General features: G+C 72.4%; 52 protein-coding genes (2 of these 52 cut by a window edge). 38 read left to right on the top strand and 14 right to left on the bottom strand.

The features are described from left to right. The 9 genes from GA0074694_RS00795 to GA0074694_RS00755 all read left to right on the top strand — a co-directional run. Positions 1 to 132, top strand: the final stretch of a protein-coding gene (locus tag GA0074694_RS00795; RefSeq protein WP_176737911.1) for a homoserine dehydrogenase. 1,182 nt of this gene lie to the left of the window's left edge; the window shows 132 of its 1,314 coding nt (coding positions 1,183–1,314); its start codon lies beyond the left edge, outside the window; the stop codon is at positions 130 to 132. A gap of 189 nt (positions 133 to 321) precedes the next feature. Next, positions 322 to 1,371: a threonine synthase gene (gene thrC / locus GA0074694_RS00790; RefSeq protein WP_091450898.1), complete on the top strand. Its 1,050-nt coding sequence runs from the start codon at positions 322 to 324 to the stop codon at positions 1,369 to 1,371. Between the two features lie 179 nt (positions 1,372 to 1,550). Continuing rightward, entirely contained in the window at positions 1,551 to 4,817 is a 3,267-nt protein-coding gene (locus GA0074694_RS00785) for an efflux RND transporter permease subunit (protein ID WP_091450895.1), read from the top strand. 113 nt (positions 4,818 to 4,930) lie between these two features. Next, positions 4,931 to 6,175 carry an MFS transporter gene (locus GA0074694_RS00780; protein WP_091450892.1) on the top strand — a complete coding sequence of 415 codons (1,245 nt, stop codon included), beginning with the start codon at positions 4,931 to 4,933 and terminating at the stop codon, positions 6,173 to 6,175. A 53-nt stretch (positions 6,176 to 6,228) separates the two neighbouring features. Then, positions 6,229 to 7,173, top strand: a complete 945-nt coding sequence (gene thrB / locus GA0074694_RS00775) for a homoserine kinase (RefSeq protein ID WP_091450889.1) — start codon at positions 6,229 to 6,231, stop codon at positions 7,171 to 7,173. A gap of 297 nt (positions 7,174 to 7,470) precedes the next feature. Further along, positions 7,471 to 9,633, top strand: coding sequence for a transcription termination factor Rho (gene rho / locus GA0074694_RS00770; RefSeq protein ID WP_091450885.1), 2,163 nt, complete (start codon positions 7,471 to 7,473; stop codon positions 9,631 to 9,633). Between the two features lie 146 nt (positions 9,634 to 9,779). Beyond that, entirely contained in the window at positions 9,780 to 12,743 is a 2,964-nt protein-coding gene (locus tag GA0074694_RS00765; RefSeq protein WP_091450881.1) for a phosphodiester glycosidase family protein, read from the top strand. 229 nt (positions 12,744 to 12,972) lie between these two features. After that, on the top strand, positions 12,973 to 14,205 hold the full coding sequence (locus GA0074694_RS00760; RefSeq protein WP_091458445.1) for an IS110 family RNA-guided transposase: 1,233 nt from the start codon (positions 12,973 to 12,975) through the stop codon (positions 14,203 to 14,205). A gap of 16 nt (positions 14,206 to 14,221) precedes the next feature. Then, positions 14,222 to 14,728 carry a hypothetical protein gene (locus tag GA0074694_RS00755; RefSeq protein ID WP_091450878.1) on the top strand — a complete coding sequence of 169 codons (507 nt, stop codon included), beginning with the start codon at positions 14,222 to 14,224 and terminating at the stop codon, positions 14,726 to 14,728. Positions 14,729 to 14,895: 167 nt separating this feature from the next. Here the strand turns inward: GA0074694_RS00755 and GA0074694_RS00750 are convergent, their stop codons facing one another. Next, the gene (locus GA0074694_RS00750; RefSeq protein WP_091458443.1) at positions 14,896 to 15,792 is read right to left on the bottom strand and encodes a phosphatase domain-containing protein; all 897 of its coding nucleotides are present in this window, start codon (positions 15,790 to 15,792) and stop codon (positions 14,896 to 14,898) included. A gap of 211 nt (positions 15,793 to 16,003) precedes the next feature. Between GA0074694_RS00750 and rpmE the strand changes: the two genes are divergently transcribed. Both rpmE and prfA read left to right on the top strand, forming a co-directional pair. Continuing rightward, positions 16,004 to 16,228: a 50S ribosomal protein L31 gene (rpmE, locus tag GA0074694_RS00745; RefSeq protein ID WP_091450875.1), complete on the top strand. Its 225-nt coding sequence runs from the start codon at positions 16,004 to 16,006 to the stop codon at positions 16,226 to 16,228. A 91-nt stretch (positions 16,229 to 16,319) separates the two neighbouring features. Beyond that, the gene (gene prfA, locus GA0074694_RS00740) at positions 16,320 to 17,408 is read left to right on the top strand and encodes a peptide chain release factor 1 (RefSeq protein WP_091450872.1); all 1,089 of its coding nucleotides are present in this window, start codon (positions 16,320 to 16,322) and stop codon (positions 17,406 to 17,408) included. 123 nt (positions 17,409 to 17,531) lie between these two features. Here the strand turns inward: prfA and GA0074694_RS00735 are convergent, their stop codons facing one another. Further along, on the bottom strand, positions 17,532 to 19,082 hold the full coding sequence (locus GA0074694_RS00735) for a GGDEF domain-containing protein (RefSeq protein WP_091450870.1): 1,551 nt from the start codon (positions 19,080 to 19,082) through the stop codon (positions 17,532 to 17,534). Positions 19,083 to 19,237: 155 nt separating this feature from the next. Here GA0074694_RS00735 and prmC point away from each other — a divergent pair, with 155 nt between their 5' ends. The 4 genes from prmC to GA0074694_RS00715 all read left to right on the top strand — a co-directional run bounded on the left by prmC (position 19,238) and on the right by GA0074694_RS00715 (position 23,701). Continuing rightward, complete coding sequence (gene prmC / locus GA0074694_RS00730; RefSeq protein ID WP_176737736.1) at positions 19,238 to 20,179, top strand: peptide chain release factor N(5)-glutamine methyltransferase; 942 nt, start codon at positions 19,238 to 19,240, stop codon at positions 20,177 to 20,179. After that, positions 20,179 to 20,820, top strand: a complete 642-nt coding sequence (locus GA0074694_RS00725; protein WP_091458441.1) for an L-threonylcarbamoyladenylate synthase — start codon at positions 20,179 to 20,181, stop codon at positions 20,818 to 20,820. Before prmC ends, GA0074694_RS00725 begins: the two co-directional genes overlap by 1 nt. After that, positions 20,821 to 21,432: an arsenate reductase/protein-tyrosine-phosphatase family protein gene (locus tag GA0074694_RS00720; protein WP_091450864.1), complete on the top strand. Its 612-nt coding sequence runs from the start codon at positions 20,821 to 20,823 to the stop codon at positions 21,430 to 21,432. 157 nt (positions 21,433 to 21,589) lie between these two features. Next, a complete protein-coding gene (locus GA0074694_RS00715; RefSeq protein ID WP_091450861.1) occupies positions 21,590 to 23,701 on the top strand; it encodes a transglycosylase domain-containing protein in 2,112 nt (703 codons plus the stop codon). 93 nt (positions 23,702 to 23,794) lie between these two features. Here GA0074694_RS00715 and GA0074694_RS00710 read toward each other — a convergent pair whose 3' ends face one another. Then, a complete protein-coding gene (locus GA0074694_RS00710) occupies positions 23,795 to 25,276 on the bottom strand; it encodes an SDR family oxidoreductase (protein ID WP_091450857.1) in 1,482 nt (493 codons plus the stop codon). A 35-nt stretch (positions 25,277 to 25,311) separates the two neighbouring features. Here GA0074694_RS00710 and GA0074694_RS00705 point away from each other — a divergent pair, with 35 nt between their 5' ends. The 13 genes from GA0074694_RS00705 to GA0074694_RS00645 all read left to right on the top strand — a co-directional run bounded on the left by GA0074694_RS00705 (position 25,312) and on the right by GA0074694_RS00645 (position 36,335). Continuing rightward, entirely contained in the window at positions 25,312 to 26,598 is a 1,287-nt protein-coding gene (locus tag GA0074694_RS00705) for a serine hydroxymethyltransferase (RefSeq protein WP_091450855.1), read from the top strand. After that, positions 26,595 to 26,996, top strand: a complete 402-nt coding sequence (locus GA0074694_RS00700; RefSeq protein WP_091450852.1) for a hypothetical protein — start codon at positions 26,595 to 26,597, stop codon at positions 26,994 to 26,996. The genes GA0074694_RS00705 and GA0074694_RS00700 overlap by 4 nt, the downstream gene beginning before the upstream one ends. A gap of 163 nt (positions 26,997 to 27,159) precedes the next feature. Next, positions 27,160 to 27,375, top strand: coding sequence for an AtpZ/AtpI family protein (locus tag GA0074694_RS00695; protein WP_091450850.1), 216 nt, complete (start codon positions 27,160 to 27,162; stop codon positions 27,373 to 27,375). Between the two features lie 27 nt (positions 27,376 to 27,402). Further along, positions 27,403 to 28,218, top strand: a complete 816-nt coding sequence (gene atpB, locus GA0074694_RS00690; protein WP_245714494.1) for a F0F1 ATP synthase subunit A — start codon at positions 27,403 to 27,405, stop codon at positions 28,216 to 28,218. Positions 28,219 to 28,317: 99 nt separating this feature from the next. Continuing rightward, positions 28,318 to 28,542 (top strand): ATP synthase F0 subunit C, encoded by a 225-nt coding sequence (gene atpE / locus GA0074694_RS00685; protein ID WP_091450848.1) that lies wholly within the window; start codon positions 28,318 to 28,320, stop codon positions 28,540 to 28,542. Between the two features lie 67 nt (positions 28,543 to 28,609). Continuing rightward, a complete protein-coding gene (locus tag GA0074694_RS00680; RefSeq protein ID WP_091450845.1) occupies positions 28,610 to 29,137 on the top strand; it encodes a F0F1 ATP synthase subunit B in 528 nt (175 codons plus the stop codon). Beyond that, positions 29,137 to 29,958 (top strand): F0F1 ATP synthase subunit delta, encoded by an 822-nt coding sequence (locus tag GA0074694_RS00675; RefSeq protein ID WP_091450843.1) that lies wholly within the window; start codon positions 29,137 to 29,139, stop codon positions 29,956 to 29,958. The genes GA0074694_RS00680 and GA0074694_RS00675 overlap by 1 nt, the downstream gene beginning before the upstream one ends. A gap of 93 nt (positions 29,959 to 30,051) precedes the next feature. After that, on the top strand, positions 30,052 to 31,695 hold the full coding sequence (atpA, locus tag GA0074694_RS00670; RefSeq protein WP_091450841.1) for a F0F1 ATP synthase subunit alpha: 1,644 nt from the start codon (positions 30,052 to 30,054) through the stop codon (positions 31,693 to 31,695). Positions 31,696 to 31,704: 9 nt separating this feature from the next. After that, positions 31,705 to 32,634: a F0F1 ATP synthase subunit gamma gene (locus tag GA0074694_RS00665; RefSeq protein ID WP_091450838.1), complete on the top strand. Its 930-nt coding sequence runs from the start codon at positions 31,705 to 31,707 to the stop codon at positions 32,632 to 32,634. Then, the gene (gene atpD / locus GA0074694_RS00660) at positions 32,634 to 34,091 is read left to right on the top strand and encodes a F0F1 ATP synthase subunit beta (protein ID WP_091450835.1); all 1,458 of its coding nucleotides are present in this window, start codon (positions 32,634 to 32,636) and stop codon (positions 34,089 to 34,091) included. Before GA0074694_RS00665 ends, atpD begins: the two co-directional genes overlap by 1 nt. Positions 34,092 to 34,345: 254 nt before the next feature. After that, positions 34,346 to 35,488, top strand: a complete 1,143-nt coding sequence (locus GA0074694_RS00655) for an LCP family protein (RefSeq protein ID WP_091458437.1) — start codon at positions 34,346 to 34,348, stop codon at positions 35,486 to 35,488. 94 nt (positions 35,489 to 35,582) lie between these two features. Beyond that, on the top strand, positions 35,583 to 35,867 hold the full coding sequence (locus GA0074694_RS00650; RefSeq protein ID WP_091450832.1) for a F0F1 ATP synthase subunit epsilon: 285 nt from the start codon (positions 35,583 to 35,585) through the stop codon (positions 35,865 to 35,867). 12 nt (positions 35,868 to 35,879) lie between these two features. Continuing rightward, the gene (locus GA0074694_RS00645; protein WP_091450829.1) at positions 35,880 to 36,335 is read left to right on the top strand and encodes a DUF2550 domain-containing protein; all 456 of its coding nucleotides are present in this window, start codon (positions 35,880 to 35,882) and stop codon (positions 36,333 to 36,335) included. Positions 36,336 to 36,560: 225 nt separating this feature from the next. Here GA0074694_RS00645 and GA0074694_RS00640 read toward each other — a convergent pair whose 3' ends face one another. Beyond that, complete coding sequence (locus tag GA0074694_RS00640; RefSeq protein WP_091450827.1) at positions 36,561 to 37,133, bottom strand: cob(I)yrinic acid a,c-diamide adenosyltransferase; 573 nt, start codon at positions 37,131 to 37,133, stop codon at positions 36,561 to 36,563. On the opposite strand from GA0074694_RS00640, the gene murA reads away from it, so the two are divergent. Then, a complete protein-coding gene (gene murA / locus GA0074694_RS00635; RefSeq protein WP_091450824.1) occupies positions 37,132 to 38,574 on the top strand; it encodes a UDP-N-acetylglucosamine 1-carboxyvinyltransferase in 1,443 nt (480 codons plus the stop codon). The two genes, GA0074694_RS00640 and murA, sit on opposite strands and share 2 nt — an antisense overlap. Before the next feature lie 130 nt (positions 38,575 to 38,704). After that, on the top strand, positions 38,705 to 39,553 hold the full coding sequence (locus tag GA0074694_RS00630; RefSeq protein WP_091450822.1) for a 3-hydroxyacyl-CoA dehydrogenase family protein: 849 nt from the start codon (positions 38,705 to 38,707) through the stop codon (positions 39,551 to 39,553). Between the two features lie 103 nt (positions 39,554 to 39,656). Here GA0074694_RS00630 and GA0074694_RS00625 read toward each other — a convergent pair whose 3' ends face one another. Further along, a complete protein-coding gene (locus tag GA0074694_RS00625) occupies positions 39,657 to 40,505 on the bottom strand; it encodes an ABC transporter permease (RefSeq protein WP_091450819.1) in 849 nt (282 codons plus the stop codon). Next, the gene (locus GA0074694_RS00620; RefSeq protein WP_091450817.1) at positions 40,502 to 41,350 is read right to left on the bottom strand and encodes an ABC transporter ATP-binding protein; all 849 of its coding nucleotides are present in this window, start codon (positions 41,348 to 41,350) and stop codon (positions 40,502 to 40,504) included. The genes GA0074694_RS00625 and GA0074694_RS00620 overlap by 4 nt, the downstream gene beginning before the upstream one ends. 56 nt (positions 41,351 to 41,406) lie before the next feature. On the opposite strand from GA0074694_RS00620, the gene GA0074694_RS31320 reads away from it, so the two are divergent. After that, the gene (locus GA0074694_RS31320) at positions 41,407 to 41,556 is read left to right on the top strand and encodes a hypothetical protein (protein WP_176737735.1); all 150 of its coding nucleotides are present in this window, start codon (positions 41,407 to 41,409) and stop codon (positions 41,554 to 41,556) included. Between the two features lie 17 nt (positions 41,557 to 41,573). Here GA0074694_RS31320 and GA0074694_RS00615 read toward each other — a convergent pair whose 3' ends face one another. The 3 genes from GA0074694_RS00615 to GA0074694_RS00605 all read right to left on the bottom strand — a co-directional run bounded on the left by GA0074694_RS00615 (position 41,574) and on the right by GA0074694_RS00605 (position 43,568). Next, the gene (locus GA0074694_RS00615; protein WP_091450815.1) at positions 41,574 to 41,861 is read right to left on the bottom strand and encodes a DUF1540 domain-containing protein; all 288 of its coding nucleotides are present in this window, start codon (positions 41,859 to 41,861) and stop codon (positions 41,574 to 41,576) included. A gap of 42 nt (positions 41,862 to 41,903) precedes the next feature. Further along, positions 41,904 to 42,854, bottom strand: a complete 951-nt coding sequence (locus GA0074694_RS00610; RefSeq protein WP_245714493.1) for a polysaccharide deacetylase family protein — start codon at positions 42,852 to 42,854, stop codon at positions 41,904 to 41,906. Positions 42,855 to 42,968: 114 nt separating this feature from the next. Further along, positions 42,969 to 43,568: a DUF4126 domain-containing protein gene (locus tag GA0074694_RS00605; protein ID WP_091450813.1), complete on the bottom strand. Its 600-nt coding sequence runs from the start codon at positions 43,566 to 43,568 to the stop codon at positions 42,969 to 42,971. A gap of 71 nt (positions 43,569 to 43,639) precedes the next feature. On the opposite strand from GA0074694_RS00605, the gene nucS reads away from it, so the two are divergent. Then, a complete protein-coding gene (nucS, locus tag GA0074694_RS00600) occupies positions 43,640 to 44,299 on the top strand; it encodes an endonuclease NucS (RefSeq protein WP_091458433.1) in 660 nt (219 codons plus the stop codon). Between the two features lie 53 nt (positions 44,300 to 44,352). Here nucS and GA0074694_RS00595 read toward each other — a convergent pair whose 3' ends face one another. Next, positions 44,353 to 45,849, bottom strand: coding sequence for an aldehyde dehydrogenase family protein (locus tag GA0074694_RS00595; protein WP_091450810.1), 1,497 nt, complete (start codon positions 45,847 to 45,849; stop codon positions 44,353 to 44,355). A 309-nt stretch (positions 45,850 to 46,158) separates the two neighbouring features. Here GA0074694_RS00595 and GA0074694_RS00590 point away from each other — a divergent pair, with 309 nt between their 5' ends. The 4 genes from GA0074694_RS00590 to GA0074694_RS00575 all read left to right on the top strand — a co-directional run bounded on the left by GA0074694_RS00590 (position 46,159) and on the right by GA0074694_RS00575 (position 49,811). Next, positions 46,159 to 46,626, top strand: a complete 468-nt coding sequence (locus GA0074694_RS00590; RefSeq protein WP_091450808.1) for an FHA domain-containing protein — start codon at positions 46,159 to 46,161, stop codon at positions 46,624 to 46,626. Between the two features lie 101 nt (positions 46,627 to 46,727). After that, a complete protein-coding gene (locus GA0074694_RS00585; protein ID WP_091450806.1) occupies positions 46,728 to 48,518 on the top strand; it encodes a 3-hydroxyacyl-CoA dehydrogenase family protein in 1,791 nt (596 codons plus the stop codon). A gap of 52 nt (positions 48,519 to 48,570) precedes the next feature. Beyond that, a complete protein-coding gene (locus GA0074694_RS00580; RefSeq protein ID WP_091450803.1) occupies positions 48,571 to 48,897 on the top strand; it encodes a hypothetical protein in 327 nt (108 codons plus the stop codon). 113 nt (positions 48,898 to 49,010) lie between these two features. Beyond that, complete coding sequence (locus GA0074694_RS00575) at positions 49,011 to 49,811, top strand: alpha/beta hydrolase (RefSeq protein ID WP_091450801.1); 801 nt, start codon at positions 49,011 to 49,013, stop codon at positions 49,809 to 49,811. A 17-nt stretch (positions 49,812 to 49,828) separates the two neighbouring features. On the opposite strand, the gene bla is transcribed toward GA0074694_RS00575, so the two are convergent. The 4 genes from bla to mce form a co-directional block, all read right to left on the bottom strand. Next, positions 49,829 to 50,764 carry a class A beta-lactamase gene (gene bla / locus GA0074694_RS00570; RefSeq protein WP_091450799.1) on the bottom strand — a complete coding sequence of 312 codons (936 nt, stop codon included), beginning with the start codon at positions 50,762 to 50,764 and terminating at the stop codon, positions 49,829 to 49,831. A 12-nt stretch (positions 50,765 to 50,776) separates the two neighbouring features. Further along, positions 50,777 to 52,798, bottom strand: coding sequence for a coiled-coil domain-containing protein (locus GA0074694_RS00565; RefSeq protein WP_091450797.1), 2,022 nt, complete (start codon positions 52,796 to 52,798; stop codon positions 50,777 to 50,779). A gap of 182 nt (positions 52,799 to 52,980) precedes the next feature. After that, positions 52,981 to 54,243, bottom strand: a complete 1,263-nt coding sequence (locus tag GA0074694_RS00560; protein ID WP_091450795.1) for a DivIVA domain-containing protein — start codon at positions 54,241 to 54,243, stop codon at positions 52,981 to 52,983. 342 nt (positions 54,244 to 54,585) lie between these two features. After that, complete coding sequence (mce, locus tag GA0074694_RS00555; protein ID WP_091450793.1) at positions 54,586 to 55,050, bottom strand: methylmalonyl-CoA epimerase; 465 nt, start codon at positions 55,048 to 55,050, stop codon at positions 54,586 to 54,588. Positions 55,051 to 55,114: 64 nt separating this feature from the next. On the opposite strand from mce, the gene GA0074694_RS00550 reads away from it, so the two are divergent. Further along, a complete protein-coding gene (locus GA0074694_RS00550) occupies positions 55,115 to 56,314 on the top strand; it encodes an acetyl-CoA C-acetyltransferase (RefSeq protein WP_091450791.1) in 1,200 nt (399 codons plus the stop codon). Between the two features lie 50 nt (positions 56,315 to 56,364). Beyond that, positions 56,365 to 56,855: the 5' portion of a methylmalonyl Co-A mutase-associated GTPase MeaB gene (gene meaB, locus GA0074694_RS00545; RefSeq protein WP_245714699.1), read on the top strand. 445 nt of this gene lie beyond the right edge of the window; 491 of the gene's 936 nt are visible here — the first part of the coding sequence; the start codon lies at positions 56,365 to 56,367; the stop codon falls past the right edge of the window.

The raw sequence follows: 56,855 nt of genomic DNA, 5'->3' as shown, positions 1-56,855 counted from the left end.
GCGGACGCGGTGCTGGTGATCGTGACGCACACCGCCCCGGACGCCGCGCTGGCCGCCACCGTCGAGGACCTGCGTGGCCTGGACGCGGTCCGGTCGATCGCCAGCGTGCTGCGGGTCGAGGGTGGCGAGTGAGCGACCAGCGCCCCGGCGCCTGGACCGAGCCGTCCCGGTCGGCTGCGGGGAGTGGCCGCCGCCGGTAGCCGAGCCGGGTTCACCCCGTCCCGCCAAGTGGTTATTCCCGGGTCCGCTCTCCCGCTGGCCGGGAGACTGGTCCAGGCTGGGCTGGTCCGGCGGGTGCACGCGGAACACGAGGAGAGCGATATGTGGCGGGGTCTGATCGAGGAGTACCGGGAGCGGCTGCCGGTCACCGACGCCACGCCCGTCGTCACCCTGCACGAGGGGAACACGCCGCTGCTGCCCGCGCCGGTGCTCTCCAGCCGGCTCGGCTGCGACGTGCACCTCAAGGTGGAGGGGGCCAACCCGACGGGCTCGTTCAAGGACCGGGGGATGACCGTCGCCGTCTCCAAGGCGATCGAGGCGGGCAACAAGGCGATCATCTGCGCCTCCACCGGCAACACCAGCGCCTCCGCCGCGGCGTACGCGGCCCGCGCCGGGCTGACCTGCGCGGTGCTCGTGCCGCAGGGCAAGATCGCCCTGGGCAAGCTGGCCCAGGCGCTGGTGCACGGCGCGAAGCTGCTCCAGGTGCAGGGCAACTTCGACGACTGCCTGTCGCTGGCCGCCAAGCTCGCCCAGGACTACCCGGTCGCGCTGGTCAACTCGGTCAACCCCGACCGGCTGCACGGGCAGAAGACCGCCGCCTTCGAGATCGTCGCGGCGCTCGGTGACGCCCCGGACATCCACTGCCTGCCGGTGGGCAATGCCGGCAACATCTCGGCCTACTGGATGGGCTACTCCGAGGAACTGGCCGCCGGCACCACCACCCGCGTCCCGAGGATGTACGGCTTCCAGGCGGCCGGCGCGGCCCCGATCGTCACCGGCCAGGTGGTGCACGAGCCGTCCACCATCGCCACCGCGATCCGGATCGGCAACCCGGCGAGCTGGACGAAGGCGATCGACGCCCGGGACGCCTCGGGCGGGCTGATCGCCGCGGTCTCCGACCGGGAGATCCTCACCGCGTACCGGCTGCTCGCCCGGGAGGTCGGGGTCTTCGTCGAGCTGGGCAGCGCGGCCAGCGTGGCGGGGCTGCTCCAGCAGGCGGCGGCGGGCCGGGTGCCGGCCGGGTCGACCGTGGTCTGCACGGTCACCGGGCACGGGCTGAAGGACCCGGAGTGGGCGATCTCCACGGCGCCCGCCCCGATCACCATCGGCAACGACCCGCTTGCCGCGGCCCGCTCCCTCGACCTGGCCTGACCTCGTAACCCAATCGGGGCCGGGTCTCCCCCGGCCCCGGGGGCGTGTCGTGGACGCTGGCGGGAAAAGAGCTGGTCACGCTGAGTTTCCTCACGGTGACCCCAGTGGTGGGAGCGTTGTCTCGGTCGGGCAGACTAGCCGTACCGAGCCAACCCATACTCCAGGAGTGAGCCACGCCGATGTCACTGCTCGCCAGATTGAGCCTCGCCAACCGAGGGCTGGTCGCCCTCATCGCGGTGGTGACCACGGCGTTCGGGTTGTTCGCCGTGCCGTCGCTCAAGCAGCAACTCCTGCCGTCGCTGGAGTTCCCTGCCGCGTTCGTGGTCGCGACCTATCCCGGTGCCGGCCCGGAGGTGGTCGAATCCCAGGTCACCGAGCCGGTCGAGAACAGCCTCCAGGGCATCCCGGGGGTCGAGGAGATCACCTCCACCTCCCATGAGGGCTCCGCGACCGTCGTCGTGCAGTACGAGTTCGGCACCGACGTGGACGACATGGTCAGCAAGATGCAGACCGCCGTCAACCGCATCCAGGGTCAGCTCCCCACGGACGTCGAGCCGCAGGTGCTCGCCGGCAGCACGGACGACCTGCCCGCCGTCGTGATCGCCGCCTCCGGAGGCGGCGACGACCCGCGTGCCCTCGCCGGCAAGCTGAAAAGCGCGGTGCTGCCCGAGCTGAAGGCGGTCGAGGGTGTCCGTACCGTCGACCTGACCGGCACCCGCGACGACCTGGTGGTGATCACGCCGGACCCGGCCAGGCTGGCCGCCGCGCGGTTGCAGCCCACCGCGATCGGCGCGGCGTTGCAGACCAACGGGATCACCGTGCCGGCCGGTGCGGTGGTCGAGGGTGGACGGTCGCTGACCGTCCAGGTCGGCACCCCGCTGGCCACCCTCGACGACCTGCGCGGCATCGTGCTCGCCCCGGCCGCCCGGGGCGGTGCGCCGGTCCGCCTCGCCGACGTGGCCACGGTGACCGAGCAGCTCGCGCCGCCCACCTCGGTCACCCGCACCAACGGCCGGGACAGCCTGGGCATCGCCGTCACCGCCACCCCGGACGGCAACGCGGTGGCCATCTCCCACGACATCCGGGACCGTCTCGCCGAGCTGGAGGCCGCCTCCGGCGCCGAGCTGACCGTCGTCTTCGACCAGGCGCCCTTCGTGGAGGAGTCCATCGAGAGCCTGACCACCGAGGGTCTGCTCGGCCTGGTCATGGCGGTCATCGTCATCCTGGTCTTCCTGGTCTCCGTCCGCTCCACCCTGGTCACCTCGGTCTCCATCCCGCTGTCCGTGCTGGTGGCCCTGCTGGCGCTCTGGAGCGGGGAGTACTCGCTGAACCTGCTCACCCTCGGCGCGTTGACCATCGCGGTCGGCCGGGTGGTGGACGACTCGATCGTGGTGCTGGAGAACATCAAACGCCACCTGGAGTACGGCGAGCCGAAACGCCGGGCGATCCTCACCGCCGTGCGGGAGGTCTCCGGCGCGGTGACCGCCTCCACGCTCACCACGGTCGCGGTGTTCGCCCCGATCGCCCTGGTCGGGGGCTTCGTCGGGCAGCTCTTCGCGCCGTTCGCGATCACCGTCACGGTGGCGCTGCTCGCCTCGCTGCTGGTCTCGCTGACCGTCATCCCGGTGCTGGCGTACTGGTTCCTCAAGCCGGTCGGCGGCACGGTCGACGCCGAGGCGGTGCGCCGCGAGGCGGAGGAGAAGGAGCTGCGCAACCCGCTCCAGCGGGCGTACCTGCCGGTGATCGGGTTCGCCACCCGACGGCGGTGGGCCACGGTGGCGATCGGCCTGGTGGTGCTGCTGGGCACCTTCGGGCTGGCCACCCGGCTGGAGACCAACTTCATCGACGACTCCGGCCAGGACACCCTGAACATCAGCCAGAAGCTGCCGGTGGGTACCGGACTGGCCGGTACCGACGAGGCGGCCCGCCGGGTCGAGGCGGTGCTGGAGCGGACCGAGGGCGTCGAGACGTACCAGGTCACCATCGGTGGCAGCGGCCTGCCCTGGGAGGGCGGGGGCGGCAACAGCACCGCCAGCTACGTCGTCGCGCTCGACGGGGACACCGACGCCGAGCGGCTCCGGGAGGAGCTGCGCCGGGAGTTCGACACGCTCGGCGCGGGCGCCGGCGAGATCAGCTTCGGCAGCGCCCAGGGCGGTGCCTCGGCCAACCAGCTCGCGGTGGTCGTCCAGGCCAGCGACCCGGAGGTGCTCGCCCGCGCCGCCGAGGAGGCCCGGAAGGCCATGGCCGAGCTGGACGACGTCGAGGACGTCTCGTCCAGCCTGGCCGAGCGGGTGCCCCGGATCGACGTCACCGTCGACCGGGTGGCCGCCGCCCGCGCCGGACTGACCGAGGCGGCCGTGGGCCAGCTCGTCGGGCAGGCGTTCCGGGGCAGCCCGGTGGGTCGGATCACCCTCGACAGTGGACAGCGGGACGTGGTGCTCCGCTTCGCCGCCGCCCCACCGGCCACCGTGGAGCAGCTCCGGCAGCTCCGGGTCGGCGCGGTCACCCTGGACGCCATCGCCGACGTGCGGCAGGTCGAGGGGCCGCAGCAGGTCACCCGGATCGACGGCGAGCGCAGCGTCACGGTGACCGGAACGGCGACCGGCTCCAACCTCGGAGCGACCACCCAGGCGCTGCGCGAGAAGCTGGACGGGATCGACGTGCCGGGGGCGAGCCTGAGCGTCGGCGGGGTCAGCGCCGACCAGGAGGAGGCCTTCGCCGACCTGGGGCTGGCCGTGCTGGCCGCGATCGCGATCGTCTTCCTGATCATGGTAGCGACGTTCCGCAGCCTGGTGCAGCCGCTGATCCTGCTGGTGTCGATCCCCTTCGCGGCGACCGGCGCGATCGGACTGCTGCTGCTCACCGGCACCCCGATGGGCGTGCCGGCACTGATCGGTGTGCTGATGCTGGTCGGCATCGTGGTCACCAACGCGATCGTCCTGCTGGATCTGATCAACCAGTACCGGGCGCAGGGGATGAGCGTGCGGGAAGCGGTCGTCGAGGGCGGCCGGCGCCGACTGCGGCCGATCCTGATGACCGCGGTGGCGACCATCTTCGCGCTGCTGCCGATGGCCTTCGGCCTCACCGGCGAGGGTGGCTTCATCTCCCAGCCGCTGGCCATCGTGGTGATCGGCGGCCTGCTCAGCTCGACCCTGCTCACGCTGGTGCTGGTGCCGACCCTCTACACCATGGTGGAGGGCCGCAAGGAGCGGCGGCTGGCCCGGCGGGCGGCGGCCGGCGACGGCAGCGCTCCGGTCGCCGGGGAGCCGGCGGAGACCGAGTCACCCGAGCCGGTCACCGTCGCCGCCGGTCCGGCGTCGGCCGTGGCGTCCGGGGACGAGCCGGCCCGCCCGGCGCCCTCGGCGGCGCTGGTCGACGGCACCGACCAGTTCGAGGTGCTGCGGCTGCCGAAGAGCCGGCACTCGCCGCTGCCCCCGCAGGAGTGACCCCGCGTCCCCGGTACGGCCCGCCGCCGTACCGGGGACGCCCAACGGGACGGGTGACCAGGCCGGCGACCGGTGCCCCACGGCGTCGGCCGCGGCGGGTAGCGTGTGGGCACGTGGCGTCGACACTCTCCGTCCTCAGCCGGAACCGCAACTTCCGCATCCTCTTTCTCGCCGAGCTGGTGGTGTTCGGCGCGGACTGGTTCGTCATGGTCCCCCTGCTGGTGCTCCTGCCGGAGCTGACCGGCAGTGGGGTGTGGGGCGCGCTGGTGCTCGCCGTCGACACCGGGGTCGTGGCACTGCTGCTGCCCTACACCGGCACCATCGCCGACCGGTTCGACCGTCGGCGGATCCTCATGGCGGCGAACGGTGCCGCCCTGGTCGGCGCGCTGCTCCTGCTCGCCGTCCGCACCTCCGACACGGCCTGGCTGGCCATGCTGGCGATCTCCGTGATCGCGGTGGCGAAGGCGTTCTACTCGCCGGCCGCGCAGGCGGCCCTGCCGAACGTCCTCGACCCGGACGAGCTGGCCGCCGGCAACGCCGTCGCCGGCTCCGCCTGGGGCACGATGACCGTGGTCGGAGCCTCCCTGGGCGGCCTGCTCAGCGCGGCGTTCGGTCCGTACGTCTGCTTCTGGGTGGCGGCGGGGGCCCTGGCGCTCGCCGCCAGCCTGACCGCGCTGATCCGCCGGCCGCTGCAGGTGCCCCGCGACCACACCGAGCCGGTCCAGCGGACCTGGGCGGCGATCCGTGAGGCGTTGGCCTACATCGCCCACCGTCCCCGGGTGCTCGCCCTTGTCACCGTGAAGTCGGCGGTCGGCCTCGGCAACGGGGTGCTGACCGTCTTTCCCCTGCTGGCCGGCCTGTACGGGGTGGGCGCGGTCGGCACGGGTCTGCTCTTCGCCCTGCGCGGCGCGGGAGCGCTGGTCGGTCCGATCCTGATGCGCCGGGTGCTGACCAACCGCCGCTGGCTGCTGACCGGACTGGCGCTGTCCATGTCCGCCTACGGCCTGTCCTACGTCGGGGTCGCGCTCACCGGCTGGTTCCCGCTGGTCCTGGTGCTGGTCTTCGTGGCGCACTTCGCCGGGGGCAGCAACTGGGTGATGTCGAACTTCGCGCTCCAGGGCGAGGTGCCGGACCGGTTGCGCGGCCGGGTCTTCGCCACCGACATGATGCTGGCGACGCTGGCCATCTCGGTCAGCCAACTGGTGGTGGCGGCCCTGGTCGACTCCGTCGACGAGCGGGTCGTGCTGGCCGGCTGCGGCCTGACCACCCTGGTGTACGCGATCGGCTGGCGGGTCGCCACCCGCCGGCTCTCGCTGACCGGGGACCCCGCGGCCGTGGATCCGGTCACGTCCCGGTGAACCCGGGGTGTCCCGGCCCCCCAACTGTCGGATCCGCGCCCTAGCATCTAGCCGTGTCCCTCAACTTCGCCTCCGGTCCCGTCCGGGTCCGGGTCCCCGCGACCAGCGCCAACCTGGGGCCGGGTTTCGACGCGCTCGGCCTCGCGCTCGGTCTTCACGACGACGTCGCCGCCGAGGTGACCACCGGTGGCGTGCGGGTGGCGGTGACCGGCCAGGGGGCCGGTGAGCTGCCCGACGACGACCGGCACCTGGTGGTGCGCGCCATGCGCGTCGCCTTCGACGCCCTCGGCGGCCAGCCCGCCGGACTGGCTGTGGAGTGCGTCAACCGCATCCCGCAGGCCCGAGGGCTGGGCTCCTCCTCGGCGGCGATCGTGGCCGGGGTGCTGCTCGCCCGCGCACTGGTGGCCGACGGGGCGGAACGCCTCGACGACGCCGGGGCGCTGCGACTGGCCGCCGACATCGAGGGCCATCCGGACAATGTGGCACCCTGCCTGCTGGGCGGCTTCACCGTGGCCTGGACCGAGCAGACCGGCGCGCGGGCGGTCTCGCTCGCCCCGGCGGCCGGGGTGAGCCCCACGGTGTTCGTACCGCAGGAGCGGGGGCTCACCGCGACGGCGCGGGCGGCGCTGCCGGCCTCGGTGCCGCACGCGGACGCCGCGCTGACCGCCGGCCGGGCCGCGCTGCTGGTGCACGCGCTGACCGCCGACCCGGCACTGCTGCTGCCGGCGACCGAGGACCGGCTGCACCAGCACTACCGCGCCGAGGGGATGCCGGCGACGTATGCGCTGGTCACCGCGTTGCGGGAGGCCGGTGTGGCGGCCGTGGTCAGTGGGGCGGGGCCGACGGTGCTGGCGTTGACCGATCCCGGAGCGGGCTTCGAGCCGGGAACAGGATGGCACCTCTGGCGGTTACCAGTGGACAGCAGCGGTGCCCGGGTCAGTCAGGGTAGACTCGGACACGCCGAGCGGGACCCTGTTGCCGCAGGTCGTATGAGTTGATTACGCTCTAGACTTAGCACAGCCGCGAAGCATGCGATCTTCCTGCGGGTCGGCGCACCCCCGAAGCTCTCGGCGGTCAGCCCGTCTCACCTCTGCCTAGGCCCACGCCGTACCGCAGTTTCCGCAGGTCGCCGCAGACGGCGAGACCTACCCGCCGAAGTTGGTGGGTCGGGAAACCGACCGGCTGCTGTGTCACAGACTCCCGCGGCGCGTCATGCGACACGGGTGCACCGAGGCCGCCCGGCCACCTGAGCTCTTGACCCCGGGCGACCCCGGCCTATCGAGGGAAGGAATCCATTGAGCGACACCACCGACGTGACGTCGGATGTTTCCAACGTCGCTGGCGAAGCCACCACCGCCGCCGCCCCTGCCCGTCGTCGGCGCAGCGGCACCGGTCTGTCAGCGATGCTGCTGCCGGAGCTGCAGAGCCTGGCCGCGTCGCTCGGCATCTCCGGCACTGCACGCATGCGCAAGGTTGAGCTGATCAGCGCCATCACCGAGCGGCAGGGCGGTGCCGCCGCCGGGGCCCCTCGACCGCGTGCCGAGGTGGCGGCCGCAGCCGCCGCGCCCGTCCGCGAGGAGATCCGGGCGGACGTGCGGGAGACCGCGGAGCCGGCGACCGCTCCGGCCGAGGCCGAATCCCGGCCACGGAGCCGGCGCAGCCGGGCCGCGACCACCGCCGAGCGCGCCGCCGCGACCGCTGCCGCCGCCCCGGTCACCACCGAGGCGGAGCCGCGCGGGGCCGTCACCCCGGAGACCGCCGAGCGCCCCGAGCGTGGCGAGCGGGCGGAGCGTGGTGACCGCGGTGAGCGGGCGGAGCGTGGTGACCGGGCCGAGCGCAACGACCGGGCCGAGCGTGGCGAGCGGACCGAGCGCAACGACCGGGCCGAGCGCGGTGAGCGGACCGAGCGCAACGACCGGGCCGAGCGCGGTGAGCGGACCGAGCGCAACGACCGGGCCGAGCGCGGTGAGCGGACCGAGCGCAACGACCGGGCCGAGCGCGGTGAGCGGACCGAGCGCGGTGACCGTACCGAGCGGACCGAGCGGGGCGAGCGCAACGAGCGGGCCGAGCGCGGCGAGCGGAGCGACCGCAACGAGCGCACGGAGCGCGGCGAGCGGGCCGACCGTAACGAGCGCGGCGACCGGACCGAACGGGGCCAGCGCGGCGACCGGGACCGCGACACCGACGTCGACGACGACGGCGAGGGCGGCGGCCGGCGCGGCCGGCGCAGCCGGTTCCGGGACCGTCGCCGGGGCCGTGGCGAGCGCAACGAGACCGGCGGGGACGCCGTCGCCAGCGGCGGACGCGAGCCCCAGGTCAGCGAGGACGACGTGCTCGTCCCGGTGGCCGGCATCATCGACGTGCTGGACAACTACGCCTTCGTCCGGACCACCGGCTACCTGGCCGGCCCGAACGACGTGTACGTCTCGATGTCCCAGGTCAAGAAGTACGGCCTGCGGCGTGGCGACGCCATCACCGGTGCGGTGCGCGCGGCGCGCGACGGCGAGCAGCGGCGGGACAAGTACAACCCGCTGGTCCGGCTGGACTCGGTCAACGGCATGGAGCCGGAGGAGGCCCGCCGCCGTCCGGAGTTCTACAAGCTCACCCCGCTCTACCCGCAGGAGCGGCTGCGGCTGGAGACCGAGCCGCACATCCTCACCACCCGGGTGATCGACCTGGTCACGCCGATCGGCAAGGGCCAGCGGGCGCTGATCATGTCGCCGCCCAAGGCCGGTAAGACCATGGTGTTGCAGGCGATCGCCAACGCGATCACCCACAACAACCCGGAGTGCCACCTGATGGTGGTGCTGATCGACGAGCGGCCCGAAGAGGTCACCGACATGCAGCGCTCGGTCAAGGGCGAGGTTGTCGCGGCCACCTTCGACCGTCCGCCGCAGGACCACACCACCGTCGCCGAGCTGGCGATCGAGCGGGCCAAGCGCCTGGTCGAGCTGGGGCACGACGTGGTCGTGCTGCTCGACTCGGTGACCCGGCTCGGCCGGTCGTACAACCTGGCGGCTCCGGCCAGCGGCCGGATCATGTCGGGCGGTATCGACTCGACCGCGCTCTACCCGCCGAAGCGTTTCCTCGGCGCGGCGCGGAACATCGAGAACGGCGGCTCGCTGACCATCCTCGCCACCGCCCTGGTCGAGACCGGGTCGGTGATGGACACGGTCATCTTCGAGGAGTTCAAGGGCACCGGCAACGCCGAGCTGAAGCTGGACCGGAAGATCGCCGACAAGCGGGTCTTCCCGGCCATCGACATCCACACCTCCGGCACCCGTAAGGAGGAGATCCTGCTCGCGCCGGAGGAACTGGCCATCACGCACAAGCTCCGCAAGGTCCTGCACTCGCTGGACTCGCAGGCGGCGCTGGACCTGCTGCTGGACCGGCTCAAGCAGTCCCGGACCAACATCGAGTTCCTGATGCAGATCGCCAAGTCGACGCCGGGCGAGTAACCCGCCGGGTCACCTGGGGAAGGGGCACGACCGTTCGCGGTCGTGCCCCTTCTCACTGCTCAGAGCGAGATCGCCGGCTGGAGTTTTCCTACAGTTGGCCGGCAGGGTATTGAAAGTTCTGTTCGTTGTCGGGTTGGCTGACGCGCATGCGTACCCGATCCGCCCGACTTGCCGGCGTGCTGGTGCTGACGCCGCTGCTCGGCCTGGCCGGCCCGACCCCGGTCGTCGTCGCGTCGCCCGGGGCCGACACGGCCGCCGAGGACGTCCCCCGCGCCTCCTCCCACCCGACCACGGTCACCACCCTCGCTGCCGCGGGCGTCGCGCCCGCCGACGGCCTGGAGACCGCGAAGACCACCCGCCCGGTCGCACCCGGGCTCGACCTCACCTCCTTCGACCGGTACGACCAGCAGGGCTGGCTGCGGGCCGACGCCCTCACCGCCGACCTGACCGGTGACCTCACCGTCGACTACGTCAACTCCGGCGCGGTCAGCCGGGCCGAGCCGCTTCGTGGCGCGGTCGACGCCTCCCGCGCGGTCGCCGCGGTCAACGGCGACTTCTTCGACATCAACAACTCCGGAGCCGCGCAGGGCATCGGCATCCGTGGCGGCGAGCTGATCCAGTCGCCGGTCGCCGGGCACACCAACGCGGTGGCGGTCACCGCCGAGGGGCTCGGCCGGGTGATCCAGGTGCACTTCGAGGGCACCGCCACCCTGCCCGCCGGGCCGGTCACCCTGACCCAGTTCAACAACATGGTCCAGGCGGGCGGCACCGGCGTCTTCACCGCGCTCTGGGGCTCGTACGACCGGTCCCGGGCGGTCGAGGGCGCGACCCGGGTCACCGAGGTCGCCGTGGTCGACGGGCGCGTCGCCACCGTCACCGACCGCGCCGGCAGCGGCCCGATCCCCGCCGGCACCACCATCCTGCTCGGCCGGGACGCCGGGTCGGACGCCCTCGCCGGCCTGCGCCCGGGTGACGCGGTGACCGTCGCCTACCGCCCGCGCACGTCGGACGGCAGCACCCCGAACGCCGCGGTCGGCGGCGGCAACGTGCTGGTCCGCGACGGTGTGGTGCAGCAGATCGCCGACACCTCCCTGGCCCCACGCACCTCGGTCGGGTTCACCGCCGACGGGCGCAAGATGATCATGCTGACGGTGGACGGCCGGCAGGTCGACAGCCGGGGCGTCACCCAGACCGAGATGGGCCGGATGATGGCCGAACTCGGCGCGCACCACGCGCTCAACCTCGACGGTGGCGGCTCCTCGACGCTGCTCGCCCGCGAGCCCGGCGCGGCGTCCGTCCAGGTGGAGAACAGTCCCTCCGACGGCACCGAGCGGGCCGTCCCGAACGGCCTGGCCGTCTACGCCCCGAAGGGCAGCGGCCGGCTCACCGGGTACTGGCTGGAGACCGCCGCCGACCCCACCGCCGCGCCCGGCGTCGCGCCGGTCCGGGGCGGCCGGCCGGACCGGGTCTTTCCCGGCCTGACCCGCCGGCTCACCGCCGCCGGCCATGACGAGACGTACGGCCCGGCGGCCGGAACGCCGACGTGGCGGGCCAACCCGGCCGCCCACGGCACCGTCGACGCCGACGGCGTCTTCCGGGCCGTCCGGCCCGGCCGGACCACCGTCACCGCCTGGCACGACGAGGCCTGCGGCACGCTGGACCTCACCGTGCTCGGGCCGCTGGCCCGGGTCGACTCCACCGCGGACCGGGTCGGCCTCGCCGACGCGCGGGGCACCGGCACCTTCGGTGTGGTCGGTTACGACGCCGAGGGCAACACCGCGCCGATCGAGCCCTCCGACATCTCCCTCGCCTACGACCGGGAGCTGCTGCGGATCACCCCCGACACCAACGGCAACCTCACCGTCGCCGCGCTCCGCGACAGCGGCTCCGCCCTGGTCACCGTCACCGTGGCCGGGCAGCGCACCGTGGTGCCGGTGACCGTCGGCCTCACCGACGTGCCGGTCGCCGGCTTCGACGACGCGGCGAACTGGAGGTTCAGCGCCGCCCGCGCCACCGGCTCGGTCGCCCCCGCACCGGGCCGCACCGGCACCGGCCTGCGGATGTCGTACGACTTCGGGCAGTCCACCGGCACCCGGGCGGCGTACGCCGACCCGCCGGCCTGGATCGCGGTCCCCGGGCAGCCGCAGGCCTTCGGCATGTGGATCAAGGGCAACGGCACGGGCGAGTGGCCCAGCCTGCACCTGCACGACGCGCAGGACACCCAGCACGTGCTGCGCGGGCCGCTGGTCACCTGGACCGGCTGGCGGTACGTGCAGTTCGACGTACCCGCCGGGGTGCAGTACCCGCTGCGGGTCCGCCGCTTCTACGTGGCCGAGACCAACGCCGCCGCGAAGTACACCAGCGAGGTGGTCATCGACGACCTGGTGGCGAAGGTGTCGCCCACTGTGGACGTACCCGCCGAGCCGCACCGGACCGACCGGGTGGTGCTGCGCGACGGCACCGTCGCCGGGATGCCGTGGCGCTTCGCGGTCCTCTCCGACGCGCAGTTCGTCGCGGCGAACCCGGACAGTGACCTGGTCGCCCAGGCCCGCCGGACGCTGCGCGAGGTCAAGGCGGCGAAGCCGGACTTCCTCCTCATCAACGGGGACTTCGTGGACACCGCCTACCCGGCGGACTTCGCCCTGGCCAAGCGGATCCTGGACGAGGAACTCGGTGGCGAGCTGCCCTACCACTACGTGCCGGGCAACCACGAGATCATGGGCGCCCCGATCGCCAACTTCGAGGCGGTCTTCGGTGCGCCGTCGAAGGTCTTCGACCACAGGGGAACCCGCTTCGTCACGCTGAACAGCTCCACCGGGACCCTGCGCGGTGGCGGCTTCGACCAGGTCCGGGCCCTACGGTCCGCGCTGGACTCCGCCGCTGGCGACGACCGGATCGGCTCGGTGGCCGTGCTGCACCACCACCCGCCGCGCGACCCCGGCCCGGCCAAGGCCAGCCAGCTCACCGACCGGAAGGAGGCGGCGCTGGTGGAGCAGTGGCTGGCCGACTTCCAGCACCGCACCGGCAAGGGCGCGCTCTTCGTCGGCGGACACGTCGGCACCTTCCACGCCGACCGGGTCGACGGGGTGCCTAATGAGTTCTGGGAGTGAGCCATCCGGCAAACTCCTGGTGGGTAGGTAGCCGCCGGCAGGCGAGCACTCGTGGTGCCTGGACGTGGAGTCCTGATGAAAGAGCGTGCCGCTGTCGGTCGGTGTGGAGAGTTGATCGCTGATGGGATGTCGTGCCCGCCCGGTCGCGGCGTGAGCACTGCTTCATTAGGTCGCTGATGGTTCTCCTCCTGGCTACCGAAGGTGATCGGCTCGGAAGGTGGGAGACGTGTTGCTGTTCGTGGGAGATGACTGGGCGGAGGACCACCACGACGTCGAGGTGATGGACGCGTCCGGTCGCCGGCTGGCCAAGGCCCGACTGCCGGAAGGCATGGCGGGCATGACGAGGCTGCACGCGATGATCGGTCAGGCGCTCGGTGACGACATCGATGCCGAGGACGTGTCCGGGCGGGTGAGGATCGGTATCGAAACCGATCGGGGTCCGTGGGTACAAGCGCTGGTCGCCGCCGGATACACGGTGTATCCGGTGAATCCGTTGCAGGCGGCCCGTTACCGGGAGCGCCTGGCGGTGTCCGGGGCCAAGAGCGACGCGGCGGACGCGCACATGCTGGCGGACATGGTGCGTACCGACTCGCACCAACTGCGCCCGATGGCCGGTGACAGCGCTGATGCGGAGGCGGTCAAGGTCGTCTCGCGGATGCACAAGACGCTGATCTGGGAACGTACCCGCGCCGGCCAGCGGCTGCGGCATGCGCTGCGGGAGTACTTCCCGGCCGCCCTCGCCGCGTTCGAGGACCTCGACGCCGCCGACACCCTGGAACTCCTGGCGAAGGCGCCGGACCCGGCCAGCGCCGCCCGGTTGAGCCTGGCGCAGATCAGCGCGGCCCTCAAACGGGCCCGCCGGCGTGACATTCCGGCCAAGGCGGCCGCGATCCAGACCACGCTGCGCGCCGAGCACCTCGGCCAGCCCGCCGTGGTCACCGCCGCCTACGCGGCCTCGGTCCGCGCGCTGATCGCGCTGCTGTCCACCCTCAACGAGCAGGTCAAGGTCCTGCAGGGGCAGGTGGAGGCCCATTTTGGCCGGCACCCGGACGCTGAGATCATCCTGTCCCAGCCCGGACTGGGCACGGTTCTCGGTGCCCGGGTGCTCGCTGAGTTCGGTGACGACCACGCCCGCTACGTCTCGGCGAAGGCCCGCAAGAACTACGCCGCGACCAGCCCGATCACCCGCGCGTCCGGGAAGAAGAGGACCGTCGCGGCCCGGTTCGTGCACAACGACCGGCTCATCGACGCGCTGATGACCCAGGCGTTCTCCGCGTTGAAGGCCTCCCCGGGCGCCCGCGCCTACTACGACCGGCAACGCGCCCGCGGCGCCAGCTACAACGCCGCGCTGCGCCAGCTCGCCAACCGACTCGTCGGCATCCTGCACGGATGCCTCAAAACCGGCACCCCGTACGACGAGGCAACCGCCTGGTCGCATCACCTCAACGAGGCTGCTGCTTGACATTCAAGCTCCTGGGATGTCTTTCCTGATCAACGGCAACTCCGGGAAGGGCCCGTCCAGCCCCGCCGACCAGGGCGGGTTCACCGGCTGGACGATGGTCGGAGTGGACCCGGTGACCCCGCAGGAGGCTGAGCGCGCCCGACGTGACGCGCTGGTCGAGGGCCCGCGCTGGGTGGCCGCAGAGTTCCGGGCACACGTCGACCGGCTCACCCTGGCCGCCCCCGACACCGTCGCGGTCGGCACCCCGGCGACGGTGACCGCGACGATCACGCAGCCCGGGGGCCGTACCGTGCCGGTGGCCGCGCCGGCCAGCGCGGACTGGTCGGCGTCGCCGAGCGTCCACGTCGGCCCGGCGGACGGGGTGAAGCCCTGGCAAGTGGCCCGCTTCGATCCGGCCACCGGCACGCTCACCGCGCTGCGACCGGCCGACTCGGTGGTGCTCGCGGTGACCGTCAACGGCGTACGCGCCGAGGCGACGCTGCGGCTCACCGCCACGTCCGGGGCGGTCGCCTCGGCCGCCTGAGGTGGTAGCAGGGGTCCCCTCCTACCGCATTCTGTGGAGGAGGGGACCCCTGCAGGCACCCGGCACCAGGCATCCAGCATCCGGCATCCGGCGCACCCGCACCCGCCGCACCCGGCGCATCCGGCACCCGGCATCCGGCGCATCCGGCACCGGCGCGACCAGCACCCTCAGAAGTTGCCCTCGGCGACCTGGAAGACGGTCAGGCCGACGTCGCGCCACATCCGGACCACCTGCATGCGGTCGTCGAAGACCCCGACGACCCGGTACCGGTCGCGCAACTCGCTCTCGTAGATCTCGCGTTTGACGATCGAGTCCTTCCGGTTGTCGCCCACCGCCCGCAGGTGCAGCGCCAGGTAGGGCACCCGGACGTGCCGGTCCAGCCAGGCCACCGTGTCGGCGCGGGCGGAGGCGTCCCGGCCGGAGCAGAACACCACCCCGTAGCCGGCCCCGTGCATCGCCCGGACCGCCGCGATGACCGCCTCGTTCGGCACGTCCTCGCTAACCCGGGTCATGTCGTACGGGCTGCGGGAGACGTGCAGCGCGACCGTGCCGTCGATGTCCACCAGGACGACGTCGGTCGGTTCCGGGCCCGGCGGGCTCACCCGGGCCGGGCCGCCCGGCGGCACCTCGGGCACCGGCAGGGGCAGCGGACGGTTGGCCAGGAAACGCTCGTGCAGGCGGCGGATGGCCTCCTCGCCGACCCGGTCCTCGGCCGGTCGGGCCGCGTCCCGGCGCAGGCACTCCTCCAACGGGACGTCGGTGAAGTCGTGCACCTCGAAGCCGGCCCCGTACCGGGCGGCCAGCCGGGCCCAGTCCCGCAGGGTGCGGGCGCGCAGGTTGGTGTCGTCCACGCAGACGTCCACCCGGGCCCGCAGCAGGGCCTCCACCTGCGCCCGCTGGGCGGTGGTGACCTGGGACTCCGCCCACTGGGTGAACAGCCGGCCACCGTGCAGCATGCGGCGCAGGTCGTCCCGGTTGACGCGGACGACCGACGGTTGGAGCGTCCGGGCGAAGGTGGTCTTGCCGGAGGCCGGCAGCCCCCGGGTGGCGATCAGACGGGTCACCCCGTCACGGTAGTGAATGGTCCCGGTCGGGGCGGGAATGCCGGTGGTGCGGACCGTGTTGGGGCAGCTGTGTGGCCCGGTTTCCGGGTCGGCGGAAGCCCATGGCACACTGGTCAATCGGCCACCGGTTCCGGTTCACGCCCGATCCCGCACAGGCACGACCTGCGCGGGCGGCGACCCGGCGACCACCCACGAGAGGACCGAAGGCGACATGAAAGCCAACATCCACCCGGAGTATGTGACCACCGAGGTCACCTGCTCCTGCGGCAACTCCTTCACCACCCGCAGCACCGCCAAGGGCGGCTCGATCCACGTCGAGACGTGCAGCGCCTGCCACCCGTTCTACACGGGTAAGCAGCGGGTGCTCGACACCGCGGGTCGGGTCGCGAAGTTCCAGCAGAAGTACGCCAAGGTTCAGGCGAAGAAGGCCAAGTAGCCGTCCGTTCGACGCCCGCGTCCGGTTCACCACCGGGCGCGGGCGTCGTCCGTCTCTGCCCGAATCCGCGCCGACCGCAGGGAGTACGAGCATGAGCAGTGAGCGCCTGGTGGCCCTCCTCGACGAGTACGCCGAACTGGAGAAGCGGTTGGCCGACCCGGCCATCCACGCCGACCAGGGCACGGCGCGCCGGGTCGGGCGGCGCTACGCCGAACTGGTGCCGCTGCACAAGGCGGCCGGTGAACTGGAGCAGGCGCGCGCCGATCTCGTCGCCGCCCGGGAGCTGGCGGCCGAGGACCCGTCCTTCGCCGCCGAGGCGGAGTCCATCGCGGCGACCCTGCCCGAGCTGGAGGAGCGCCTGGCGGAGCTGCTGATTCCCCGCGACCCGCACGACGCCAAGGACGTGATCGTCGAGATCAAGGCCGGCGAGGGCGGTGAGGAGTCGGCGCTGTTCGCCGCCGACCTGTTGCGCATGTACACCCGGTACGCCGAGCGGCGTGGCTGGCTCACCGAGGTCCTCGACGCGCAGGACTCCGACCTGGGCGGGGTCAAGGACGTCTCGCTGGCGATCAAGACCAAGGGCGTCCCGGAGGGGGGCAACGGGGTGTGGTCCCGGCTCAAGTGGGAGGGCGGCGTGCACCGGGTGCAGCGCGTCCCGGTCACCGAGTCGCAGGGCCGCATCCACACCAGTGCGGCCGGTGTCCTGGTGCTCCCGGAGGCCGAGGAGGTCGACGTCACGATCGACCCGAACGAGCTGCGTATCGACGTCTTCCGTTCGTCCGGCCCGGGTGGCCAGTCGGTCAACACCACCGACTCGGCGGTCCGGATCACCCACGTGCCGACCGGGATCGTGGTCTCCTGCCAGAACGAGAAGTCGCAGCTGCAGAACCGGGAGCAGGCGATGCGGATCCTGCGGGCCCGGCTGCTCGCCGCCGCCCAGGAGCAGGCCGACGCCGCCGCCTCCGACGCCCGCAAGGCGCAGGTGCGCACCGTCGACCGTTCCGAGCGGATCCGCACCTACAACTTCCCGCAGAACCGGATCACCGACCACCGGATCGGCTACACCGCGTACAACCTGGACCTGGCCCTCGCCGGTGAGCTGGACGGCGTGCTCGACGCCCTCACCGAGGCCGACCGCGCCGCCCGCCTGGCCGGGGACCCGGAGCTCGGTCGCCGCTGAACCGATCCGACGCCCGCCCCGCCCGGTGGTAGCAGGGGTCCCCTGTTACCGCATTCTGTCGAGGAAGGGCCCCCTGCAACCAAAGGGGGCCTACACCGTGAGCGGGTCGGGGGCGGTGCGGGGTCAGCCGGGGCGGGTGCGGGACTTGGCGCGCAGCATCTGCTGGTCGGCCGCGTCGAAGGCGGCGCGGATGGCGTCCCGGCCCAACGGTGCACCGGCATTGACCTCGGCGAAGCCGATGGTCACCCGGACCGGGGTGCCCGGAACCAGGGACTCCCAGTCCTCGGTCCGGATGGCCGCGTCGACCCGGCGGGAGACCTCGGCCGCCTCCTCGATCCCGGTGCCGGCGAGCACCACCACGAACTCGTCCCCGCCGTAGCGGGCCACGAAGTCGCCGCGCCGCATCACCCGGTTGATCACTCCGGCCACCCGCTGCAACACCAGGTCGCCGGAGTGGTGTCCGTGCCGGGTGTTGACCGCCTTGAAGCCGTCCAGGTCGCAGACGCCGATGACCAGCCGCTCACCCCGGTTGACCATGCCGGCGATGTGGCGTTCCAGCCGGCGACGGTTGGGCAGCCCGGTCAGCGGGTCGGTCAGCGCCTCACCCTCGAACCGGGCGGCCTCGCGGCGCATCTCCTCGTGGTCGATGCGGGCCGCGATGCCGTCGATGTAGACGTCCCGCAGCCGGTCGTTGCGCTGCGCGGCGAGCCGGAACGCCATCCGGTCGGCCCGGTGGGCGCCGGCGTGGTCCCCGGCCGTGGTCAGCGCGATGCTGCGCAGCCGGGCCGGTTCGGCCGCGCCGAGCGTCTCGGTGGAGACCGAGGCGGTGTCCAACCGGGTGATCGCTTCGGCCGGTCGGCCGTCGGCGACGGCCAGGCAGACCTTCCCGAGCTGGCGGAAGTCGCGGGCACGGGCGCTGTCGCCACCGAACCCGAGCAGCCGGACGGGGTCGTTCTCGGTGCCGGTCTCCACCGGGTCGCCCAGGGCGGCGCGGCGTGCGACGGTGTAGCCGTACGCGGCGAGACTGCTCGGGCGCAGCCGCCCGGCCCGCCCGGTACGCCGGAAGCGGTCGAGGTCGGCGGCGACGTCCCGGAGCACCCGCAGGCAGCCGTCGCTGTCGCCGTTGTGGTCGAGGGCGACGGCGTTGCGCAGCCGGATCCCGGGTGCGGCGAACGTCTCCTCGGGGATGCCGGCCGCCAGCCCGAGCTGCCGTGCCTTCTCGATGGCGGTCAGCGCGTAGCCGTGGAAGCTGAGGTACGAGTACGTCATCGCCAGGTCGTGCCAGCCCCACGCGGTGTCCCGGTCCGGGTCCTCCACCGCGGTCAGCATGCGGGCGGCGCGGACCAGGTGGGTGACGCACCGGTCGAGGGCGCCCTGGTGGTGCGCGGCCAGTGCGGCCAGCGCGTGCAGGTGCCCGTGCAGGTACGGCTCGGGCAGGTCCCGGACGGCGGTGGCTGCCTCCTCGATGGCCCGGGTGAACTCGGCCGTCCGACCGAGGTTGATCAGCGCGGAGAGGCGCTGGACCCGGGCGTCGGCGCGGGCGAACGGGTCGGTGGTGGTGCGGAGCACCTGGTCGAGGAGGACGCACGCCTCGGCGGACCGGCTCGCCTCCTGGAGGTCGCGCGCCTTCGTGAGAGCGTCAACCTGGTCGGTGACCCGGTCGAGCCAACCCACCCGCAGCCTCCCGTCCGCGCCGGCTCCGGCGCCGCACCGTGGTCGCCCCGGGACACCCCGGCGAGCCCGCGTCCCGCTGTCGGTCCACGCCACGGGCGCACCAGGGAAGGACGCGCCCGTTCGGGGTGACGTACGCGACGCTTCATGATTATGTCGTGACTGTCACGCCGCAACAGCCGTCCGAAGGGACGAACAACCGACACCCGTGTCCGCCGGTGCTCGCCCGGGTGACCCGGATCCTCGCCGGGGCGGGCGTCGACGCCCCCCGGACCGAGGCGGAACTGCTCGCCGCCCACGTGCTCGGGGTGCCCCGGGGCCGGCTGCTGCTGGCCGACGGCCTCACCGGCGACCAGCTCGCCCGGCTGGACGCCCTGGTGGCGCGTCGGGCGGCCCGGGAACCGTTGCAGCACCTGACCGGGACCGCCGGCTTCCGGCACCTGGAGCTCGCGGTCGGCCCGGGTGTTTTCGTCCCCCGCCCGGAGACCGAGCTGCTCGTGGAGTGGGGGATCGCCCGGGCCCGGGGGAGTGCCGAGCCGCTGGTGGTGGACCTGTGCAGCGGCTCCGGCGCGGTCGCGCTCGCGGTCGCCCAGGAGGTGCCGGGGGCCCGGGTGGTGGCGGTGGAACGGTCGACGGCGGCGCTGGCCTGGCTGCGGCGCAACGCGGCGGACCGGGCCGCCGCCGGGGACCGGCCGATCGAGGTGGTCGAGGCGGACGTCGCCGACCCCGCGCTCCTCGGCGAGCTGACCGGCCGGGTCGACGTCCTGCTCTGCAATCCGCCGTACGTGCCGGCCGGGACCGCCGTACCGCCCGAGGTGGCCGGTCACGACCCGGCGGAGGCGGTGTTCGGCGGGGCGGACGGTCTGGCCGTGGTGCGGCCGGTGGTCGCGGCGGCGGCCCGGCTGCTGCGGTCCGGCGGGGCGCTGGCGGTCGAGCACGACGACACGCACGGCCGCGCGGTGCCCGAACTGATCGGTGCCGACGGTCGGTTCGACGCCGTCAGCGGCCATGCCGACCTCGCCGGCCGCCCCCGATTCACCACCGCCCTGCGCCGCCCCGAGCACGTGCCGTCCGGGGCGTGGCAGACTGGCTCCTCGTGATGCTCTACGACTGCCGGTCGCTGGCCGATCGGGACCGCGGCATCGCCGCGGCGATCGAGGCCGTCAAGAATGGCGAACTGGTCGTCCTGCCGACCGACACGGTGTACGGGATCGGCGCGGACGCCTTCACCCCGTTCGCGGTGAAGGCGTTGCTGGACGCGAAGGGTCAGGGTCGGCAGGCGCCGCCGGTGCTGATCGGTTCCCGGCACACCCTGGACGGGCTGGTGTTCACCCTGCCCCGGGCGGCCCGGGACCTGGTGGAGGCGTTCTGGCCGGGGGCCTTGACCATCGTCGTGGAGCATTCGCCCAGCCTCCAGTGGGACCTGGGCGATACCAACGGCGTGGTCGCCGTGCGGATGCCGCTGCACCCGGTGGCGCTGGAGGTGCTGCGGGAGACCGGCCCGATGGCGGTCTCCTCGGCGAACAAGTCCGGCCAGCCGGCGGCGCTCACCGCCGAGCAGGCCCGGGACCAGCTCGGGTACGCGGTCCGCGCCTACCTGGAGGCCGGGCCCTGCCCCGACCCGGTGCCCAGCACGATCGTGGACCTGACCGGCGAGGTGCCGCAGATGGTGCGCGAGGGGGCCATCTCGTTGACCGAGCTGCGTGACGTGGTGCCCGACCTCGAGAGCCGGGTGGCGTAGGTGCCACCCTTCACCGTCCTGCACGTCTGCATGGGGAACATCTGCCGGTCGCCGATGGCCGAGCGCCTGCTGGCGCTGGCCGTCCGGGAGCGGCTCACCCGGCGCGCACTCGACCCGGAGCGGGCCGAGGAGCTGCTGCACAGCCACAGCGCCGGCACCGGGGGCTGGCACGTCGGGGCGGAGATGAACCCGCCGGCGGCCCGGCAGGTCGCCGCCCGGGGCGGGGACAGCGCCGGGTTCGCCGCCCGCCGGCTGCGGTCCGACCAGATCGACGCCGCGGACCTGGTGCTCACCGCCACCGTCGACCAGCAGGAGTACGTGCTGGCGCTGCGCCCGGACGCCGCCGGGCGGACCTTCGTGCTGGGCGAGTTCGGCCGGCTGCTCGGCGCGGTGGACGGGGCTGCCCTGCCCCCGGCCGAGGCGTCCCCGGAGGCGGTGTACGCCCGGGGAACGGCCCTGGTCGCGGCGGTCCACGCCGCGCGCGGGGTCGCCACCGCGCTGCCCACCGACGACCTGGACGACCCGTGGGGCCGGGGGGACCAGTGCTTCAGCCGGGTCGCCGACGAGATCGAGGAGACGGTGCAGCCGCTCGCGACGCTTCTGCTGCCCTGACCCGCCCGCCTGCGCGGAACTACCGGTTCTGCCAGCAGTTCGGGGAAGTTCGTGGCCTTCTACGAATTATCTGCTGATTTGCGGAAAGGGCGACTCCGGCCAGCCGGTCCGGGCCATTCTGAACGGGTCCTAGCCCAGCTCCTGCTCAGGAGAGCGGATGACCCAGGCCCGTCTGCACAAGCTGCTGACCGTGGTGATCGCCGGCACGCTGGCCGGGCTGGTGCTCGCCACGGCGGCCCTGCCCCTCGCGCTGGTGCTGGGGCTCGGCTTCTCCACGCTCGCCGCCCCGTACTCCGAACTGCCGGAGCACCTGGTCACGCCCCCGACCGCGCAGCGCTCCACGCTCTACGCCGCCGACGGCACCACCGAGATCACCTCCTTCTACGAGGAGAACCGGGCGGACGTGCCGTTGACCGAGGTGGCCCCGGTGATGCGACAGGCGATCCTCGCCGCCGAGGACGCCCGCTTCTACGACCACAGCGGCGTCGACCTGCGGGGCATCGCCCGGGCGTTCACCGCCAACCGCAGCGGCCCGGTCCGCCAGGGTGCCTCCACGCTGACCATGCAGTACGTCCGGAACGTGCTGAGCAGCGACCCGACCCTGAGCGAGGAACAGCGGAAGGCGGCCAGTGAGATCAGCACCGCCCGCAAGATCCAGGAGATCCGGTACGCCCTGGCGCTCGAACGCGAGCTCGACAAGGACGAGATCCTCGGCCGCTACCTGAACATCGTCTACTTCGGCGCCGGGGCGTACGGCGTCGCGACGGCCAGCCGGCGCTACTTCTCCAAAGCCCCGGCCGACCTGACCCTGGCCGAGGCGGCGCTGCTCGCCGGACTGGTCCAGTCACCGCACACCGACGACCCGATCCACGGTGACGCCGACGCGGCGCTGCGCCGGCGGGGGTACGTGCTGGACCGGATGGTGGAGACCGGCGCGGTCGCGCCCGCCGAGGCCGACCGGGCCCAGGCGGAGGGCCTCGCCCTGAAGCCGAGCGTGCAACCCGACGACTGCGCGGCGGTCCCCGAGGAGCGCAACGACTGGGCTTTCTTCTGCGACTACTTCACCGACTGGTGGAACCGGCAGCCGGCGTTCGGCGCGTCGGTGGACGAGCGGCAGCGGACGCTGCGCCGGGGCGGCTTCCGGATCGTCAGCTCCCTCGACCCGGACGTGCAACGCGACACGCAGGACCGGGTGCTGGCGGTGTACGGCACGCACAGTCCGCACGCGCTGCCCACCGCCGTGGTGCAACCGGGCACCGGGCGGATCCTCGCCATGGCGGTCAACCGCACCTACGGCCTGGCTCCCAACCCGCCCGGGCAGGAGAACCGCCCGCACACCGTCAACCAGCTGGTCGCAGGGGGCGACGGCATCGACGGCTACCAGGCCGGCTCGACGTTCAAGATCTTCACCGTGCTGGCCGCGCTGGAGGCCGGGTTCCCCCTGGACACCCGTTTCGTCGCGCCGAGCCGGATCGTCACCGGGTGGCCGGTCGACGGTCCGACGAGCTGCGGCGGGCGCTGGTGTCCGGCGAACGCCGACCCGGCGTCGATGGACGGCGAGCACACCATGTGGACCGCCTTCGGCCGATCGGTGAACACGTACTTCGTCTGGCTCGCCGAGCAGGTCGGCATGGACCGGGTGGTGGCGATGGCCGAACGGCTCGGCATCGTGCTGCGCGCCGACGAGGACGCCCGTCGCGCCCGCTACGGCGCCCGCCAGTGGGGCCCGTTCGTGCTGGGCGTCGCGGCCACCACCCCGCTCGACCTGGCCACCGCGTACGCCACGGTGGCCGCCGAGGGGGTCCGCTGCACGCCCCTGCCGGTCAGCATGATCGTCGACCGTGGGGGCCGACCGTTGGACGCCGCCCGGCCGGACTGCCGTCGGGTGCTGGACGCGGACGTGGCGCGCGCGGCGGCCGACGTCGCCCGTTGTCCGGTCGGGGACCAGTCGGCGTACGGGCGCTGCGACGGCGGAACCGCCGCCGGCCTGCGGACCCGGGCCGGTCGTCCGGTGATCGGCAAGACCGGCAGCTCCGAGGGGTACGGCACGGAGACGGTGGTGGTCGCCACCCCGCAGCTCGTGGTCGCCTCGATGGCCGCCAACCCGGACGACCCCCGGGACCCGGCCGGCAAGACGGTGCAGGCCAGGATGGTCGAGATGGCCGCCGGCATCGTCGCCACCGCCCTGCGTGGCCAGCCGGTCCGCGACTTCACGCGACCGAGCGAGACGATCGCCCGGTGGGGCACCGGCCGCCGCGCGGGCGACTGACCGGACCACGGACGGACTTCGCCCGGCGACGGGCCGCGGGCGGACCGTGCGGCACGGGCGGCCGTTCCCCGGCGGTGGCCCAGGGGCGGCGGCTCAGGGTCGGACCGGTGCGGTGCGGGCGGCCTGCCCGGCGCCGCGCGCGATGTTGCGGGCCATCCCGCCGAAGACCACCGCGTGGAACGGGGCGACCGCGGCCCAGTAGGCGTGCCCGGCCAGCCCGCGCGGCAGGAAGACGGCGCGTTGCGCGTACCGGCTCCCGCCGTCGTCGGTCGGCTCGACGCGCATCTCCAGCCAGGCCCGGCCGGGCAGGCGCATCTCCGCCCGCAGCCGCAGCAACCGGCCCGGGACGATCTCCTCGACCCGCCAGAAGTCGAGCGCCTCGCCCACGTAGAGCCGCTGCGGGTCACGCCGGCCCCGGCGCAGCCCCACCCCGCCGACCAGCCGGTCCAGCCACCCGCGCAGCGACCAGGCCAGGGGGAAGGAGTACCAGCCGTGCTCGCCGCCGACTCCCTCGACCACCCGCCACAGCGCGTCCGGCGGGGCGTCCACCCGGCGTTCCCGGAGGTCGGTGTAGACCGAGCCGCCGGACCACTCCGGGTCGCTGGGCAGCGGCTCGGCCGGCGCGTCCGGCCCGCTCGCGGTGGACCAGCGCGTCTCCACCTCGGCGTGGCGGACCTTCGCCAGGGCCAGCCGGACCGCCTCGTCGAAGCCGGTCAGCCCGCCCAGCGGGTCGGGGACGTACTGCGCGATGTCGTGCTCGTGGGCCACCGCCTCCTGGACCAGGCTCTCCACCAGCGGCCGGGCGATCCGGTTCGGCACCGGCGTGACCAGGCCCACCCAGTGCGAGGAGAGCGACGGGGTCAGCGGCCGGACCGGCAGGATGATCCGGCGGCGCAGCCCGGCCACCGTGGCGTACCGCTGCATCATCTCGGCGAAGGTGAGCACGTCCGGCCCGCCGACGTCGAAGGCCCGGTTCACCTCCGGCGGCAGGTCGGCGGCGGCGACCAGGTAGCGCAGCACGTCCCGGACCGCGATCGGCTGGATCCGGTTGCGCACCCAGCGCGGCGTGACCATGACCGGCAGCCGTTCGGTGAGGTACCGCAGCATCTCGAACGAGGCCGAACCGGACCCGATGATCACCGCCGCCCGGAGCACCACGGTCGGTACCCCGCTGGCCAGCAGGGTCCGCCCCACCTCGCTGCGGGACCGCAGGTGGGGGGAGGGGCGCGTGTCCGCGGCCGGCTCCGGCCCACCCAGGTAGACGATCCGGCGTACGCCGGCCGCGTGGGCCGCCCGGGCGAAGTGGGTGGCCGCCTCCCGATCGGCGGCCTCGAACCCGGCCTGTCCGAGCGAGTGCACCAGGTAGTAGGCGACGTCGACGTCCGCGAAGGCTGCCGGCAGCGTCTCCGGCCTGCGCAGGTCGCCCTCCACCACCTCGGCCCCGGCCGCCCACGGCACGTCCCGTAGCCGCCTCGCCGTCCGGGCCAGAGCGCGCACGGTGTGGCCCCGGGCGAGCAGTCGGGGCGCGAGTCGCCCGCCGATGTAGCCGGTGGCACCGGTGACCAGGCATCTCATGGTCTCCAGTCTGGGGCCCCATAGACTCTGGCGTTGTGGACAACGCGACGCCCACCTTCTGGGGGCCGGATTTCGAGCAGCTCAGGGTCACCGACCCGGAGATCGCGTCGGTGGTGCTCGGCGAGCTGGACCGGCTGCGCGGCGGCCTCCAGCTGATCGCCAGCGAGAACCTCACCTCACCGGCGGTGCTCGCCGCGCTCGGCTCGACGCTGACGAACAAGTACGCCGAGGGCTACCCGGGCCGTCGCTACTACGGCGGCTGTGCCGACGTGGACCGGGCCGAGGAGATCGGCATCGCCCGGGCGCGGGAACTGTTCGGGGCGGAGCACGCCAACCTCCAGCCGCACTCCGGGGCGAGCGCCAACCTCGCCGCGTACGCCGCCCTGGTCCAGCCGGGTGACACCGTGCTGGCGATGGACCTGCCGCACGGCGGTCACCTCACCCACGGCAGCCGGGTCAACTTCTCCGGCAGGTGGTTCGCCACGCTCGGCTACACCGTCCGCCCGGACACCGAGCTGATCGACTACGACGAGGTGCGGGACCTGGCCCTCGCCCACCGCCCGAAGATGATCATCTGTGGCGCGACCGCGTACCCGCGCCTGATCGACTTCGCCCGCTTCCGGGAGATCGCCGACGAGGTCGGGGCGTACCTGATGGTGGACGCCGCCCACTTCATCGGTCTGGTCGCCGGCGGAGCCGTGCCCTCCCCGGTGCCGTACGCCGACGTGGTCTGCGCGACCACGCACAAGGTGCTGCGCGGCCCGCGCGGCGGCATGATCCTCTGCCGGGAGTCGCTGGCCGCCCGGATCGACAAGGCGGTCTTCCCGTTCACCCAGGGCGGCCCGCTGATGCACGCCGTCGCGGCCAAGGCCGTCGCGCTGCGCGAGGCCGCGCAGCCGGAGTTCCGGGCGTACGCCGAGCAGGTGGTCCGCAACGCGCGGGCGCTCGCCGACGGGCTGGCCGCCGAGGGGATGCGCCCGGTCTCCGGCGGCACCGACACCCACCTCGCCCTGGTCGACCTGCGCGCGCTCGGGGTGACCGGGGCCGCCGCCGAGGCCCGCTGCGACGCGGCCGGCATCACGCTGAACAAGAACGCCATCCCGTACGACCCGCAGAAGCCGATGGTCGCCTCCGGCATCCGGGTCGGCACGCCCAGCGTGACCACCCAGGGTATGCGCGAGCCGCAGATGGGGCTGATCGCCACGTTGATCGCGCGGGCGGTGCGGACCGACCCCGGCGGGCCCGACGGGCCGACCGCACTGACCAGGATCGCCGGCGAGGTGGCCGAGCTGGTCCGTGAGTTTCCGGCGTACCCCCGATGATCCGCCAGCGCCTGCGGCACCTGGTCGTGCCGCTGCTCAGTTCCGCACTGCTGCTGGTGCTCGCCACCGGAGCCGGCTGGCTGGTCGACGGCGGCGTCGGCGCGGCCGGTGGGGCGGCGGGGGTGGCGCTGGTCACCTTCAGCTACACGTTGTCGAGTATGGTGCTCGCCTGGGCCGACTCCGTCCACCCGAAACTGGTGATGAGCGTCGGGTTGACCGCGTACGTCACCAAGTTCCTCTTCTTCGGCGTGGGGATGTTCGGCGTCGTCGACACCGGCTGGGGCGGGATCCGGATGATGGCCGCCGCCATGATCGTCGCGACCATCGGCTGGGTGACCGCCCAGGTCTGGTGGACGTTCCGCGACCACCGTCCCCAGGTGAGCACCCCCGGTGGCTGATTCCGGCTGTCGGGTTGCCGTCGCCACGCCGGGGATGGAGTTCCGTCGAGCGCGAGACAGGCGTAGCCTATCCGCCAGTCGAGGCTTCCCTGACCCACACGACCAGGTTGTGCGGGGGGTGACTCACAGCCTCGTTCGAGCGGCTGATACCGTTCGCTCCGTCATGGCCGACGACCGATCCGACAAACGTCCCGCACCCCACGGTGTGGACGCGGGTTGGGCTGCGGTCGGTTACCTGCTCGGCGGCATGGCCGTCTGGGGCGGGGCCGGCTGGCTCGTCGACCGGTGGCTGGATCTTCCGAACGTCGGGTTGCTGATCGGACTGATCGGCGGCACGGCTGCGGGGGTCTACCTGACCATGAAGAGGCTGGGCGCCTGACCATGCCCGACCGACGGAGGGTTCGAGTTGACTGAGCTGCCGACCTACGCCGCCGCGGACATCCGGGCGGCGGAGTTCCCCCCCGGCGTTGACAGCTTCAACTACCGCAGCCTGATTCCCGGCTTCGAGGGTACGGCCTGGGAGCCGGCCTTCACCAAGATCGCTCTGCTGGTCTGGATCGCGGCTGCCATCGCCATCCTCTTCTTCCTGCTCAGCTACCGGAACCCGCAGCTGGTCCCGACCAAGCGGCAGTGGATGGCCGAGTCGGTCTACGGGCTGGCCCGGGACAACATCGCCAAGGACATCATCGGCCACCAGGGCGTGCGCTTCGCGCCGTACCTCGCCTCGCTCTTCGTCTTCATCCTGCTGCTGAACATCTGGGGCATCTTCCCGTTCGCGCAGATCTCGCCGAACTCGCACATCGCCTTCCCGATCGTGCTGGCCATCTCCAGTTGGCTGGTCTACGTCGCGGTCGGCATCCGCAAGCACGGCTTCTTCGGCTACATCAAGGCCAGCTGCTGGGTCGGCGGCGCACCGCTCTGGGTCCAGCCGATCCTGGTGCCGATCGAGTTCGTGTCGAACCTGGTGCTGCGCCCGGTCACCCTCGCGGTCCGGTTGTTCGCCAACATGTTCGCCGGCCACATGATCCTGCTGGTCTTCACCCTCGGTGGCGTGGCGCTGCTCAACGCTGAGTCGATCTTCATCAAGCCGGTCGCCCTGCTCAGCTGGGCCATGGCGATCCTGATGACGTTCTTCGAGCTGGGCATCCTGATCCTGCAGGCGTACGTGTTCACCCTGCTGACCGCGACCTACCTGCAGTCCTCGCTCGCCGACGAGCACTGAGGCGCCGGCGCGCACCGCTCCATCCCCCGTTCGACAACTGAAAAGTTCACCTAGTCGAACGCGTGACGGTCACGCGTTCCCCGCAGGAGGAAACCAACCATGTTCCTGGCCGAGATCTCAGGCAACGTCAACGTCATCGGCTATGGCATCGCGGCGCTCGGCCCGGGCATCGGTGTGGGCCTGGTGTTCGCCGCCTACATCCAGGCGACCGCCCGCCAGCCGGAGAGCGCCGGCCTGACCCGGGTCTACATGTTCATGGGCTTCGCCGTGGTCGAGGCGCTGGCCCTGCTCGGTCTGGTGCTCGCGTTCGCCCTCGGCGGCTGAGACCCAGCCAGCGCTTAGCTGAATCGGCCGGCCCCTGGTGGTCGGCCGCTGGCGAAGGGGAGTGTCCATGTACCTAGCAGCGGAAGAGGGCGGGAACATCCTGCTCCCGCCCCTGGCTGAGATCATCGTCGGTCTCGTCGCGTTCGGCCTCGTCCTCTGGGTGTTGAGCAAGTTCGTCTTCCCCCGCATGGAGGCGATGTACCAGGCCCGGGTCGACGCCATCGAGGGTGGCATCAAGCGCGCCGAGGCCGCCCAGGCCGAGGCGAACCAGCTGCTCGAGCAGTACCGCGCGCAGCTCGCCGAGGCGCGTACCGACGCCGCCAAGATCCGGGACGACGCCCGGGCCGACGCGGAGGGCATCCGGCAGGACATCCTCGCCAAGGCGCGGGAGGAGTCCGACCGGATCATCGCGGCCGGCAAGGAGCAGCTCGCCGCCGAGCGGGCCACCATCGTGCGTGAGCTGCGCACCGAGGTCGGCACCATCGCGGTCGAGCTGGCCAGCCGGATCGTCGGGGAGTCGCTGGCCGACGAGGCCCGCCGCAAGGGCACCGTCGAGCGGTTCCTCACCGACCTCGAGAGCACGGGAGCCCGCTGATGCAGGCCGCCAGCCGGGAGTCGTACCGGGTCGCCAACGAGCACCTGGCCACGTACGCACGCGGCGCGCAGCCGGACGCCGTGGTCGCCACCGCAGACGACCTGCTCGCCGTGGCGGGTCTGCTGCGGCGGGAGCCCCGGCTGCGCCGGGCGCTCTCCGAGCCGGCCCGGTCCGGCGCGGACCGCGCCGCGCTCCTCGGCGACATGCTGCGGGGCAAGATCGACGCGGGTGCGCTCGACCTGCTGGCCACCCTGGTCTCCGGCCGTTGGTCGGCGCCGTCGGAACTGCTCGACGGTGCCGAGCGGCTCGGGGTGGAGGCGCTGCTGGCCAGCGCCGACGCCGCCGGTGACCTGGGCGAGGTGGAGGACGAGCTGTTCCGCTTCGGCCAGGTGGTCGCCGCCGAGCCGACGCTCGCCGCAGCGCTGGGCGACTCGCGGGCCCCGGCCGAGCAGCGGGCCGTCCTGGCCCGGGAGCTGCTGGCCGGCAAGGCCCGTCCGGTCACCGTCCGCCTCGTCGAGGTGGCGCTGAGCGGGTTCGGCGGACGCTCCCTCACCGGTGGACTCACCAGGCTGGTCGAGCTGGTCGGCGAGCGTCGCGACCGGCAGATCGCCTACGTGACCGTGGCGGCCCCGTTGACCGAGGACGAGGAGCACCGACTGGGTGCCCGCCTCGCCGCGATATACGGTCGGGAGGTCTCCGTCAAGCAGACGGTGGACCCCGAGATCCTCGGTGGCGCCAGCGTGCGGGTCGGCTCCGACCTGTACGACGGCACCGTCCTGCGCCGCCTCAACGAGACCCGCAACGCGCTCGCGAAGCGCTGACCAGCCCAGCCGCTCAGCGCCCTGAATGACAGACGCCATTCGGACCGGTCGGTACTAGGTATCCCGGGCCCCTGATACTTAAGGAAGCAGAGGATGGCCGAGCTGACCATCTCGACGGAGGAGATCCGCGGCGCCCTGGAGCGCTACGTCTCCTCCTACTCGCCCGACGTCTCCCGCGAGGAGGTCGGTACCGTCGCCGACACCGGTGACGGCATCGCCCACGTCGAGGGGCTCCCCTCGACCATGACCAACGAGCTCCTGGAGTTCGAGGACGGCACGCTCGGCGTGGCGCTGAACCTCGACGTCCGGGAGATCGGTGTCGTCGTCCTCGGCGACTCCGCCAAGCTCGAGGAGGGGCAGCGCGTCAAGCGCACCGGCCGGGTCCTCTCGGTGCCGGTCGGCGACGCCTTCCTCGGTCGCGTGGTCAACGCGCTCGGCCAGCCGATCGACGGTCTCGGCGACATCCCCGACGAGGGCTACCGCGAGCTGGAGCTCCAGGCTCCGAACGTGATGTCCCGGCAGTCGGTGTTCGAGCCGATGCAGACCGGTATCAAGGCGGTCGACGCGATGACCCCGATCGGTCGGGGTCAGCGGCAGCTGATCATCGGTGACCGGAAGACCGGCAAGACCACGGTCGCCCTGGACACCATCCTCAACCAGCGGGACAACTGGCGCTCCGGCGACCCGAAGAAGCAGGTCCGCTGCATCTACGTCGCCATCGGGCAGAAGGCCTCCACCATCGCGTCCATCAAGGGCGTGCTGGAGGAGGCGGGGGCGATGGAGTACACCACCATCGTCGCCTCCCCGGCCAGTGACCCGGCCGGCTTCAAGTACCTCGCCCCGTACACCGGCTCCTCCATCGGGCAGCACTGGATGTACGGCGGCAAGCACGTCCTGATCGTCTTCGACGACCTGAGCAAGCAGGCCGAGGCGTACCGCGCGGTCTCGCTGCTGCTGCGCCGCCCGCCGGGCCGTGAGGCGTACCCGGGTGACGTCTTCTACCTGCACTCCCGGCTGCTGGAGCGCTGCGCGAAGCTCTCCGACGAGCTGGGTGGCGGCTCGATGACCGGTCTGCCGATCATCGAGACGAAGGCCAACGACATCTCGGCCTTCATCCCGACCAACGTCATCTCGATCACCGACGGTCAGATCTTCCTGGAGACCGACCTGTTCAACCAGGGCGTCCGGCCGGCGATCAACGTCGGTACCTCGGTCTCCCGGGTGGGTGGTGCGGCCCAGGTGAAGCCGATGAAGAAGGTCGCCGGTTCGCTGCGGCTGAACCTGGCCCAGTACCGCGAGCTGGAGGCGTTCGCCGCCTTCGCCTCCGACCTGGACCGGGCCTCCCGCGCCCAGCTGGAGCGGGGTTCCCGCCTGGTCGAGCTGCTCAAGCAGCCGAACTACTCGCCGTACCCGGTGCAGGAGCAGGTCGTCTCGGTCTGGGCCGGCACCGAGGGCAAGCTGGACGACGTCCCGGTCGGCGAGATCCGTCGCTTCGAGTCGGAGTTCCTCCAGTACCTCCGGCACAAGCACGAGGGCGTCCTGGCCGCGATCGCCGACAACACGTGGGACGACGAGATCGTCGGCTCGCTGGACCGGGCGATCACCGAGTTCAAGCAGGTCTTCCTCGGCCAGCAGGAGGAGCGTCGGATCAACGAGGCCCCGGCCAAGCCGCTGGAGGGCGAGGTGGGCCGCGAGAAGGTCACCCGCTACAGCGGCGACGACGTCGAGAAGCAGTAGGGCTGACTCATGGCGGCCCAGGTACGCGTTCTTCGTCAACGGATCCGCTCGGCGAAGGGGATGAAGAAGATCACCAAGGCGATGGAGCTCGTGGCGACGAGCCGCATCGCCAAGGCCCAGGCCCGGGTGGTGGCATCCCTGCCGTACGCCGAGGCCATCACCGGCGTGCTCACGGCGCTGGCCTCCAACGCGCGGATCGACCACCCGCTGCTCACCCCGCGTGAGCGGGTGCGGCGGGCCGGCGTCCTGCTGGTGACCTCCGACCGGGGCCTGGCCGGTGGTTACAGCTCCAACGCGATCAAGATGGCGGAGTCGCTGGTCGCCCGGTTGCAGTCCGAGGGCAAGGAGCCTGTGCTCTACGTCATCGGCCGCAAGGGCGTCGGCTTCTACAAGTTCCGCAACCGCCCGGTCGAGGCGAGCTGGACGGGCTTCTCGGAGCAGCCGGACTTCGCCTCCGTCCGCGAGGTCGGCGAGACCCTGATCCGGGCGTTCGCGGCCGGCGCGGACGACGTCGACGGCGGGGCCGGGCCGGACGGGGTGCGCGGTGTGGACGAGTTGCACATCGTCTACACCGAGTTCAAGTCCCTCATCACCCAGGTCCCGGTGGCGAAGGTCATCGGCCCGATGCAGATCGAGGACCGGCCCCGGTCCGAGGGTCTGCTGCCGGCCTACGAGTTCGAGCCGGATGCGGAGGCGCTGCTCGACGCGCTGCTGCCGAAGTACATCAACACGCGGATCTACGCGGCGTTGCTGGAGTCGGCGGCGAGCGAGTCGGCGGCCCGGCGGCGGGCGATGAAGAGCGCCACCGACAACGCCGAAGAGATGATCGAGAAGTACACGCGGGAGATGAACTCGGCCCGCCAGGCCGGGATCACCCAGGAGATCAGCGAGATCGTCGGCGGCGCGAACGCGCTCGCCGCGTCGGGAAGTGAAGTGTGATGACTGTTTCCGCAGTTGCTGGTGGACCAGCTGAGACCAAGACGGCCACGGGTCGCGTGGTCCGGGTCATCGGCCCGGTCGTCGACGCCGAGTTCCCGCGCGACGCCATGCCGGCCCTGTTCAACGCCCTGAACGTCGACGTGACGCTCTCCGGCGGCGAGAAGACGCTGACCCTGGAGGTCGCCCAGCACCTGGGTGACAACCTGGTCCGCGCGATCTCGATGCAGCCGACCGACGGTCTGGTCCGCGGTGCCGTGGTGCGTGACAGCGGCTCGCCGATCAAGGTGCCGGTGGGTGACGCGGTCAAGGGCCACGTCTTCAACGCCATCGGCGAGTGCCTCAACCTGACCGAGGGCGAGACGCTCGACCCGGACGACCACTGGCAGATCCACCGCAAGGCCCCGGCCTTCGCGGACCTGGAGCCGAAGACCGAGATGCTGGAGACCGGCATCAAGGTCATCGACCTGCTGGCCCCGTACGTCAAGGGTGGCAAGATCGGCCTGTTCGGTGGCGCGGGCGTGGGCAAGACGGTGCTCATCCAGGAGATGATCACCCGGGTGGCCCGGAACTTCGGTGGTACCTCGGTCTTCGCCGGGGTGGGGGAGCGGACCCGCGAGGGCAACGACCTCATCGCCGAGATGACCGAGTCCGGCGTCATCGACAAGACCGCGCTGGTCTACGGCCAGATGGACGAGCCGCCGGGCACCCGGCTGCGGGTCGCCCTCTCCGCGCTGACCATGGCGGAGTACTTCCGCGACGTCAAGAAGCAGGAGGTGCTGCTCTTCATCGACAACATCTTCCGCTTCACCCAGGCCGGTTCCGAGGTCTCCACCCTGCTCGGCCGGATGCCGAGCGCGGTGGGCTACCAGCCGACCCTGGCCGACGAGATGGGCGAACTCCAGGAGCGGATCACCTCCGTCCGGGGCCAGGCCATCACCTCGATGCAGGCGATCTACGTGCCGGCGGACGACTACACCGACCCCGCTCCGGCCACCACCTTCGCCCACCTCGACGCCACCACCAACCTGGAGCGGTCGATCTCCGACAAGGGCATCTACCCGGCGGTGGACCCGCTGGCGTCCTCGTCCCGGATCCTCGCCCCGGAGTTCGTCGGCGCCGAGCACTTCGCGGTCGCGACCGAGGTCAAGCGGATCCTCCAGAAGTACAAGGACCTGCAGGACATCATCGCGATCCTCGGTATCGAGGAGCTTTCCGAGGAGGACAAGCTCACCGTCGGCCGGGCCCGCCGGATCGAGCGCTTCCTGTCGCAGAACACGTACGCCGCCGAGCAGTTCACCGGCGTGCCGGGCTCCACGGTCCCGATCAAGGAGACCATCGAGGCGTTCAAGAAGATCAGCGAGGGCGAGTACGACCACTTCCCCGAGCAGGCCTTCTTCATGTGCGGTGGCCTCGAAGACCTGGAGCGCAAGGCTGCGGAGCTGATGAAGGAGGGCTGATCCACCGATCAGCACCGACCTCTCGTCGGCTCTTGTCCGAGGCCGTCCCGGTTCGCCGGGGCGGCCTCGGCCGTTCCGGGTGTGCGCCCTCGGCCGTTCCGCGTGTCGGGTTGACAGGCCGACGGCGCTCGATGCGACAGTGGCCGTGCTGGCGAGGTACCGTCGGATCCGCAACATTCACGTGTCGAGCGTTGACGTCCGCAGTGAACAGGTGGCTCGCGCCCGTCTCCTCCTCATGGGCGTGAGGAATGGAGATGCACGTGGCTCGGAGCGGTAAGCGGGGCGCGAAGCCGTCCGTGTGGGCGGGGGTGCCCCGGTGGGCTCGGCTCTGCACGATCTTCGGCTCGGTGTTGCTGGTGCTCAGCGGCGCGGTGCTGGTGGGTTACGAGGTCCTGATCAGCCGGTACGAGGGCTCGGTCGGCAAGGGCGACCTCTTCGGCGACAACGCGGCCGGGGCGCAGGAGCGCCGCAAGGAGATCAAGGGGCCGCTCGACATCCTGCTGGTCGGGGTGGACCCGCGCAAGCCGGCGGATCCTCCGCTCGCCGACTCGATCATGGTCATGCACATTCCGGCCGAGCTGGACCGGGCGTACCTCTTCTCCCTGCCGCGCGACCTGCGTGTGGAGATCCCGGCGTTCAGCAAGTCCGGCTTCGACGGGGGCACCGACAAGCTCAACGCCGCGATGTCGTACGGCAGCCGGGTGCCCGGCCGGAACCCGGACGCGAACGTCGGCTTCGAACTGCTCGCCAAGACCATCCAGCAGGAGACCGGCATCGCCCGCTTCGACGCCGGGGCGATCATCAACTTCAACGGGTTCAAGAAGATCGTCGACGCGATGGGCGGCGTCGAGATGTACATCGAGCGGGAGGTGCGCTCCGAGCACCGCGAGCCGGACGGCACCCACCGGGAGCCGCTGCCGGGCGGCGGGGGCTACGTCGGCCCGCAGGCGGTCTACCCGAAGGGCACCCAGCGGCTGGAGGGGTGGCAGGCGCTGGACTACGTCCGGCAGCGTTACCCGAAGAACGGGGTGCCGGACGCTGACTACGGCCGCCAGCGCCACCAGCAGCAGTTCGTCAAGGCGATGGCGAGCCAGGCGTTCAGCGCGGACGTGGTGACCAATCCGATCAAGCTGGACCGGGTGCTCCGCGCGGCCGGCGAGTCGCTGGTCTTCAGCGGCCGGGGGAACAGCATCGTCGACTTCGCCTTCACCCTGAAGGACCTCCGGCCGGACGCGATCCAGATGGTCAAGCTCCCGGCGGAAAGTATCGGCACCGGTTCGGGGTACCGGGGGGAACAGTTCCTGCCCGAGGCGGACGAGTTCTTCGCCTCGCTGCGCAACGGAACCGTCGACGCGTTCATGCTCGAACACCCCGATTTCCAGAACAAGGCCAAGTAGGGAGTGTCGCAGCTCTCGGTACCCGCGTTAGTGGGGGCAGGGGGCGCGCGACTAGACTTCTGCCAACCGCCGCCCGCCGCAGCAAGGAGACAGCGTGGCACAGCAGCTTCACGTCGAGCTCGTAGCCGTCGAGGAGAAGGTCTGGTCCGGCGAGGCCGAGATGGTCGTCGCCCGGACGACCGAGGGCGAGCTGGGTGTCCTGGCCGGCCACGCACCGCTGCTCGGCCAGCTCGCCGAGCCCGGCCAGGTCCGGATCAAGTTGCCCGGCGGCGAGCAGGTCGCGTACGAGGTGGCCGGCGGCTTCCTCTCGGTCAGCCGCGAGGGCGTCACCGTGCTCGCCGAGAGCGCCACCCCGGTCTCCGCCTCGCAGAGCCACTGAGCCGTACCGCCGATGGAGATCGTGGAGGGGATCGGAATCGGCCTCGCCGTCCTGGTCGCGGCGTTCCTGATCCTCTTCCTCCGGCGGGCCCTGGTGACCCGCACCGGCGGCACCATCCAGGTCCACGTCCGGGTCTCCACCCTGCTCGACGGTCGGGGCTGGTCACCCGGCCTCGGCCGCTTCGCCGGCGACGAACTCCGGTGGTACCGGATGTTCAGCTTCGCCCTCCGCCCCAAGCGGGTGCTCTCGCGGGAGACCCTGGTGGTCCGCCGACGGCGGCTCCCGGAGGGACGGGAACGGCTCTCCCTGCCCGCTGACTGGGTGATCCTGAGCTGTACGAGTCAGCAGACCCCGATCGAGATCGCCATGGAGCGGTCCGCGGTCACCGGATTCCTCTCCTGGCTCGAGGCCGCCCCGCCCGGGGCGGCCTCGCCGCGTCTGGCCCACCAGGACTGGCCCGCCGCCTGACCGGTTGCGCCTGACCGGGCCGCCCCGACGGCCGCTGCGGCCGAAGTCCGTTGCGCCGTTGCCCGGACCGTAGTCCGTTGCGCCGCCGCCCTGGCCGGCGAGACCACTGCCGGATCGGTCATTTCCGCCGCCGCAGTGCGCTGCCCCCGAACGCGGATGAGCGCGGCCAGGTCGGGTACCCGGCCCTCGACGGGGTGGGGTGCCCGGCCCGGCCGGGAACGTCGGTCAGCGCTTACCGCCGGGAACCCATAGCACATCTCCGTCCGGATTTGCCGTTCTTGCCAGGATGAAGAGCAGATCGGAGAGCCGGTTGAGATACTTTGCCGGAAGGGTGCTGGTTCGTTCGGGGTCGTGGCTGACGAGGGCCCAGGCGGCCCGCTCGGCACGTCGAGCGACGGTCCGGGCCACGTGCAGCAACGCCGCGCCGGCGGTTCCGCCGGGAAGAATGAAGGAGTCGAGCTTGCCCAGGCGCGCGTTGAACCCGTCGCACCAGCCCTCCAGGCGCTCCACGTACTCCTCGGTCACCCGCAGCGGCGGGTACGCCGGCTCCGGCTCGACCGGCGTGGCCAGGTCGGCACCGACGTCGAAGAGGTCGTTCTGGATCGAGGCCAGGACGGGCCGCAGTTCCTCCGACAGCTGGCCCAGGGCCAGCGCCACCCCGATCGCCGCGTTGCACTCGTCGACATCGGCGTACGCCGCGATCCGGGGATCGGTCTTCGCTACCTGCTCGTTGTTGCTCAGCCTGGTCGTGCCGGCGTCGCCGGCCCTGGTGTAGATGCGCGTGAGGTGGACGGCCATGACGCACAGCCTACGGATACCTGACCTGACGATGCTTGCCCGGCCGGAGCCGGTCGTCCCGACCCGGCTGGGCCCGGGGCCCGGCGACGCCGGGGATCTGGCGCTCAGAGACGTCGATGTGATCCGGGTCCGGGGCGGAGCCCGGCTCGCCGGCACGGTGCACGTCGTGGGCGCGAAGAACTCCGCCCTGAAGCTGATGGCCGCCGCACTCCTCGCCCCGGGGCGGAGCGTGATCACCAACGTCCCCCGGATCACCGACATCGCGATCATGGGGGAGGTGCTGCGCCGGCTCGGCTGCGGTGTCCGCTTCGACGCCGACGCCCCGGTCGACCCGATGGTCGCGCACGGTGGCGTGGCCCGGTCCCGCTCGGTCACCATCGACGTGCCGGACCAGCCCGGCTCCGACGCCGACTACGACCTGGTACGCCGGCTGCGTGCCTCGATCTGCGTGCTCGGCCCGCTGCTCGCCCGCCGGGGAAACGTGCGGGTGGCCCACCCCGGCGGGGACGCGATCGGCTCCCGAGGGCTGGACATGCACGTCTCCGGACTCACCCGGATGGGCGCCGAGATCTCCGGCGAGCACGGCTTCGTCGTCGCCGCCGCCCCGCACGGACTGCACGGTGCCGAGATCGTCCTGGACTTCCCCAGCGTCGGCGCGACCGAGAACCTGGTGATGGCCGCGGTGCTCGCCCGCGGTCTGACGGTGATCGAGAACGCCGCCCGGGAGCCGGAGATCGTCGACCTCTGCGCGATGCTGGTCCGGATGGGTGCGCGGATCTCCGGCGAGGGGACCTCCACCATCGAGATCGAGGGCGTACCGGACCTGAAGCCGGTGCGGCACGCCACGGTGGGGGACCGGATCGTCGCCGGCACGTGGGCGTTCGGCGCGGCGATGACCCGGGGGGACGTCACGGTCACCGGGGTCAGCCCGACCTTCCTGGAGATCGCCCTGGACAAGCTGGTCGCCGCCGGTGCCCTGGTGGAGACCCGGGGGGACGCCTTCCGGGTCCAGATGGACGACCGGCCGACCGCGGTGGACGTGGTGACCCTGCCGTACCCGGGCTTCGCCACCGACCTGCTGCCGATGGCGATCGGACTCGCCTCGGTCAGCGAGGGCGCTTCCCTGATCACGGAGAACATCTTCGACGGCCGGTTCATGTTCGCCAACGAGATGATGCGGCTCGGCGCGGACATCAAGACCGACGGCCACCACGCGGTGGTACGCGGCCGGGAGCAGCTCTCCGGCGCGCCGGTCCGTGCCACCGACATCCGCGCCGGGGCCGGGCTGATCATCGCGGGACTATGTGCCGACGGAGACACGGAGGTCTCCCACGTGCACCACGTCGACCGGGGCTACCCCGATTTCGTCGCCGACCTGCGGGCGCTCGGGGTCGAGGTGGAACGGGGCCGCACCTCGGAGGAGCCCGCGCTCACCATCTGACCGCGCCGCCCACGTAGCCCAACAGACCCCCGCCCCGACCCACCCGCGACCGGTCGGCCTTAACCTTCGCTAAGGAACGCCCACTAGGGTGCTGGACAGAGCACTCAACACCAGGCGAGGGAGAAAGCAGATGGCGGGTCGACTCGCGGTCGTCGGGGCCGGGCTGATGGGTTCGGGCATCGCCCAGGTGGCGGCACAGGCGGGCTGGCAGGTGACCCTGCGGGACCTGGACGACGCGGCCACCGCACGCGGCGTCGCCGGTATCCGGAAGTCGCTGGAGAAGTTCGCCGAGAAGGGTCGGATCGAGGCGTCGGAGGTCGAGGCGACGCTCGGCCGGATCACCCCGACCACCGATCTGGAGGCCGTCGCCGACGCGGACATCGTCGTCGAGGCGGTCTTCGAGCGGCTGGAGATCAAGCACGAGGTCTTCCGGGCACTGGACAAGATCTGCAAGGCGGACGCGGTGCTGGCCACCAACACCTCGGCCATCCCGGTGACCCAGATCGCCGCGGTCACCGGGCGGCCGGAGTCGGTGGTCGGCACGCACTTCTTCTCGCCGGTGCCGATGATGCGGCTCTGTGAGTTGGTCCGGGGCTACAAGACCAGCGACGGGACGCTGGCGACCGCGCGGGCCTTCGCCGAGGAGGTCGGCAAGACGGTGGTGGTGGTGAACCGGGACATCGCCGGCTTCGTCACCACCAGGCTGATCGCCGCGCTGGTGGTCGAGGCGGTCAAGCTGGTCGAGTCCGGCGTGGTCTCCGCCGAGGACCTGGACACGGCCTGCCGGTTGGGCTTCGGTCACGCGATGGGGCCGCTGGCCACCACCGACCTGACCGGCGTGGACGTGCTGATGCACGCGGCGAAGAACATCTACACCGACACCGCCGACGAGAAGTTCTTCCCGCCGGAGCTGCTCCAGCGCATGGTCACCGCCGGTGACCTGGGCCGCAAGAGCGGCAAGGGCTTCTACACGTACTGAGGGGTGGTCGCGGCCGGCCCGAGTGGTTGCAGGGGTCCCCTCCTCGTCGAAATGCGGTAACAGGGGGCCCCTGCAACCACCTCAGCGGGCCGCTGGCAACGCCTCAGCCGTCGCGGCGGGTGGTCCAGCGGAACGTGCCCAGGCAGAGCAGCAGGCCGATCACGCACCATGCGACGAGCACCAGGGCGACCCGGTCCAGCTCGAAGGAGCCGCCCGGTTCGCGGGCACCGAAGCTCTCCGGCAGGAAGACCGAGCGCAGCCCCTGGCACATCCACTTCAGCGGGAACAGCGCGGCCACCTGCTGCATCCAGGCGGGCAGGTTGGTGAAGACGAAGAAGACCCCGGAGATGAACTGGAGCACCAGGGCGACCGGGGTCACCACCGCCGAGCCGCTGCGCGCCGTCCGGGCCAGCGAGGAGATGGCGATGCCGCAGAGGGTGCAGGCGGTCACCCCGAGCACGGAGACCCAGGCGAAGGTGAGCCACTTCCCGGCGGTGCCCGGCAGATCCAGGTCGAACAGGGCCACCGAGACGGCGAGCAGCAGCGCGGTTTCGGCGACGCCGATCACCACCACCATGATCACCTTGCCGGCGAACCAGACCCACTTCGGCATCGGGGTCCCCCGGTAGCGCTTGAGCACCCCCCGGTCCCGCTCGATCGGGATCCAGATGCCGAGGTTCTGGAAGCTCACCGTCATCAGCCCGGTCGCGATCATGCCGGTGATGAAGTACTGCGTGTAGCTGACCCCGGGGGCGATCTCGTCGCTGAAGATCGCCGCGAAGATCAGGATCATGATGATCGGGAAGCCCATCGTGAAGACGACGGACTCCCGGCTGCGCAGGAACTGGGTGATCTCCAGCCGGCCCTGGCGCAGGCCGAGGGCGGCCGGGCCGACCCGCCGGGCCCGGGTCGCGTCGGCGGCGGGCGTGGCCGGCTTCGTGGTGCTGGTCATCGGTGTCCGATCATCCGCAGGTAGACGTCTTCCAGGGTCGGCCGGGTCACGGTGAGACCGGGCACCTCGCCGCCGTGCCGCGCGGCCAGCTCGGTCACCAGCGCCGTCGGCGTCGCGCTCGCCGCGCTCTGCGCCACCCCGTCCGGGGTACGCCAGGAGACCGTCGCCATGGCCTCCTGACGGTTGCCCAGCCTGCTCGGCGGTGCCACCTCGACCAGCCGGCCGGCGGCAATCACCCCGACCCGGTCGGCGAGCGCCTCGGCCTCGTCCAGGTAGTGCGTGGTCAGCAGGATGGTGGTGCCGGCGGCGTTCAGGTCCCGGATCAGCTCCCAGAACTCGCGCCGGGCCTCCGGGTCGAAGCCGGTGGTCGGCTCGTCGAGGAAGAGCAGCTCGGGGCGGCCCACGATGCCGAGCGCCACGTCGAGGCGGCGCTTCTGTCCGCCGGAGAGGGTGTGCGTGCGGGCCTTCGCCTTGTCGGCCAGCCCGACCCGTTCGATCACCTTCGCCGGGTCGTCGGCGTGCGGGTAGAACGCGGAGAAGTGCCGGACCACCTCGGCGACGGTCAGCTCGTCGAACTCCCCGGTGCCCTGGAGCACGATGCCCATCCGGGCCCGCCAGCCCGGGGACGGGTGCGCCGGATCAACGCCGAGCACGTGCACCTCGCCCGCGTCCCGCTGCCGGTAGCCCTCCAGGATCTCCACCGTGGTGGTCTTCCCGGCACCGTTCGGGCCGAGCAGGGCGAACACCTCACCACGGCGGACGGCCAGGTCCACGCCGGCCACCGCGACGTTGTCGCCGTACGCCTTGCGCAGCCCCCGCACCGAGATCGCCAGCTCCTCATCCATGCGTCAAGTGTGCGACCTGCGCCGGGCGGCCCGACCGCCGGGGCGTGTCACCCTCGGTGCCGTGCGCACCCGATGTCCGGCGCACCTACGCCGGGCCCTCCTCGGCCACCGTCACCAACAAGGAGCACCTCTTCCAGGACCTGCGTTTCCCGCCGGCGGCATCGCTGCGGCTGACCGCCGACGTGATCGTGTACCCGCTGCGCTGAACCCGGTCACCATCTGTTCAGGCCGGCGCGTAGGTCAGGCAGTCGGCGCTGTCCTCGCCGACCCGGATGCCCGGGGCGTGGCACTCCAGTTCGGAGTTGTGCCGGCAGTCCGCCCGCTGGCACGCGCCGACCTGGGCGACCAGCATCTGGATCCCACCCCGTTCCGGCATCTCCACGAAGGTGTGGCAGCGGGCGTGGGAACTGCTGCCCACCGTGATCGCGAACGCGTGACAGCCGTTCTCGTTGTACGAGCACCGGCTGACGGTGCACTCCTCCACACGGGGCATTTCGACGGCGCCGGTCATCACGGTCTCCTCTAATCGGTATGACCGTATTTTATGGCTTTATCACCTTTGCTGGGTGGGATCGGCAGCAAGCGTCCCGTCGCCGAGAACCTCGGACAGCGGAGCCGGGGTCAGCCCGCGCTCGGCCAGCCCGGCGAGGATGTGCGGCAACGCCTCGTCGGTCATCGCCGCGTTCGCCTCGGTGACGTGCAGGACGATCACCGATCCCGGCTTCACCTGGCTGAGCACGGCCCGGACGATCGGCCGCCAGGCGGTGGCGAACGGATCCCCGCTCACCACGTCCCCGTCGACCACGGTCGTGCCCAGCGGTGCGAGTGCGGCGAGTGCGGCGCCGTCGTGGCAGAGGCCGGGGAAGCGGAAGTACCGGGTCTGTCGCCCGCCGTACGCCTCCACCAGCTCGAACGTCCGGGCCACGTCCGAGGTCATCTGGCCGGCCGGGATCCGGGGCAGGTTGTAGCAGTCCGACGTGAAGGCCAGGTGGCCGTAACTGTGGTTGGCCAGTTCGAAGCGGGGGTTTCCGGCCAGCCGCCGGGTCACGTCGGGATACCGCTCCACCCACTTGCCGGTGAGGAAGAAGGTGGCCGGCACCTTCTCCCGCTCCAGCATCTCGACGATCCGCAGGTTCGCGTACGACCGCACCCGTCCGGTCCGCAACTGGTAGAGCATCGCGTCCGTCATGTCCGCGTCGAAGGTGAGCGCGACCTTGTCGCCGGTGCGGGGTCCGTGGTCGACCACGGGTGGCCGGGTGCCGGGTCGGGTGGCGCCGGGGATCCGTCCCGGGGTTCCGGGCGTCCCGCCCGGCCGGCCCGAGACGCCCGGGGCCGGTTGTCCTGCGGGGTCGCTGCCGGTCGCGCCCGGCGTGGCCGGCGCCCGGGTGACCCAGGCCCCGCCGTCGGTGCGCCGCTGGTCACCGCTCCAGGCGAGGGCGGCGGCCCCGGTCACGACGATCAGGGTGGTGGCGAGCAGGAGGACGTGGATCTTCTTCAGGAACACCGGAAGATGATCGCAGTGCCGGCTCCGCCCGTCGGTCCGCCAGGGGGCCCGACGTGCCGCCGCGTCGGGGACGAAGGTCCGTTCGTGGCCGGGTGCCGGGTCCGCGTGGGCCGGTCAGGACCGGACGCGACGTCGCCGACGACGGTCGGCCCGGCGACGTAGGAACCAGAAGACGAAGACGACCAGCCCGACCAGGAGGACGAGCACCAGCACCGGTACGAGGATCGCCACCACGGACATCACCACGCTGGCGGCGTCCTCGGCGGTGCTGGCGACCGGGGCGCCGACACCGGCCGTGGTGGCGTTGACGACCGGCCGGGCCGCCGACTTCAGCAGGTGCACGCCGAAGGCGATCAGCACGCCCACCGCGACCGGCACCCAGTCGTTGGAGGAGAAGAAGTGGCCGGGGGCGCTGACGGTGACCGTCTCCGAACTGGAGCCGGCACCGAAGGCGAGCCCACCGGCGGTCGGGCGGACCACCGTCTGGACGACGTCGTTGACGTGGTCGACCACCGGCACCTTGTCCGCGACCACCTCCACGGCCAGCAGGACGACCAGGATCGCGATGACCCAACCGTCGCCGAGCCACTGCCAGCCGGCGGGCAGGGTGATCACGTCGGTGTAGCGCGCCAGCAGCCCCATGGTGAGCAGGGGGATGTAGGCGTTCAGTCCGGCCGACGCGGCCAGGCCGGATCCGGTGAGGATTTCGAACACCCGTCCAGGATCGCACCGGCGCGCCAGTGGTGCTCGGTGGCGACGGGCGGTCGCTCCGCTACCCTCGTCGGGTGCGTCTGGTGATTGCGAAGTGCTCGGTGGACTATGTCGGACGGCTCTCGGCCCATCTGCCGGCGGCGACCCGGCTGCTGATGGTGAAGGCGGACGGGTCGGTCTCCATCCACGCCGACGACCGCGCCTACAAGCCGCTGAACTGGATGAGCCCACCGTGCCGGCTGGAGGAGGCCCCCGGCGTGTGGCGGGTGGTCAACAAGGCCGGTGAGGAGCTGCGGATCACCCTGGAGGAGATCTTCCAGGACACCTCGTACGAGCTGGGTGTCGACCCGGGGCTGCGCAAGGACGGCGTGGAGGCGCACCTCCAGGAACTGCTCGCCGCCAACCCGGAGACCCTCGGCGAGGGGTTCACCCTGGTCCGCCGGGAGTACATGACCGCAATCGGTCCGGTCGACCTGCTCTGCCGGGACGCCGACCAGGGTGCCGTCGCGGTCGAGGTGAAGCGGCGCGGTGAGATCGACGGCGTCGAACAGCTCACCCGGTACCTGGAACTGCTCAACCGGGACCCGTTGCTCGCTCCGGTGGCCGGTGTCTTCGCCGCGCAGGTGATCAAGCCCCAGGCGCGGGTGCTCGCCACCGACCGGGGCATCCGCTGTGTGGTCGTCGACTACGACAAGCTGCGCGGCATCGAGCGCAACGACCTCACCCTGTTCTGAACCGCCGGTGGCCGGCACCAGCGACGCGGGGCCGGCGGCCGGTGCCGGCGGACTCAGCGGTCGTACATCACCCTGATCGCCTTGACCAGTCGGGCGACGTCCCGTGGGGTCCGCTCGAAGGTCATCACGGGTAGCAGCGACGGGCCGCGCCGCCGGGTGACCGACTTCGGTCGGCCGAACTCGCGCAGGCCGTCCTCGCCGTGGATCCGGCCGAAGCCGGATTCGCCCACCCCGCCGAAGGGGAGGGTGGACATGCCGGCGAAGGAGAGCACCGAGTTCACCGAGGCCATCCCGGAGCGCAGCCGCCGCGCGACGGCCACCGCCTGCCGCCGGCCGAAGACCGCGCCACCCAGGCCGTACGGGACGGCGTTGGCGCGGGCCACCGCCTCGTCCACGTCGCGTACCCGGTTGACGGTCAGCGTCGGGCCGAAGGTCTCCTCCCGCACGGCGGCGGAGTCCTCCGGCACGTCCACCAGCACCGTCGGATGGACGAAGGGCGGCCGGACGGCGTCCGCGCCACCGAGTACGGCCCGGCCGCCCCGGGCGAGCGCGTCGTCGATGTGGCGCCGGATGACGTCGATCTGGGACGGCATGGTGATCGGGCCGATGTCCGCGTCGTCGGCGCCGACGGTCAGCCGGCCGGCGCGCTCCACCACCTTGGCCACGAAGGTGTCGAAGACCGGCTCGACCGCGTACACCCGCTCAATGCCGATGCAGGTCTGCCCCGCGTTGGTCAGCGCGCCCCAGACGCACGCCTCGGCCGCCGCGTCCAGGTCCGCGTCGCGGTCGACGATCATCGCGTCCTTGCCGCCCGCCTCGATCAGCACCGGGGTCAGCGACTCGGCGCAGGCCGCCATCACCTTCTTCCCGGTCGCGGCGGAGCCGGTGAAGGCCACCTTGCCCACCCCGGACCGGCAGAGCGCCGCGCCGACGTCGCCGAGCCCGTGCACCGCGGTGAACACCGGCTGCTCGCCGACCACCTCGGCGAAGCTGTCGACCAGCCACTGCCCGACCAGGGGGGTGTACTCGCTGGGTTTGAACACCACCGCGTTCCCGGCCGCCAGGGCGTACGCGGCGGAGCCGATCGGGGTGTAGACGGGGTAGTTCCACGGGCCGATCACGCCGACCACCCCGTACGGCTGGTATTCCAGGTGGCCGGAGAACTCGGCGAGGATCAGCCGGGAGCGGACGCGGCGTGGCCCGAGCACCCGCCCGGCGTTGCGGGCGGCCCAGTCGATGTGCTCGATGGCGGTGACCACCTCGACGACGGCGTCGGCGATCGGCTTGCCGCCCTCGGCGTGCATCAGCTCGGCGAACTGCTCGATCCGCTGGGCCAGCAGTGCCCGCCAGCGCAGCAGTCGGGCGCGGCGGCCGGTGAACCCGAGCCCCACCCACCAGGCGCCCGCGGCGCGGCCGCGCTCCACCGCCCGGTGGACGTCCTCCGCGGTGGCCAGCGGGAGGTGGCCCACCTCGGCACCGGTCGCCGGACTGGTCGAGACGAGTCGGCCATCGTGGACGACCGGGGTCCCCGGCGCGTTCGCAACCGTCATGGACGAAGTCTAGACCGGGGGTTTACCGACCGGTAGGGTCGCGTTCCGGGGTGCGGACACCGCGTACGGTGTCCGACCCTGAGGTGCCGCTCACCATCGGTGCGTCGCCGCCTTTCCGGTTCGGGCCCGCGCGGTGCCGTCGCCCGGTCCTGCCCGCCTTCGTGGTCGACGGCGGCCGGTCGACCGAATCGGTGAACGTGGGGTGACCGACCGTGGTCGGTGAGGTGTCCGGCCGGCGGTGGGGCCGGCGGCCGTTGGGTGGCAGCCTGTGTCACGGGGCGTACCGGTGGGGCGGAGGGCGGACAGTCCATGGAGGATCACCCGGAACTTCTCCCGGTGCTGACGGTGGCCGGTGGACCGATGCGGGGCGCCCGCTTCCGGCTTCGCCCGGGTCCACTGGTGATCGGCCGCGCATCGACCGTGGACATCGTCGTCGACGATGCGCACCTGAGCCGGCGGCACGCCGTCGTCCGGAGCGAGGGCGACACGGTGACCCTGAACGACCTCGGCTCGACGAACGGGACCTGGCTCAACGACCGCCGCATCGTCGACGTCGTGCCGCTCACCGACGGCGACGTCATCCGGCTCGGCCGGACGGAACTGCGCTTCTTCGACCCCGGTGTGGCCCGGACCGACCCGGTGGGGCTGAGCTTCGGCGTGATGCGCCGGCACCAGCGCCCCACCCTGCCGCTGCCGGTCACCGGCCCGCCGGCCCGGCCGGCGGCCCATCCGCCGGCGCTGCCCACCCCGACCGAGGGCGCCGACCGGGGGCGGTGACGTGGCCCACCGCATGTCGGAAACCGGGCGTCACATGGCAGACTCGCGCGCAGAACCTTAGCGACCGTTCAAACGGTCCGGAAGCGATGGGGAGGCCGGTCGTGGCGCGCGAGTTCACCAGCGTGGGCGTTGTCGGGCTGGGCACCATGGGTGCCGGGATCGTCGAGGTCTTCGCCCGCAACGGCGTCGACGTCGTCGCCGTGGAGATCGCCGAGGACGCGCTGGAACGCGGCCGCGCGACGCTGACCCGGTCGACCGACCGGGCGGTGGCCAAGGGGAAGCTCGCCCCCGCCGACCGGGACGCCCTGCTGGGGCGGGTGAACTTCGCGGTCGGGCTGGCCGCCCTGGACTCGGTGGACCTGGTGATCGAGGCCGTTCCCGAGCGGCTCGACCTGAAGCGGCGGCTCTTCGCCGACCTGGACCGGGTCTGCAAGCCCGAGGCCATCCTCGCCACCAACACCTCGTCGCTGAGCGTCACCGAGATCGCGGTGGCCACCAACCGGCCGGACCAGGTGATCGGCGTCCACTTCTTCAACCCGGCGCCGGTCATGAAGCTGGTCGAGGTGGTCCGGACGGTGGTGACCGCGCCCGAGGTGGTGGCCGACGTCGAGGCGCTCTGCGCCCGCCTGGGCAAGGTCGGCGTCACCATCGGCGACCGGGCCGGCTTCATCGCCAACCATCTGCTCTTCGGCTACCTCAACCAGGCCATCGGGATGGTCGAGGCGCACTACGCCACCCGCGAGGACATCGACGCCGCGATGAAGCTCGGCTGCGGCCTGCCCATGGGGCCGCTCGCGCTGCTCGACTTGATCGGCCTGGACACCGCGTACGAGATCCTGGACACGATGTACCGGCGGGGCGGGCGGGACCGCCGGCACGCGCCGGTGCCGCTGCTGCGGCAGATGGTGACCGCGGGACTGCTCGGCCGCAAGTCCGGTCGGGGCTTCTACACCTACGAGCGGCCGGGTTCCCCGGTGGTCGTACCGGACGAGCGGACGCCGGTGGCGACGGACGCCGCGCTTCTCGACGGCGCGCGGACGGTCGCCACGGTCGGTGTGGTCGGCGGTGGAACGATGGCCACCGGGATCGTGGAGGCCCTCGCCCGCGCCGGCTACCGGGTGGTGTCGGTGACCCGGGGCGAGGAGCGGTCCGCGCGGGTCCGGGCGGCGCTCACGACGTCGCTGGACGAGGACGTCACCCGGGAGCGGCTCGACCGGGCCGACCGGGACGCCGCCCTCGCCCGGGTCACCTGGTCGGTGACGGTCGACGACCTCGCCGACGTCGACCTGGTGGTGGAGGCGGTGGTCGAGGACCTGAACGTGAAGAAGGCCCTCTTCGCCAGCCTCGACGGGATCTGCAAGCCGGGCGTGGTGCTGGCGACCACCACGTCCTCCCTGCCGGTGGTCGGTCTGGCGATGGCCACCGGGCGCCCGGCCGACGTGGTGGGCCTGCACTTCTTCCACCCGGCCCCGGTGACCGCGCTGGTGGAGGTCGTGCGGACCATCCGCACCTCGCCGGAGGCGGTGGCGACCGCCCGCGCGGTGGCCGCCAAGCTCGACAAGACCGCCGTGGTCTGCGGTGACCGCGCCGGGTTCATCGTCAACGCGCTGCTCTTCCCGTACCTGAACGACGCGGTGAAGATGCTGGAGGCGAACTACTCCACGGTCGACGACATCGACCACGCGATGAAGCTGGGCTGCGGCTACCCGACGGGTCCGTTCGCGCTGCTCGACGAGGTCGGGCTGGACGTCGCCCTGACCATCCAGCGCGAGGTCCACCGCGAGCTGCGGGAGCCAGGTGCCGCCCCCGCGCCGCTGCTGGAGCACCTGGTCACCGTCGGCCACCTCGGCCGCAGCAGCGGCCGGGGATTCCGCGACCACAGCCCCCGCTGACCCCCGCCGGCCGCGGCGCTGGTGACCGGCGTGCGCCCGTACGCTGGAACGCGTGAGCCCCCGTCGCAACCGCCCCCGCCGTGACGACACCGCCCACCTGGATTCCGACCGGGTCCGCCAGGGGGTTCCCACGGTGGAGCGGTGGCGGGACGGCGAGTGGCAGGTACGCGGCATCAGCGGTGGCGCGTCGACCAAGACGTACCGCTGCCCCGGGTGCGACCAGGAGATCCGCCCCGGGGTGGCGCACCTGGTGGCCTGGCCGGCGGACGGGTGGGGCGACCTGACCGACCGCCGGCACTGGCACAGCGGGTGCTGGCGGGCGCGGGACCGGCGGGGCCCGGCCGTGCAGCGCGGTCGTGGCGCCCCTCGACACGGCTGAGCGATCGCCGCCAACCACCGGTCGTGCCGTCCCACGACCCGGTCGAGCGATTCCGGTCACCCCGGACCCGCCCCCGACCGGCGGGCGGACCGGCGAGGCGGGAGACTGGACGGGTGAGCACCCCGATCCGTGCCTCCTCGATCCTGCCCGGGCACCGCGAGGACATCGAACTGCACACCGCGGACGGCCTGACCCTCGTCGGTGAGCTGGCCCGGCCGCTCGACCGCGAGCCGGTGGCCACCCTGGTCTGCCTGCACCCGCTGCCCACGCACGGCGGGATGATGGACAGTCACGTCCTGCGCAAGGCCGCCTGGCGACTGCCGGCCCTGGCCGACCTGGCCGTGCTCCGCTTCAACACCCGGGGCACCACCAGCGTCCGCGGCACCAGCGGTGGCGAGTTCGACAACGCCGTCGGCGAGCGGTACGACGTCGCCGCCGCGGTCGAGTACGCCGAGTTCGCCGAGCTGCCGAACATCTGGTTGCTCGGCTGGTCGTTCGGCACCGACCTGGCGCTCAAGTACGGGTGCGATCCCACCGTGGGCGGGGCCATCCTGCTCTCCCCGCCACTGCGGTTCTCCACCCCGGACGACCTGGCGGTCTGGGCCGACAGCGGCAAGCCGCTGGTCGCGCTGGTGCCCGAGTTCGACGACTACCTCCGCCCGGACGAGGCCCGGCAGCGGTTCGCCGCCGTGCCGCAGGCCGAGGTGGTGGGGGTGCCGGGCGCGAAGCACCTCTGGGTGGGCGACGCCGAGACCGTCCTCGACGAGGTGGTCCGCCGGGTGAACCCGGCGGTGCCGGTGCCGCTGCCCACCACCTGGGACGGCCCGATGGAGACCGGCGACGTCAGCGCGTACGCCGACCGGACGGTGGCCTCCTTCGCCGACCGGCCGGTTCCCGGCCCGCCCGCGGGCTGACCACCCGACCGGTGGGGTCAGTGACCCAGGGCGTCGAGCGTCACCCGGGTGGCCTCGGCGATCAGCGCGTCGTCGTGGTCGGCGTCCTCGGCGTCCCGGCTGGAGAGCACCGCCAGCACGATCGGGGCGCGTCCGGGCGGCCAGAGCACCGCGATGTCGTTGCGGGTGCCGTAGCCCCCCGTGCCCGTCTTGTCGCCGACCAGCCAACCGGCCGGCACACCGGCCCGGATCAGCCCGCCGCCGGTGGTGTTGCGGCGTAGCCAGTCGGTGAGCAGCGCGCGGTCCTCGGCGTCCAGCGCGTCGCCCAGCACGTACGCCCGCAGGTCGGTGGCGAGTGCCCGCGGCGTGCTGGTGTCCCGGTCGTCGCCCGGGGTGGCCTCGTTGAGGGCGGGCTCGGTGCGCGTCGGCTTCGTGGTCCGGTCGCCGAGGGCCCGCAGGTGCCCGGCGAAGCCGGCCGGCCCGCCGAGTTCGGCCAGGATCAGGTTGGCCGCGGTGTTGTCGCTGTGTCGGACCGCCGCCTCGGCGAGGTCGCGAAGGGACATCCCGGTCCCCACGTGCCGCCCGGTGACCGGCGCGTGGGGCAACAGGTCGGCCCGGGTGTAGCGGACCACCCGGTCGAGTTCCTGGGCAGCGGTCGCGTCCAGCAGCGCGGCGGCGGCCAGCGCCTTGAAGGTGGAGGCGTAGGCGAAGCGTTCGTCGGTGCGGTGGACGACGGTGGCACCGGAGCCGGCGTCGACGGCGTAGACGCCGAGCCGCGCCCCGAACCGCGCCTCCAGCGCCCCGAACCCCGGGTCCGCCACCGGGGCGCCTGCGGGCGTCGGCGTCGACGCGGCAGCGCTGGCCGGTTCGGGAGCGGGGGACGAGGGCTCCCCGGAGCCGCAGGCGGCCGACCCGAGGAGCCCGGCCACCGCGAACGCCGCCACCATCCGTCGGACACGTCTCGTCGGGTCCATACCGGGTGTCGACTACTCCGATTCGACGCGGACCTTGGCCGGCTTCGCGCTGCGCTCGTCGGTGGTCGGCTTGGTCGGTCGCTTGCCGGCCTCACCGGTGCTGGTGATCTTCGTCGGGGTGGCGCCACGACCCCCCGCGCCGGGAACCGCCGCCACCGTCGGTTCACCGTCGACCCCCGCGCTGGCGGCACCGCCGTCCAGAGTGGTGACCGGCTCGGCCACCGGCCGGGTCCTCGGCTTGCCGCCGTCGCCGTCGGCGGCCACCTCGGCCACCCGGCGGGCCTCCGCCTGGGCCCGGGCCGCGGACTCGCCGGCCTGCCGGACCGAGGCGTCCGTCTCGGCCAACCGGGACCGTTCCGTGCCGAGCTGCTGGCGGATCTCCTCCAGGGCGTGCTGGAGGTCGTCGGACTCCTGCCGGGACTTCCAGGTCTCCTGCCGCAGGTCGGCCAGCTCCTGCTGGGCCTGGGCGATCTCCAGCATGACCTGGGCCAGCTGCTGCCGGCCGGTGGCGACCTCCTGCTGGGTGGCGGCGAGATGCTGCTGGGTCGTCGCCAGGTGCTGCTGGGTGGTGGCCGCGTACTCCTCGAACTGTCGGCGCGAGGTCGCCACGCGCTCGTCGGCCTTGCGCCGCTTGGCGGCGGCCTCCGTCTCGGCCTGGTTCAGCAGCGTCGCGGCCTTCTCCTCGGCCTCCCGGCGCAGCGTCGTGACCTGCTCCTCGGTTTCCCGGCGCAGCGTCGCGACCTCCTGCTCGACGGTCTGCCGCAGCGTCGTCGCCGCCTCCTCGGCCTCCTGCCGGATCCGGGCGGCCCCCTGCTCGACCTCGTCGCGGCGAGCGGTGTAATCCCGCTCCAGCTCGTCCTGACGGGCGGTGTACTGCTGTTCCAACTCCTCGCGGCGGGTGGTGAACTCCCGGTCGGCGGTCTGGCGGAGCTGGGTCAGCTCCCGTTCGGTCGCCTCCCGCTGCGCGCTGACCTCCTTCTCCACCCCGGCCCGCCAGGCGCCCAGCTCCTGCTGGGTCTGTGCCCGCGCCTGCTGCACGTACGCCTCGGTCTCGGCGCGCATGCGCTGGACGTACGCCTCGGTCTCGGCCCGACTGCGCTTGGCCGCCTCGCCCGCCTGGGTGGTGAGCTGGTTCGCCTCCTGCTGGGCCTTGGCCCGGGTGGCCTGCGCCGCCGCGGCAGCCTGGTCGGTGAGCTTCTTGGCATCCTGCTGCGCCTTGGCGTGCGTCGCCCGGCCGGCCTCGGTGGCCTGCTCGGTCAGGCGCTTCGCCTCCTGCTGGGCCTTGAGGTGCACCTCCTTGGCCGCGTCGCGGAGCTGGGCCGCCTCCTGCTGGGCCTTCGCGTGCGCCTCCCGGGCCGCCTCGCGCAGCTTGGCGGCCTCCTGCTGAGCCTGGTTGTGGATCTCCTTGGCCGCGTCCCGGAGCTGGGTGGCCTCCTGCTGGGCCTTGGCCAGCGCGGTCTGCGCGGCCTCCCGGAGCCGGGCGGCCTCCTCGCGGGCGGCGGTGACCGTCGCCTCCGCCTCGGCCCGCCGGGCGGCGCTGTGCCGCTCCGCCTCGGCCCGCCGGGCGGCGCTGTGCCGCTCCTCCTCGGCCCGCCGGGCGGTGAGGGCCAGCTCGAAGTCCTTCAGCGCCTTGGCGGCCTGCTCACGGGCTTCCTCGATGATGTGCTCGGCCGCCGCGCGACGCGCCTCGATCTCCTCGTTGGCGGCGACGAGGATGTCGTCGGCCTGCTCCTCGGCGAGCGTGAGGATCTGCTCCACCCGGGGCCCCAGGTGCCGGAACGAGGCCCGGTCCACCACGGTGCCCTGCTTACGCACCTGCGCCAGGTCGCGCTGGAGCACCTCCACCTGGCCGGCGAGCTTGTGTATCTGGGTGTACGCCTGTTCCCGTTCGGCTGTCAGCGCCGCGATCTCGTGTTCGGCACGGGCCACGTACCGGTCGACCTGTCGTTTCTCGTACCCCCGCAGGGCGGACTCGAAGCTGGGCTCCGTGGTCACTTCCCCGCCGAGAGCGAACAGTTCCTCGCCGTGCGACATACCCCCATCCTCACACGCGTCCGCGCGCAGTGCGGCGATACGCACGGCGACGATGGGACCCACTTCACCCGGTGCGGGGGACGTGTCGGTCGGCGTCGGTGGGCAGCGTATGGCGCGGGGTGCACCCGTTCAAGATGACACCCCGCGCCGTACGACTCATGCCCCGGACGCCCCGCGGGCCGTCAGCTGGACTTCTCCGCGGAAACCCGCTCGGCGGACTCCTCGGCCTTCACCGGCGCTGCCGCCGGCGGCTCCGCCTTCTGCTGCGGCACGCCCGGCACGATGCCGGCCAGGCCGGAGAGCATCTGCCCGAGCTGCGCGGTGACCGCGTCCTTCTGGCGGGTGAGGTCCTCGACCTCGCGCCGGGCGGCCTGGGTGGTCAGCTCGGCCTCGGTACGGGCCTCGTTGAGCAGGCGCTGCGACTCGGCCTTGGCCTCGGCGAGCGTCTTCTCGGCCAGCGACTTGGCCTTCTCGACGGTCTCGGAGGCGGTGCGCTCCGACTCGACCCGCCGGGCCTCGGCGCGCTGCTCGATCTCCTTGGCACGCTCCTGCGCGGCGCGGGCCCGCTGCTCGGCCTCGCCGACCAGCTTCTGGGTCTGCGCGACCTGCGCGGCGTGCCGCTCGGACTCCTCGCGCTCGGCCTTCTCCCGCCGCTCGGCGAGCTGGAGCTCCAGAGCCTGGAGGTCCTTGTCCCGCTTGTCGCGGGCGTCGGTGAGCAGCTTGGTCGCCTCGGCGCGCTTCTCCTCGGCCTCACGGGCGGCCTTGGCCCGCTGCTGGGTGATCTCCCGCTCGGCGGTGGCCCGCAGGGTGGCCACCTCCCGCTCGACAGTGGACTTCAGCTCGGCCACCTCGTGCGCGGTGACCGTGCGGAGCTGCTTGGTCTCCCGCTCGGCGTCGGCGCGCAGCGTGTCGGCCTCCCGCCGGGCCTGCACCCGGACCTCGGCCGCCTCCCGCTCGGCGGTGGTGCGGACACTGCCCGCCTCGCGCTCCGCGGTGGCCTTCATGGCCGCCGCCTCGGCCCGCGCCTTGTCGGTGATCTCGCGCGCCTCCAGGCGGGCCGCGGAGAGGATGCCCTCGGACTCGCGCTTGGCCTCGTTGCGGTGGTCGTTGGCCTGCTCCTCGGCCAGCCGCAGGATCTGCTCGACCCGGGTCCCGAGGCCGGAGAGGGTCGGCCGGCTGTTCTCCTCGAGCTGCTTGTTGGTCTCGGCGAGCTTCTGCTCCAGCGCCGCGAGGCGCTGCTCGGCCTGCCGGAGCCGGCGCTGCGCGTCGTTCATCCGCTGCTCGGCCTCGGCGCGGGCCTGCTCGGACTGGGTCAGCGCGGCGGTCAGCCGGCCGATGAAGTCGTCGACCTGGCCGGTGTTGTATCCGCGCAGGCCAACGGTGAAGTCCGGCTGGGAGTTCGCGTTATCGAAGAACGCGAGAGGGGAGGACTGCTGCTGGGGCATTCGCCCATACTCGCAGACGCCCCGGGGTGCTTCGCAAGAGTGGTGCGGAGCTTTCGTGTCCTCATTACATGGTCACCTCCGCCCGATTACATGGTCACCTCCGCCCGCCCCGGAGGCCGTCCGGGACGCGCGATCTTGGCAGGTCCGGGACGGGGCGCCGGGGCCTGGCCGTCGGGCGTGTGGAAAAGGGCGGCCACCGACCGGCCGCCCTTTTCCGGGTCACCGTGGGTATCGATCAGTTCGGTGCCGGTCGAGCACCGACGAAAGCCAATGCCGGTCCTGGGTGGTTGCAGGGGCCCCCTGCTCGACAAAAAGCGGTAACAGGGGACCCCTGCTACCATCTCACGCGGGTTGGACCAGTTCGACGAGGACGCCGCCGGCGTCCTTGGGGTGGACGAAGTTGACCCGGGAGCCGGCGGTGCCCCGGCGCGGGGTCTCGTAGAGCACCCGCATGCCGCGCTCGCGCAGCGCCGCGCACGCCGCGTCGATGTCGGTGACGGTGTACGCGACCTGCTGCACCCCCGGCCCGTTACGGTCCAGGAACTTCGCGATCGTCGACTCGCCGGTGAGCGGGGCGAGCAGTTGCAGGCAGCCCCCCTCGGTGGTCGGGCCGACCGCCAGCATCGCCTCGCGGACACCCTGCTCGGCGTTGGTCTCGATGTGTACGCAGCGCATGCCGAAGGTGCGCTGGTAGAAGTCGATCGCCGCGTCCAGGTCGGCGACCGCCACACCGACGTGATCGATTCGGCGGATACCGATGTCTGTGACGTAGTCCGCAGCGGGCTCGACAGGGGAGTTCTCAGCCATGACGCTAGTCTGACCGAACAGTCGTTAAGGCGTACAGGTTCGCCCACCCCTTCGGAGGCAGAGTATGGCTTCGGTGATCGTCAGCGGCGCGCGGACCCCGATGGGGCGCCTGCTGGGCAATCTCAAGGACCTCTCCGCGACCCAGCTCGGCGGGGTGGCGATCAAGGCCGCCCTGGAGCGTGCGGGGGTCGCCCCGGAGCAGGTGCAGTACGTGATCATGGGGCAGGTGCTCCAGGCGGGTACGGGGCAGATCCCCGCCCGGCAGGCGGCGGTCGAGGCGGGCATCCCGATGTCCGTGCCGGCGTTGACCATCAACAAGGTCTGTCTCTCCGGGCTCGACGCGATCGCCCTGGCCGACCAGCTCATCCGGGCCGGCGAGTTCGACATCGTGGTGGCCGGCGGTATGGAGTCGATGACCAACGCCCCGCACCTGCTGCTCGGCCAGCGCGCCGGCTACAAGTACGGCGACGTGACGATCAAGGACCACATGGCGCTGGACGGGCTCACCGACGCCTGGGACTGCTGCTCGATGGGGGAGTCCACGGAGCGGCACGGCGTGCGGCACGGCATCACCCGTGAGGAGCAGGACGCCTTCGCCGCCGCCAGCCACACCAGGGCCGCCGCCGCGCAGAAGAACGGCCACTTCGCCGACGAGATCACCCCGGTGCTGATCCCGCAGCGCAAGGGCGACCCGCTGGTGATCAGTGAGGACGAGGGCATCCGTCCGGACACCACCGTCGAATCGCTGGGCAAGCTCCGCCCGGCGTTCGCCAAGGACGGCACGATCACCGCGGGCAGCGCGTCGCCGATCTCCGACGGGGCCGCCGCCGTGGTGGTCATGAGCAAGGCCAAGGCGAAGGAGCTGGGGCTGACCTGGCTGGCGGAGGTCGGCGCGCACGGCAACGTGGCCGGTCCGGACAACTCCCTGCACTCGCAGCCCGCCAACGCGATCGTGCACGCCCTGAAGAAGGGCGGGCTCAGCATCTCCGATCTCGACCTCATCGAGATCAACGAGGCGTTCGGCGCGGTCGGTATCCAGTCCACCCGCGACCTCGGGGTGGACCCGGCGATCGTCAACCCCAACGGCGGCGCGATCGCGCTCGGTCACCCGATCGGCATGTCCGGCGCCCGGCTGGTGCTCACCCTCGCACTGGAACTGAAGCGGCGCGGTGGCGGCACCGGGGCGGCGGCGCTCTGTGGTGGCGGCGGCCAGGGCGACGCGCTGATCATCCACGTGCCGGCCGAGGGCGAGAACGCTCAGTGAGTGAGCTGGGCACCGCCGCGCCGTCGATCCGGCGCAGTCGGGACGTACCGATGCTGGTGGAACGGGCCCGCGCGGGTGACCCCCGCGCGGTGGCCCGGCTGATCACCCTGGTCGAGTCCGGCGACGAGGTGCTGCCGCAGGTCGCGGCGGCCCTCGCGCCGTACGCCGGGCAGGCCCAGGTCGTCGGGTTGACCGGCTCGCCCGGTGTGGGGAAGTCGACCACCACCAACGAGCTGGTCCGGGCGCTGCGGGCCCGGGGCCACCGGGTCGGGGTGCTCGCGGTCGACCCGTCCAGCCCGTTCACCGGTGGGGCGATCCTCGGCGACCGGATCCGGATGCAGGACCACGCCACCGACCCGGGCGTCTACATCCGCTCGATGTCCAGCCGGGGACACCTCGGCGGCCTATCGGCGGCCACCCCGCAGGCGGTGCGGGTGCTGGAGGGCGCGGGCTGCGACGTGGTGCTGGTGGAGACGGTCGGGGTCGGGCAGGCCGAGGTGGAGGTGGCCTCGCTCGCCGACACCACGCTGGTGCTGCTCGC

The sequence above is a fragment of the Micromonospora inyonensis genome, from assembly GCF_900091415.1.
Taxonomy (GTDB): domain Bacteria; phylum Actinomycetota; class Actinomycetes; order Mycobacteriales; family Micromonosporaceae; genus Micromonospora; species Micromonospora inyonensis.
This window is presented reverse-complemented; position numbering and strand designations above follow the sequence as displayed.

What these genes read in the sequence shown, in the direction of transcription:
- GA0074694_RS00565 (WP_091450797.1), bottom strand. Translation starts at nt 52,798, where the DNA reads ATGTCGCACGGCGAGGAACTGTTCGCTCTCGGCGGGGAAGTGACCACG.
- GA0074694_RS00620 (WP_091450817.1), bottom strand. Translation starts at nt 41,350, where the DNA reads ATGGATGAGGAGCTGGCGATCTCGGTGCGGGGGCTGCGCAAGGCGTAC.
- GA0074694_RS00755 (WP_091450878.1), top strand. Translation starts at nt 14,222, where the DNA reads ATGTCTTTCCTGATCAACGGCAACTCCGGGAAGGGCCCGTCCAGCCCC.
- GA0074694_RS00595 (WP_091450810.1), bottom strand. Translation starts at nt 45,849, where the DNA reads ATGACGGTTGCGAACGCGCCGGGGACCCCGGTCGTCCACGATGGCCGA.
- GA0074694_RS00625 (WP_091450819.1), bottom strand. Translation starts at nt 40,505, where the DNA reads ATGACCAGCACCACGAAGCCGGCCACGCCCGCCGCCGACGCGACCCGG.
- thrC (WP_091450898.1), top strand. Translation starts at nt 322, where the DNA reads ATGTGGCGGGGTCTGATCGAGGAGTACCGGGAGCGGCTGCCGGTCACC.
- GA0074694_RS00680 (WP_091450845.1), top strand. Translation starts at nt 28,610, where the DNA reads ATGTACCTAGCAGCGGAAGAGGGCGGGAACATCCTGCTCCCGCCCCTG.
- GA0074694_RS00725 (WP_091458441.1), top strand. Translation starts at nt 20,179, where the DNA reads ATGCTCTACGACTGCCGGTCGCTGGCCGATCGGGACCGCGGCATCGCC.
- GA0074694_RS00630 (WP_091450822.1), top strand. Translation starts at nt 38,705, where the DNA reads ATGGCGGGTCGACTCGCGGTCGTCGGGGCCGGGCTGATGGGTTCGGGC.
- prfA (WP_091450872.1), top strand. Translation starts at nt 16,320, where the DNA reads ATGAGCAGTGAGCGCCTGGTGGCCCTCCTCGACGAGTACGCCGAACTG.
- GA0074694_RS00665 (WP_091450838.1), top strand. Translation starts at nt 31,705, where the DNA reads ATGGCGGCCCAGGTACGCGTTCTTCGTCAACGGATCCGCTCGGCGAAG.
- atpD (WP_091450835.1), top strand. Translation starts at nt 32,634, where the DNA reads ATGACTGTTTCCGCAGTTGCTGGTGGACCAGCTGAGACCAAGACGGCC.
- GA0074694_RS00655 (WP_091458437.1), top strand. Translation starts at nt 34,346, where the DNA reads ATGCACGTGGCTCGGAGCGGTAAGCGGGGCGCGAAGCCGTCCGTGTGG.
- murA (WP_091450824.1), top strand. Translation starts at nt 37,132, where the DNA reads ATGACGCACAGCCTACGGATACCTGACCTGACGATGCTTGCCCGGCCG.
- atpA (WP_091450841.1), top strand. Translation starts at nt 30,052, where the DNA reads ATGGCCGAGCTGACCATCTCGACGGAGGAGATCCGCGGCGCCCTGGAG.
- GA0074694_RS00710 (WP_091450857.1), bottom strand. Translation starts at nt 25,276, where the DNA reads ATGAGATGCCTGGTCACCGGTGCCACCGGCTACATCGGCGGGCGACTC.
- GA0074694_RS00550 (WP_091450791.1), top strand. Translation starts at nt 55,115, where the DNA reads ATGGCTTCGGTGATCGTCAGCGGCGCGCGGACCCCGATGGGGCGCCTG.
- GA0074694_RS00675 (WP_091450843.1), top strand. Translation starts at nt 29,137, where the DNA reads ATGCAGGCCGCCAGCCGGGAGTCGTACCGGGTCGCCAACGAGCACCTG.
- GA0074694_RS00645 (WP_091450829.1), top strand. Translation starts at nt 35,880, where the DNA reads ATGGAGATCGTGGAGGGGATCGGAATCGGCCTCGCCGTCCTGGTCGCG.
- GA0074694_RS00590 (WP_091450808.1), top strand. Translation starts at nt 46,159, where the DNA reads ATGGAGGATCACCCGGAACTTCTCCCGGTGCTGACGGTGGCCGGTGGA.
- GA0074694_RS00615 (WP_091450815.1), bottom strand. Translation starts at nt 41,861, where the DNA reads ATGACCGGCGCCGTCGAAATGCCCCGTGTGGAGGAGTGCACCGTCAGC.
- GA0074694_RS00560 (WP_091450795.1), bottom strand. Translation starts at nt 54,243, where the DNA reads ATGCCCCAGCAGCAGTCCTCCCCTCTCGCGTTCTTCGATAACGCGAAC.
- rpmE (WP_091450875.1), top strand. Translation starts at nt 16,004, where the DNA reads ATGAAAGCCAACATCCACCCGGAGTATGTGACCACCGAGGTCACCTGC.
- GA0074694_RS00700 (WP_091450852.1), top strand. Translation starts at nt 26,595, where the DNA reads ATGATCCGCCAGCGCCTGCGGCACCTGGTCGTGCCGCTGCTCAGTTCC.
- bla (WP_091450799.1), bottom strand. Translation starts at nt 50,764, where the DNA reads ATGGACCCGACGAGACGTGTCCGACGGATGGTGGCGGCGTTCGCGGTG.
- GA0074694_RS00640 (WP_091450827.1), bottom strand. Translation starts at nt 37,133, where the DNA reads ATGGCCGTCCACCTCACGCGCATCTACACCAGGGCCGGCGACGCCGGC.
- GA0074694_RS00765 (WP_091450881.1), top strand. Translation starts at nt 9,780, where the DNA reads ATGCGTACCCGATCCGCCCGACTTGCCGGCGTGCTGGTGCTGACGCCG.
- GA0074694_RS00785 (WP_091450895.1), top strand. Translation starts at nt 1,551, where the DNA reads ATGTCACTGCTCGCCAGATTGAGCCTCGCCAACCGAGGGCTGGTCGCC.
- GA0074694_RS00715 (WP_091450861.1), top strand. Translation starts at nt 21,590, where the DNA reads ATGACCCAGGCCCGTCTGCACAAGCTGCTGACCGTGGTGATCGCCGGC.
- mce (WP_091450793.1), bottom strand. Translation starts at nt 55,050, where the DNA reads ATGGCTGAGAACTCCCCTGTCGAGCCCGCTGCGGACTACGTCACAGAC.
- GA0074694_RS00695 (WP_091450850.1), top strand. Translation starts at nt 27,160, where the DNA reads ATGGCCGACGACCGATCCGACAAACGTCCCGCACCCCACGGTGTGGAC.
- atpE (WP_091450848.1), top strand. Translation starts at nt 28,318, where the DNA reads ATGTTCCTGGCCGAGATCTCAGGCAACGTCAACGTCATCGGCTATGGC.